We start from the raw sequence: 54,795 nt of genomic DNA on the forward strand, positions 1-54,795 counted from the left end.
CCAGCCAGGAACTTCTCCCGCCACTCGCTCAGCACCGCTGCCGTGACGCCCAACTCTCGGGAGAGGGCGTCGAGCTCCTCGCCCTTGAGCAGACGGAGCACGGCCTCCTTCTTCCGCTTCGCCGAGAACCGACCGCGCTCTGCCGTCCTGTCCTGCTTCTGCTTCTTCACATCCACCTCACGAGGGGGAGGCTATCCCCCAGAAAGGTGTCTCAGGAATCCCTGGGGCGGAGGAGAGTCAGCGAGTCCGTCGCCCGGTTCGTTCCGGTCTGGCAGGCCCAGATCTCCATTCGTTCCAAGCCCACGACGTGGCCCATCAGCACCGACGTGTCCAGCCACTCTTCGTTCCACAGCTGAAGCGACGGCATCTCCCCGGTCTCATGCTTCCCATGCGTGTAGATGCAAATGGTCTCAGCCTGCGCGACGGTTTGCACCAGCGCATTGGCTTGGGCCTCGTGCCCTACGAACCGGCGTTCACCCGCCAGGGATTGGGACAATGCGATATTACTGAAACCCGTGCTGCGCGGATCGAACACCCCATGTCCGGACCTCGGCGGACAGGCCGCCGGGCGAATCCGCAGCGGAAGGAGACCCGCGAGCCAGACCAGCGAGTTGAAATGGTCCATCAATCGATTGCCTTCGGGTCCCAGCGCCGCGAGCGGTAGCGCGGCCGCGGAATGAGACGGCAGCAACACCGCCCTGCGACGCCGCCCGGCAGGCAGGATGGGCCCCAGGTCAAGCTGGGCCAGCAATTGGCTGGCCCGGTCGAACTCAACCTTCTTGCGTCCCCGGGAAACCGCCCGAAGGAGCCGGCGCAACTCCGGTTTCACCTGGAGCGAGACACTCCTCGCGACCAGCTGTTCTTCGTCCATCCACACAGCGACCGCGAGCAGATCTCCCAGCTCCAGACTGAAACGTATCAACACCTGTTCTGGCGCCGAGCGCAGGATGGCTTCGAGGTCTTCGCGTTCCACTTCGCGCGCCAGGACACGATGGACCTGAGCGTAGTGGGGGTCGTGGCGCAGGAGCGCGGACTTCAACCGGATGCTTCTCTCTCCGTGGGCCTCGACCTCCGCCTGGAGGTAATGCAAGGGCACCTGAGCGGCCAGTGCGGCCGAAAGTGTCCGGACCCAATGTTCCTTGTCAGGAAAGCCGCTTTGTTCCTCGTGCGGGAGCTCGCGGGATTTCTTCAAGGTGTCGCGAAGGATCTCCCGTTGGGCGGTCAGCGCCATCCGCTCCAGAGAGCGTGCGCACCCGTCGTAGACGGCGGCACGGTGGGTATGGAGCTTCAGTTCGCGCGACAACTTCGCCGCCAATGGGTCCCTCGGCCGCCATGCATAGGCGCTGAGGTTTTCGGCGAACCGCATCCCGCTTGCATTCTCCAAATAGAGGAATGCTCCCACGCCGTCCGCCTTGTCCTGGGCGAGAATGCGCGCGCCCAGTGCCGCCGCGGATTTGAATTCCATGGCGGCCACGTCCGCGGCGAAATCCGCGATCGTCTGGGCCCGCGCCTCGATGGACCTGTCTATCCAATCCTTCAAGACGCCCAGGGCCTCATCCGGGGCGCCCGCGCGCCGCAACGCCTTGGCGTGGCGGATGCGCCATGGGGCACTTTCCAGTCGCGTCGGTCGCACCTTCCGAAGATGCTCCCTCGCCAGGGCGAGCCGTTCCGGTGCCGTCCCAGACATGGAGATCTCCGCCAACAGGATCCAACCGATGTCTTCTCGTCCGGGCTCGGGCTCCTTCACGGCCTCTCGGGCCTGTGTCTCCGCCGCCGGCAGATCGTTCTTTCGTCCCCGCGCGAGAAGTGCTTCGGCCGTCCCCAACCGCGCCCTCGCGATGACATGCTGCATCGGGCCGTTCTTGTCACGCATGGCCTTGTAGGCCCCGGAGATGGCGTGCTCGTACTCGAGAACAGCCTTGTTGATCGATCCCGCCTCCGAGAGGAGGTTGCCCAGATTGAGGTGCGCCTCCGCCAGCAGCCTCGACCCCACACGGCCGCAGCGAGCCGTGTGCGAAATGACGCTCCGGTAGAGTTGCTCGATCTCCTTGAGTATTGGTATTGCGTCTTCGTCCGGAAGCAGGCGTGCCAGCGTCCGCAGGCATACCGCCAGGGAGTTCTCGCTTTGCGCCCGGCGCATGAAGCTGGCCTGACGGGACGGAGACGACAGGGCCCTGCGAAGCAGTCCGATGGCGGAATTGATGGCGGTCCAGTCCGACAGCGCCGCGCCCAGGGTGAGTGAATGGGCCAGATCATGTCGTGCCGATGATGCCGCCGCGCCATCATCGTCATCCGAAAAGTAGCTCAGCGCTTCCCTTCGCAGGGACAAAGCTGATTCCAGATTGCCGCTCAACTCCTGGTCGCGCGCATCCTGAAGCACCCTCTGGGCCTTCCGCCCCGCAGCGGTGGACGCCATCTCCTCGTCGTATTCCATCTCCCGAGCGACCGCCTTCATTTCCTGGGGCGTCATGTCCGCACCTCCCGGGGATGGACCAACTGCCAGTCCACGTCTCCATAAGCCGCGAAGCAGAGAACCAGGGCATCGCCCTTCGCGAGAAGTTCTCGTTTGATCCGCACGAATACATCCCCCCAGCTCCGTGGGACGCCTTCGGTGGCCTCGGAGAGGTGACGGATGACGTTGGCCGCCGTTGGACAGGCATGCCGCCCGCGGATGCTCGCGATGGTGCTGAGCACTACAGCCGCCCCCAGTTGCCGGAACCGCCCCACGAAGCTCTGGTATTGAGCGGGAGGCATCGCGGTATCGCACCCCAGGAAGAGGACGATGGTCGCAGGCACCTTGTCACTGCGGACATGTGAAGCCTTGAGCTTCGCGCGCCGCAGGTATTCGTTGGCGATTTCGATGACCGGGAGCCCCGATTCTGAATCTTTATCGGTGTGGACGAGCAGGACCAGGAGGGAGGGGCCCAGTGATTGAACCTTCTGCTCCCAAGCCGCCCAGCCATCGGCGGTGTCGCTCTCTGGGAACGATTCCTTGAGGGCGCTCAGCACCTTCGCGGAGCTCCCGGGATCGCCCTTGTCAACCTTCCTGCTGTAGCCAAAGAGCGCCCCGGGTGTCAGCGCGATCTGGTTCTGCTGTTGCGTCGGACTGAGCTGGAGGCCGACATCCCCGAGCGCGGGGCTGGCCGTTCCTCGCCGCTGACGCTCGATGACCCGGGTCATGCCCCAGAAGCCGAGAGGACAGACCACCCTTTCGGCGCTCCTGCCCTGTGGGCAGACTCCAGGGCATTGACCTTCTTGAAGCGCCTGGCGTGCGTGGGGACAGATCGTCGCGTCATCCGTCGGTGATTCCCGGTCGTAGAACAGCTCCACCGGGAGGAAGGTTCCCTCGCGCGCCTCGATGACCTGGATCCGGGTCCCCTTCCGCAGCGGCTCCGGCACTCCCTCCTGGTCCATGACCTCCATCCAGAGATCACTTCCTTGCTTGGCCAGCACCCTCAGCAATCGGACCATGGCAGGGTCCTCAAGACCCGTTGGGCACTGTTCCTTGTCGGTGACTTGATCGATCTGCCCGCGAATCCCTTGCAGGGCCTTTTCCAACCCGTTCAATGAAACCCATCGGACCTCGCCATCGGCGACCGCCATGGCGCGCGGGGTCCCGGCCTCGTCGTGGTTCAAGACCAGCGTGGCGTCGAATGAACTCCGCGTCTCGAGTTCTTCCAATGTCCACGCGGGGGCCAGTTCCGGTTCCAGGCGAACGCCATCCAGGCGCGATGACTCCGGCTGCTCCGAACCCACGGGAGCTCGCAGGTTCATGGTCTGGAGAACGCGGTTGTCATGCAGGATCGCGATCCGAGCGGCGAAGCGCCCCTCCAAGCGTGGAGTGAAGTTGAACACCGCGCGCGAACTGGCCCCCTTCTTCGGAAGAACCAACGAAGTGACCTGGGGCTCAGGAAGGGGTTCCCCTCCGGAGATGTCCGCGAACACGACCATCAAGGTGTGTGCCGCCTTCTGACGGGGCAACTTTTCCGCGGGGAAGCGCTTGCGCAGGGCCTGCCCTGAGCGCAAGCGAGGCCCGATATGCACCTCGACCCGATAGGCTCGCCCGGCATCCAGGGGTCCAAAGACCGGATGCGCATCGCTGCCAGAGGGGCCCGCGAAGATGTTGGCGTGGAGGTGACGCGAAGCGCGAGCAGCGCCTGGACCTGTCGGCGTTCCCAGGGAGTCCAGCAGGTTCGCGCGGGGCTTGATGCCTGCGAGCGGAGGGGCGCTGGCGTCGCGGGCCTGCTGATTCAACAGATGCCGGAGTTCCAGCAACCAGCCAAGAAATTCAGAAGGGCTCGAGTTGAAACCCTCGTAGATGAACCGTATCACCACGTCGCTCGCCAAGGTGGGCCCATCAAGCCACCGAGCATCAATTCCCAACCACTTACTCAGGCCGGCAGGAATAGCGACAGGGCCTGAATATTTTCTCGAATCGTTCAGCAGCTCCGCCATAACCTCCACAATATCAATATTGCTAACAGACAAAGTTTCGAGGTGGGCTTCCTGCAAAAACCGTTGAGAGGAGAGGAAAAGCGGCGGCGCAGCAAGCTCCTGCAGTCCAGACGTCGCAACCGCCAAATCGAATGGTCGTCCTTGAATCAATTCAAGGAGCAGCCTATGCAGGAACGCGTTCCGCTGCTTTTCAGAAGCACGGACGACCACCACTGCATCCGCATCAAGGGCGAATCTCAGGCAGAGCGCGAAGACCATCGCGTCTTCCGTTTCAGTCTCTTCTGGCTGGATGGCGATTGCCAGGGATGCTCGGGGCAGGCCGCCGACCGGCGTTCCTCCGGAACCAGGAACCATGCTCACGTTCGCTGGCACGATCAGCAGATCGCCTTCCTTCTGCCTTCGCTCGAGAACACTCGCGACGTCGGGCAGGTGCGCCAGCAACTCGGAAAGTCGTCTTCCGGATGCACCGCCTGGCGAGATGACACGAAGAGGCCATCGGGGCAGGCGCCGAAGCCGCTCCGGCCCCGCGCGGACATGGACTGAAGCCGCCCGGACGTCCGGATGGGTCAGCAAGTCCACGCAGAAGGCCAGAATGCCGGGAGCCAGCACCGGTTGGACGATCTCGAGGCGCCACCTGTTGAAGAAGGTCCAAGCCTCCGCGAGTGTACGGACAGGGAGCTGCTGCTTACCGAGCGCTTCGCGCAAGCGCTGCTCGTCCTGCTCATGGAATCCACATGGGACCCGGTCCCCTTGAGCGAAACGACTCAGTCTTCGTGCATCGAAGTTGCCACGGACCAGATCGCGTATGTCGATCCCCTGTCCCGCGGAGAGGACCGCCAGGGTCGCCAGCGCCTGGCGAGTGATCTCACTCGAATACCTATCGACCAACTCCCGGTACAGCGTGCGCATCCTTCACCCCAGGCCCGTGCCACCCTTCGGACAGGACTGGAAACATAGGCGAAGAGGCTTGTGACTGCGTCACCCTGCCGCCACCGACCGGGCCCACCGTGACGCAATGAGAGTCGCGTCCGACCCCGCCACAAGGAGTAGGCCTGCGTCACGCGCGTGCACACCGCTCGCGGTGGAGAACATGGTTAGATGGGGGCGTCGGCAACCCAGGCCCTGGAGGTTCGGATGCTTGCCTTGGAGATGCTTCCCGCTCAAGACGGCGACTGTCTACTGCTCGAGTATGGCGCGCTGGAAACACCCCACCGGATCCTCATCGACGCGGGCCGTCCAGAGACATTCGAGCACTTGAAGGCGCGGATCGAGGCCCTTCCTCGGGCGAACCGTCATTTCGAGCTCTTCATCGTGACCCACATCGACGAGGATCACATCGCGGGAGCCATCGACCTGCTGGAGGCACGTGAATCGCTTGGGGTGACGTTTGGAGAGGTCTGGTTCAACGGATGGCAGCACCTGGAGAGTGTCTCCCGCGCTGATGACAAGCTGGGCGGTGTCGCGGGCGAAAGGCTCACTGAGTTGCTGGTCGAGCAGCGCCTTCCGTGGAACCGGCGATTCGCGTCTGGCGCCGTGGTGGTCCCCGATACGGGCCCGCTTCCCGTCCATGCCTTCCAGGGCCTGACGCTCACGGTCCTGACCCCATCCGCGAAGCGCCTGGAGCAGCTCATGCCAGAGTGGGAAGAAGCGGTGATCGAGGCAGGACTCGTTCCCGGCAGGGCCACCGCTCGGCAGCTCTCCGCCGAGGATGACCGGTTGGGCGATCCCTCCTTCGAAGCACTGCTGGAAGTGCCCTTCGAGGGCGACTCGTCGAAGCCGAATGCGAGCAGCATCTCCGTCCTCGCCGAATATCAGGGTTGCCGACTCCTATTGGGCGCGGACGCCTACCCTCAAGACCTCCTTGCGGCATTGCAGCGTCATGCGGCGCCAACGCAGCGGCTTGCTCTTCACGCGTTCAAGATTCCCCACCATGGCAGCCGGAAGAACATCCACGTAAAGCTCCTGCAGAAGCTCTCATGCACCCGATTCCTCGTCTCCACCAATGGCAGCCGCCACAAGCATCCGAACCGCGAAGCCATTGCCCGGGTCATCCAGCATGGTCGAGCGACAGAGGAGCGGGTGGAGTTGTTCTTCAACTACGAAACGGAGTTCAACAAGGTTTGGCGCAATCCCGGCTGGATGCGTGAACACCGATATACCGCCCACTTCCCGCCCGAAGGACAGCAGGGATTACGCATGGTCCTGATGCCCTGAGCATCCAGCACGCGCAGGGGCCGGGCGTTCGGCCCGTCCGCCGATGGCGCCGAACTGCAGGCGCATGCACAGGTTGTGGGTGAAGTCCTCGTGCACAAGGGGGAGCACCCACCATGGAACCCACGACCCGAGCCACCGCCCTCCTGCCCGGCCAGGTGGTCGTCTCGCTGAACTTCGACGACTGCCTGGCTTCGCAGCTCATCGCGGCCTCCGCCATGGAGGCCCGTGGCATGCGGGGGACGTTCTTCATCAACAGCAGCAGGCTGGGGCAGTCCGGTCGCCTCACGCTCGCCCAGGTGCGCACGCTCCGGGACAAGGGCCATGAGATTGGCGGCCACACGCTGACCCATCCGCACCTCACGGAACTGTCGGCGGACGCTCAGCGCAAGGAGATCTGCAACGACCGGGTCGCCCTGCTGAACGATGGCTTCCGCGTCACGTCCTTCGCCTATCCCTTCGGAGACAAGGACGCGACCACGCGGCAGATCGTCATCGACTGCAACTACAACTCCGCGAGGGAGAGCGGCGGACTGAGGACCTCCTCCACTGGAAGCAGCCCGGCCGCCGAGCCCGTGCCTCCCACGGACCCGTACGCCATCCGGACCAACGGCTCCGTGCAGGCGACCACCACGCTGACGGACCTGAAGAACTACGTGCTGCGCGCCGAGGACTCAGGCGGCGGCTGGGTGCCCATCGTCTTCCACCACATCTGCGGGCCCTGCGACCCACCGCAGACCTATTCCATCTCACCCGCCAACCTGACGGCGTTCATCGACTGGCTGGCCACCCGCGCCTCGCGAGGCACCACCGTGGCCACGATGGACGCAATCATTGGCGGAGTGCTCAAGCCCCCGGTGAGCTGGCCCCCCGCGCAGCTCTTGAAGAATCCGTCGCTCGAAGCGGACAGCAACGGCGACGGGACCCCGGACTGCTGGCAGCGCGGCGGCTTCGGGAACAACACCTTCACGTGGAACCGGACGTCGGACGCTCACGGAGGCAGCTGGGCGCAGCAGGTACGCATCACGCAGATCACCGACGGAGACCGGAAGCTCATCACCCGTCAGGACGACAGCAGCTGCACGCCCACGCCGACCACGGGACATCACTACCGGATCACCGCCTGGTACAAGGCCACCACGCAGGTGCGGTTCAAGGCGTACTACCGCACCAGCGCGGGAGCCTGGACCTACTGGTCCCAGGGGCCACTGTTGCCCCCGAAGAGCAGCTACACCTTCGCCGAGTGGACCACGCCCGCCACGCCCTCCGCGGCGAAGGCCCTCAGCGTGGGCCTGTCCATCGACCAGGTGGGCACTCTGACGATGGACGACTTCACGCTCGCCGACATGGAGGCGACCGCGTCCGTGTAGGGCCTCAGCCTTCGAGCTGCTCCGCCGTGAGGCATCCCGCCGCGAGGTCCAGATCCTCCAGCGGGATGCGCTGGATGTGTTCGCGGGGCTCGTCGACCTTGTCGCGGTACTTGTCCGAGCCGCTCTCGTAGGTGACCCAGATCTCGCCATCGATGATGTTCACGCCCTGGGCGTAGGGGTCGATGAGCCCGTTGCCGATGTCCACCCGCTTGTCGATGTCCGCCGAGAAGGTGTCCTCGGTGGACGTGAACGGCTGGTAGATGAGCTTCTTGTCGCCCGTGGTGAAGATGATGCCGCCATCGACGACGGTCATTCCCTGAGCGCGGTCCGGAGCGCGGATGGGGCCCTCGCGAGAGTCCTCGATGAGGGCGCCGGTCTTCTCGTCGATTTCGTACCGCCAGACGGCACCCGCCTTGCCATCGCCGTCCTTGCTGTAGCCACCGATGTACGCGTAGCCGTCCTTCACGGTCATGAAGCTGCCGGCGGAGACCAGGCCGATGCCCGTGGCCGGATCCGTGAGGCCTTCAGGCTTGGGGACATCCATGACCTGGGAGGGCATGGCCTCGCGGCACTCGTTCTGGGCGGCCTCGATCTCCTCGCGCGTGTAGACGTAGATGTGATCCGTGTCGGAGACATAGACGTTGTCGCCATCCGTGGAGACGCCGCCACCATGGCTGGGAGGACCCGCGGGAGGCGGGCCACCGAGCACCGCATGATGCGTCTCCTTCCCCGAGTCCTTGTCCTGCACCGACAGGAGCACCCGGTGGTCGTCGTTGTAATAGGTCGTGAGCACTTCACCGCGCCCGGCGTCGTAGCCCTGTCCCTGCGGAGTCCATCCGGCGTCCAGGTGGATGAACTCAGGGCCGGCCTTCTCCCCCTTGCTCGCCTTCGTCAGTGGCGAATCCACGCTCGCGGCAGCCGCGGCCGACGGAGTGTTCCCGTAGCCGCTGAGGTTCACGGGGCTGGACTTCGCCGCGTCCACACCGTCCTGGAAATACGGCGCGGCGGAGGGAGGAGGCGTGGGCGGAGCCGGAGGAACCGGAGGCTTCGTGACCGCGGCCTGGATCGTGGTGACGACCTGGCGGATGAGGGAGCTGATCAAGGGCCTGCCTCCAGTTGAAGGTGCTTGAGGGCATGAATCCTACACGACGGATTGGTTGCATCTCACCCGCCGGCCCGGGGGAATTGTCGGCACTCGACGACTCGGAGTTTCCACTTCCATATCCTGTAAAATGTTCCATGCAACGGGCCCGACCTGGCGCGCCGACGGCTGGCTGGCACCTCGTGACCTGCCACCTGCCGATGGTGGACCGCATCTTCCTTCAAAGGGGGAGCACGCCATGCCCATCTACGAGTTCTTCTGCCGCAAGTGCCAGGAGCCCTTCACCGCATTCATGACCATCCAGGAGCACGACGAGCGAGCACCGAAGTGCCCGCGTGGCCACGACGCAAAAGAGGTGGAGAAGCGCATCTCGTCCGCCCATGCCGTGACCACCAAGAAGTCGGCCACCTACTGAAGGACTCGGGGCACCCTGTTCTTCGTCGATGATGACTCCTGGCCAGCAAGACAAGAGGTTGGTTTCCCTCTTCCTCTGCGGCGACGTGATGACAGGCAGGGGCATTGATCAGGTGCTGCCCCACCCTGCTCCACCCGGCATCCATGAGTCCTACCTGCACGATGCCCGGGACTACGTCGCGCTCGCCGAGGAGCGCAACGGCCCCATCCGCAAGCCCGTCGGCTTCGGTGAAATCTGGGGGGACGCGCTCGCCGCGTTGGAGCACGCCGCGCCCGACGTGCGGATCATCAACCTGGAGACGAGCATCACCACGAGCGAGCAGTGGTGGCCCGACAAGGGCATCCACTACCGCATGCACCCGGAGAATGCCGAATGCCTCACGGCGGCCCGAATCAGTTGCTGCGCGATGGCGAACAACCACGTGCTGGACTGGGGCCACCCGGGGCTGGCGCAAACGCTGTCCACCCTCCGCCGTCTGGGAATCGCCACCTCGGGGATGGGTGAGGACCTGGAGGAGGCCCAGCAGCCCGCGCTCCTGGCTGTAGGGACCGGGCGGCGAGTCGTGGTGTTTTCGTGCGGAGATGTCAGCAGCGGCATTCCGCCATCGTGGGCGGCGAGGAAGGACAGACCGGGCGTGGACCTGCTGCCCGACCTGTCCCCCACCACGGCGAGGCACCTGGGCAAACGGGTGGCGGACCTCAAGCGCGAAGGCGACGTCGTCATCGCCTCCATCCACTGGGGCGAAAACTGGGGCTACACGGTGCCACGGGCGCAGCAGGACTTCGCCCATGCACTCATCGACGAGGCTGGCGTGGACGTCGTCCATGGCCACTCCTCGCACCACCCTCGCGGCATCGAGGTCCACCACGGCCGCCTCATCCTCCATGGCTGCGGCGACTTCCTGAACGACTACGAAGGCATCCTCGGCCACGAGGAATACCGACCGGACCTGGCCTTGATGTACCTGGCGTCAGTGGACCCGGCGAACGGCCGGATCGCCAGCCTGCGCATGCTCCCCATGCAGCTGCGCCAGCTCCGACCCCACCGGGCCTCGCGACGGGACGCCGAATGGTTGTGCGAAGTCCTGGGCCGCGAGGGACGCCGGCTGGCACCCCGGACGCGGGTGGAGCTGGAAGATAACGGGGCCCTCCTCCTGCAATGGGGGTGAGCTCCGGGAACAGCTGGATGACTCACGAGCCCCGGCGCCGGAGGCTTCATCACTTCGCGCAGAGGGCGAAGGTGACCGCGCTGTCGGAGAAATACTCCTCCTGGGAACCCCATGCGCCGTGGAAGGTGTGTCCCTCGACGCCCGACGTCTTGTACATGCGATAGCAGCCCGCCTCCTTCCGCGCATACGAAGTGCGGGTGCTCGCGAACACCTCCAGCGTGATGCGGTCACCGCCATCCACCGCGACCACCCCGGCGGCGTGGTAGGGGGAGGTCCCCTCCGTGTCCCACTTCATGTTGACGATGACATAGGCCTGGCTCGCGAGCGGCGCCGCATTGTCATTGCTGCCCCTGCCCTTGAGCAGGGTTTGGGCAAGGAGAACGTTTTCCAGCACGCTGTTCCCGAAGGCGGAGCCATTCTCCACGCTCTTGCTGCGCGTCGCTCCTTCCTTCGGGTCGAACAGCGACTGATGCATGATTTCCTCGGCGGTGTGCAGGCAGTCCTTGATGAACGTCGTGGAGACGTAGGGGACGTAGGTCTTGCTGCTGAACAAGGTGTCGTTCAATCCCTGCTTCCGGAACACGACGCTGTTCAACGGGGCGGCTGTCGCGAAAATCACCTGCCCACCCCAGTCATCCGGGATGAAGCAATTGCCGTTCTCCGACATCCATCCCTCCATCCCTTTCTTCAATTCCACCCGATTCATGTGGCGTCTCCTCGTGAAGTGGCCGCGGGGGCTGTCCGCCCGCGCCGGTAGCAAGGCCCGCTGATTATAGACAGGAATCCTCCACGCTCGGCGTTTGCTGGCTGGGATGTCGCGGACCACCCAACCTCATACAACACGTGCACATGCCGGGTCTGTCTACCTTACGGGCCCTGGCGTCGTGACGCTCGGGCATGGCGTGCCGTGCGTCCCAGACTGACTCGGCTGCGTCATGCCGGGACGCAAGCGGCGGGATCGCACCGCGCCCCCAGAGGAGAGGTCAGGCGCCGCGCGCTGGCGCGCTCCTTGCTCTTCGCGGCGGCGGTCCTTCCCCACCCCTGGAGCCCCCCATCATGAGACCCATGTATCAGTACGGTGCCGCCGACGTTCGCTACGGCCAGCGCATCCAACTGGGCACGTCCACCCCCATCAACAACTCTGGCACCTCGTCCTACTCCATCGGTTTCTGGGTTCGTCCTCGGACCCCTGCCTACGACGGATTGCTGCTGTCGATGGGGACGGACTGGTCCATCGGGCTTCACGGCATGCAGCTGACGCTCGACATGCCGGGCCTCAATGCGCCGCGGTGCGCGGAGGTCGAACTGCTGCCGGAGCAGTGGCAGTACATCCTGTACGTCTGGCAGTGGACCGGCACTGGCGCCGGCAACTACACGCTCTACGCGAACGGCACGCCCGTCATCGAGGGGAGTGCCACGGGAGTCATCATCACCGAAAGCGTCTTCACCCTGGGGGGCACCACCGACGCGCAGTTCTGCAACGTCGCGTTCTGGTCCACCGCGTTCACCGGCGAGGAGTGCCAGCCGGTGTGGGACGTGCCTCCGCCGGGCCCGTCACTCACCGCCTGCTACAGCTTCAGCGACGGGTCCACCGGGGACGTCTCCGGCCACAACCGCCCGGCCGCGACCTTCCAGGGCGGCGCGCACGTGACGATGCTCGCCCCCGCCCTCCGGGTCGTCAACGCGGCGGTCCAGCCTTCACCGCGAGACAACCTCACCGTGGTGGCCAACGGCGGGCCCTTCAGCGTGCAGGCGTGGTTCAACGCGGATGCCCCCTCCGACTTCCAGCTGAGCGACCGTACGCTGTTCGCGTGCCGGGACCGCGACACCCGGGATGGCATCGCCCTGGGCCTGCGGTGGGACAATGGCGTGTTCGACGTCTGCCTCAAGTCCCTGTCGGGCTCGAGCGGTGCGAGCTGGGAGCAGGGAGCGGCGCTGCCCGCGGGTGGGTGGCACCACCTGGCGATGACCTACGACGGGAGCGCCACGGTGCGGCTCTTCCTGGATGGCAACTCCATTTCGGCCATCGGCACCACGCTGCCTTCGGTGGCCAGCCCTGTCTGGGTGTTCGGCGCGGACCCCGATGCCAGTGTCGCGGGTGGGGCGGTCCACGACTTCCAGGGGCATCTGCAGGCGGTGGGCCTGTGGTCGCTGGAACTCCCCCAGAACGAACTCCAGCACTACATGTCGAGCGACCCCTCCGACGCGGACGGCTGCGTGGCGTACTACGCCTGGAACGCGCTCGGCCTGGCCAACCAGGTGACCGGCAATCCGCCGTCGTTGCTCAACACGGCGATGCCCTCGATCGTCGCCACGCCGCCCTCCGACTCCACGCCGCCGCCCGGGGCGCCGTCCACGACCACGCTGGTGGCGGTGCCTCGCCCCTCCGCGGGCCTCCAGCCCTCCGTCCGGTGGGCCACGGAGGAGGTGGCCCTCCCCGCGCAGAGCCCGCTCTCTGGCGAGCAGGTGGACGCCCTCATCGCGTCCTATGAGCAGGTGCTGGCCTCCGTGCCGGGCGCGATGAAGGACCGGCTGCGCTCACTCTTCCGCAACAACCTCCACCTGGGGTTGTCACGCGGCAACGGGCCCGGGGGCCTGCCGGTGGGCACCATCGCCGGGAAGGTCGAGGGCAAGCACTACGTCTTCTATCACCACACCGCGCAGGGCCCGGTGGAGTGCGACCGGATGGAGCTGGCGGTCGACACCGAGTGCATCGGCTGGGTCATCTCCGTGGCCTCGACCTGCGTGTGCCTGCTGCTGGCGGTGGTAGGGCTGGGCTACTCGGCGACACAGGTGGTCAAGGCCGCCAGGCCGCTCATCACGGAGAGCACTTCGCTGCTCCGGACGCTGGGGGCGGCGGCGCAGCAGGGTGCCATCGATGGCTCCACCGTCATCCGGATCATCAAGGCGCTCTACCTCGGAGGGACCCTCGGCAAGATCTTCGGGGCGGCGCTGACGGGCAGCTGGTTCACCATCGCCCTCAACTGCGCGTCGCTCATCCTGATGGTCGTCGGCCTGTTCACGACCGGTGGCGCGTACCTGGCCGTCGTGCTGGCGCAGCTCGTGCTCAACATCGCCGTGCTGATCGCCGTCATCGCCCAGAAGCCATCCAACTGCTGCTGAGCGCTCGTCACGCTCCGGCCCCCGCCAGGATGGCTGGCGGGGCGAGGATCGCCCTCGTGCTGCCGGAGTGAAGGAGCCCGGTGCGGGCGGTGACGGACGCCACCGCCCGCTTCGGTCCTTCAGGGACTACTGGACGGTGTACGCCACCGTGCCGCTGCAGCTCCCGCTGGAGTAGCAGCCGGCGCGGATCTGGTAGGTGCCCGCCGTCGTGGCCTTGAAGCTGGCGTAGGACAGCGTGCCGCAGGCGTCGTCGTTCGAGACCACCAGGGAGGTTCCGTTGTACAGGCGCAGGTACGTGTCACCCGTGCCGGTGGCGCCCGGCACCGTGCAGGTGCCGAACTTGAGGGTCTGCCCGGCGGCCAGGGTGACGTTGTGGTTGACGGTGTTCTGGTTGGCGCTGTTGGTGTTGGTGGCGGTGAAGGTGAACGTCACCGGCGTCGGGGGCGGCGGGTAGCCCGCGCACAGGCGCGTGCTGGTCGCCACGCCGCAGTACTCGTCGATGGCCGGCCGAACGTAGGTGATGTCCTCGCCGCGGCAGCCCGTCTCCGTGCAGGTGTTGACGACGCTGCAGCTCCCGCTGGTCTTGTAGTCGGTCTCGCCGCGCACCAGGATGCCGGCCACCGTGTAGCCGTTGTTCTCGTACACGCCCGAGCCCGAGTTGCCGCCGAACGTGTCCGTGGTGCCCACGAAGTAGTCCAGCGTGCCCGCGCGCGCGTCACGCACCGAGCCGCCCGAGTCGATCTTGAAGGGGATGCCGCTGCCCGAGCCGATGACCGTCACGTTGGTGCCCACGGGCAGCGCGGCGTTGCCCGCGCGAATGGGGGCGGGCGTGAAGCGCGGGGTGGCCGACCGGTCCAGCCGGACGATGGCGAAGTCCAGGTTGCGACCGCCCACCGTGGCCTGCTGGCGCGCGACAATCGCCTGACAGGAGAAGATGTCCGCGGTCGTCACCGTCTGCATGGCGCCGGCGGCGGTGCGGTAGAAGTTGAAGACGAAGCGCGTGCTGCTACAGGCCGACGCGCTGGTGATGCAGTGGCCCGCCGTGAGCACCAGGTCATCGTCGATGAGCGTGCCGGAGCAGAAGGCCGGGGTCAGGTCGTCCAGGAAGCGCTCGGAGGTGCAGAGGTTGTACGCGGAGCGCAGCGTGGACCCGTTGAAGGTGACGTTGTTGGGGTTGGTCGCGTTGAAGTCCGAAGGGTTCATCAGCGCGACGGTGGACTGCTGAGCGCGGGCGCGCAGCGTGGCGTTCGCGTGCGCGTACACGTCCGTGCGGTTGTCGGTCCCGTAGACGACGGGCTGCTTCTCCGTGCCCACGGGAGCGTTGTCGGTGGGCTCGGCCTCGGGGGCCGGACCACAGGCCACGAGGGAGAGGGTACACAGCAGCGTTCCAAGCAGCGTCCTACGGCCGGAAGTCCGGGGGATTCGCATGTGCTGAACACTCCTTGAGGGTGAGGACCGCCCGCCTGGGGGCGAGCAGCGGACCGCATGCTCGCGCCAATCACGCACTCTCCGCAACGCATCCCTAACGAGGAATAACTGGGGTCCCGGAAGTCCCAGCAGGAAGGAGAGTGAATAATTCCTGCGGGGATGAACATCGTTCCCGCGCCGGAGAACAGCGCGCCGCGCTCGTGTGTCATCTGGGCCCGCATCACCGGTGCAGGATGTGTTCGCCCCGGCATCAAGACTTGTCCGACATCATGCTCAGGCAATTCGAGGCTTAGGCCACAACTTCGTTGCCAGCATCGCCAGCATCTCGCCCCGTTTCCGGATGCCGTCTTCGTCCCATTCAGCCTCAGTCTGAAAGTACGTATTCATTCGGAGGGCGGAATTCGCGGTGATGTGCTTCTGCTTGTCGACATAGGGACCGTTGCTCACAGACGCGTTCAGTTCCTGCGTCAGAAGCGTCAGGTTTCCCAGCGTGTGAACGAGCACGTCACGTTTCTGCTCCGCCTCCTCATGTCCGCCCGCTTTCGCCACCGCGGCCTTGGACAGCGGCCAATTCGCCTCCCACTGCTGCGGCATCACATGTTCAATGCTCAGGTCACCATCGACAGTCACTTTCTCGGTCTTGGCGGTCCTGAGTGCCTCATCAAGCGCGCGGAGAAGCATCTCGAGCCGCGAAGCGCGGAGCTCCATGTAGAGCGGCCGGTCTTGGAGCGCGCGCTGGAACTCCGCGTCGTCCGGCCAGTCCACCGACGTGCCCTCTCCCGCCAGCAAGAGACTCTGAAAAGCAGCACGATCAACGCCGACCAACGCCTTGACCTCTCGCGTGAGCTGGAGAAAATAACGATTGTATGCCTTTGTGGTGCGACCACAGACCAGCCTGCGGATCAGAAAGGACTCGATGTCCGTCGCAATTCCCGCGAACTCGACCTCGGGAAGCTCCTGCCGCATGAGCAACGCCAGCATCAGAGGGTAGACGGTACTGGTGTCCATGTCCCGGAGCCTCACCGCAAGGGCGCCGAGCCGTGTGGAAGGGTCCGGACGAAGGAGGCGCCGGAACGCATTCGCGCAGCGGGTAACGTCCACGAGTTCTGCTTCCACTGATGGAAACGGGTTCTTCTCTCGTATCCACCGCTGATAGTCGTGGAAGAGCCGCGTAACGTTCGGCTCCTGCTCGGTCTTGAACGCCAAAAAATGCTGAAGGAAGAGGTCGATGCGAGGACGAAGTGAGCGCCCCTGCCGCTCCTGCACTTGCCAGAAGCGTTTGCTCTTCGCGTCCTGCAGGTCGTCCGCCTCCTCATCGAACGGCGCCCAGTACTGCTTGTGGAGGCCTGAAACATCCTCCTTGTTCCGCGCGGCTCGTAGGAAGACGTAGTTACGGAGCAGATCCGAAGCGAGCAGGGGCTCACCCCGAGCATTGAGGGTCTCGAAAATGACCTGTGGATCATCATTGCCCGAGAGCTCGATGGTGACGAGCTGAAGCCGGCGCCGGAGGGCCTCGAAAACGGCGTGCAGTGCTGTCGTGCGGTCCTCTTCGGCGTCATCGAGGTAGGACCTCAATGCGCGGGTGAAGAACAAGTACGCCTCCACGAGGCGCTCGCGCGGCTGCAGCACCTTGCGCTTGTACACGGCAGGATACTGCGCTTCGACGGCCGACTGGCTTCCGAGGCTGACTACCGCCGTGAACGCGGGCTGGTCCTTGATCGTCGGCCAGAGCTTGAAGCGCTCGACATCCGGATGCTCCATCATGCCCTTGTTGGCGGTGTAGGGGCTCAACTCGCTGGCAACATCCGCGGCGCCTTCCACCTGTGCCACGTCCCGGATGGCGGCCAGCAGAACTTGGAAGGTGGTCAGGCGTTGCTGCCCGTCGATGACTTCGTGCGCGGGAACCTGATTGCCGAAAGTGCGCACCTGATTGATGACCACCGCCCCTATGAAGTGTGGCGGCTCCTCATGCGCGCCGCCGGCAGCAAGAGAAGCCTGCCGCACGATGTCCTCCCAAAGCGGCGCCCATTGCCGCTCTTCGGTCCAGACGTAGGGGCGCTGAAACAGGGGGATGAGGTAACGGCGCTTACCGTCGAACAAGTCGAGCAACGAGCGGAGTCTGGCTTCCAATGTGTCCTCCGGATGGATGCGGCATCCCAGGTCTCCCCAAGATTTGCGTCGTCGTGAACCAACCCGCCCCGCCTGGGTGACGTGGCCCCCCGATCCCCTCGAGCAACAACAACCTCTGGCTCTCGGTCACACTCGCCGACGAGATTCCGCCGTTCAAGGTGACTCCCCATGAGAGGTAGGAGGCGCTGTGGGCGGAGAGGTTCGCGCCATGGGAGCGCGGCGACTCGGCATTCGCCGCCTGCGCACTCGCGAAAAAACAAAGGCCCTGGAGTCACCGGCTTGCACCGGGGACTCCAGGGCCTCTATTTGGTCGGGGCGACAGGATTTGAACCTGCGACCACTTGCACCCCAAGCAAGTGCGCTACCAGGCTGCGCTACGCCCCGAAAACGGCCGTCGTGAAACGGTGCGCCCTTATGCCCCTGCCCTCGTTTCAGGTCAAGCAGGAGGTGAGGGGCGCCGATGAAAAAAACCTACTCGTCGCCCTCTTCCATTCCCTCGTCGAAGTCCTCGCCCCGGGCCTCCGCCGCGTCCGCCGCCGCCTCTTCCTGCGCGTCGATCTCCGCGTGGTTCTCCGGAGGTGCCTCGCCGTTCAGGGCACTCTTCAACACCTGGCTCGGCCGGAAGGTCAGCACCCGGCGGGCGCTGATCTCGATCTCCTTGCCCGTCTGCGGGTTGCGGCCCACTCGCGCCTTCTTCTGGCGCACCTGGAAGTTTCCGAACCCGGAGATCTTGATCTTGTCCCCGCGCTCCAACGTCTCCTTCACGGTGTCGAAGACGAGCTCGACGATCTCCGCCGACTCCTTCTTGGAGAAGCCGACCTTCTCGTAGACCCCCTCGATGATGTCCGCTTTCGTCATGCGAGTCCTCTGGCACCCGTGATTGGCCGGTGAACGCGGGGCATGGTGTCAGCCTTCCCCGAACCGTGTCAACGTCCTGACTTCATTCAGGAATTCAGGCGCGCAGTGCCGCCCCCAGCCGCTGGTTCACCTCCGTGATGATGCGCTGGTGGGCCGCCGTGACCTCCGCGTCGGTCAGCGTCCGCTCGGGCGAGCGGTACCTCAAGGCGTACGCCAGGTTCTTCTTCCCCTCGGGGATGGGCTTGCCCGTGTAGACGTCGAACACCAGCGCGTCCTCCACCAGCGGCGCCCCCACCTCCAGGATCACCCGACGCACCTCCTCGTTGCGCAGCTCCAGCGGCACCACCACCGCCAGGTCGCGCAGCACCGCCGGGTACTTCGGCAGCGCCGCCGCCTGCGGCACCAGCCGCGCCGCCGCGTACAGCGGATCCGTGTCCAGCTCGAACACGAACACGCCCTCCGGCAGGCCCAGCGCCTTCGTCACGCGCGGGTGCACCTCACCCACGAGCCCCAGCACCGTCCCGTCGCTCAACGCCACCTGCGCGCAGCTCCGCGGGTGGTACGCAGGCGCCTCCGCCGGGGTGAAGGCCGCGCCCTCCACGTGCAGCGCGTGCAGCAGCGCCTCCACCGCCCCCTTCGCGTCGTAGAAGTCCACGCGCGAGTCCTTCGCCGTCCAGCTCCGGCCACCACCGCGCAGGCCCCACACCAAGCCCGCCACGCGCGGCACCTCGCGAGCCGCCGGGCGCATGCCCTGCCCTCCCTGCGCGTCCCGGAAGTACGCCCGGCCCGTCTCGTAGAGGCCCACCGACTCCACCTGGTGGCGCACGCTGCGTGACAGGTTCTCCAGCAGGCCCGGCAGCAGGCTCGTGCGCATCACCGACTGCTCGACGCTCAGCGGGTTCATCAGCGCGATAGGCGCTTCCTTCCCACCCAGCACCTCCAGCGACTTCGGCGCCACGAACGAGTAGTTCACCACCTCGGACAGCCCCACGCCGCCCAGCGCGTGGCGCAGCCGACGCTCGGCCTCCATGGACAGCGGCTCCGGCGCCAGCGTCTCCAGCCCTCGCGGCAGCCGCGCAGGGATGTTGTCGTAGCCGTACACACGGGCGACCTCCTCCATCAGGTCCTCCTCGCGCTCCACGTCCACGCGCGCCCGGGGCACCTCGTACGTCGTCTGCCCCTGCGACTCCTCCACGGACTTGAAGCCCAGCGCAGTCAGGATGCGCCGCACCTCCGCCTCCGGCACCGCCACGCCCAGCACCTTCTCCACCCGCGCGTAGCGCAGCGTCGCCCGGCGCGGCGCCAGGGGCTCGGGCTGCACGTCCACCCTCCCCGGCACCACCGTGCCACCCGACAGCTCCGCGATGAGCTGCGCGGCCCGGTCCAACGCCGGCAGCACCGCGTCCAGGTCCGCCCCGCGCTCGAAGCGGTGCGACGCCTCCGTGTGCAGCGCGTAGCGCTTCGCGGACCGGCGCACGCCGGAGCCATGGAAGTGCGCGGACTCGATGACGATGCGCTTCGTGCCCTGCGTCACCTCGCTGTCGCCGCCGCCCATCACGCCCGCCAGCGCCTGCGCCCGGTCGCGGTCCGCGATGACCAGGTCGTCCGCGTCCAGCGTGCGCTCCTTGTCATCCAGCGTGCGCAGCTTCTCGCCCGCCTTCGCGGTGCGGACGATGATCTCCTGGCCCGCCACCTTCTCCAGGTCGAACGCGTGCAGCGGCTGGCCGTACTCCAGGAGCACGAAGTTGGTGACGTCCACCACGTTGTTGATGGCGCGCACGCCGCACGCCTTCAGCCGGTCCTGCATCCACTGCGGCGACGGCTGGATGGTGACGCCCTCCACCACGCGCGCCGCGTAGCGCGAGCAGCGCTCCTTCGCGTCGATGCGCACCTTCACCAGCTCCGCCACGGGCTTGCCGGACTCGGCGGGCTTCGGCTGCGGCGGCTTCAACGCTGCGCCCGTCACCACGCCCACCTCGCGCGCGATGCCCAGGTGGCTGAGCGCGTCCGGCCGGTTCGGGGTGACGTTCACCTCCAGCACGGAGTCATCCAGCCCCAGGGCCTCCGCGATGGGGATGCCCAGCTTCGTGTCCGCGGGGAGGATGAGGAGGCCGGACGAATCCTCCGTGATGCCCAGCTCCTTCGAGGAGCAGAGCATGCCGAAGCTGTCCACGCCCCGGAGCGCGGCCTGCTTGATCTCCATGCCGTTGGGCAGCTTCGCGCCCACCGTGGCCAGCGGCACCTTGTCGCCGACCTTGAAGTTCTTCGCGCCGCACACCACCTGGAACAGCGCGGAGCCGCCGATGTCCACCTGCGTGACGGACAGCTTGTCCGCGTTGGGGTGCTGCACCGACTCGCGGATCTGCGCCACCACCACGCCGCGCAGGCCCTCGCCGGGGCGCTCCACGCCCTCGATCTCCAGGCCCGCCGCGGTCAGCTTGCGCGCCAGCTCGTCCACGGACGGCGGCAGCGCGACGTAATCACCCAGCCACTTCACTGAAATCTTCACAGGGTTGTCCTCTTTCCTGGTGGGCCGGAATCAGAACTGCGCGAGGAAGCGCGCGTCGTTTTCGAACATCATCCGCAGGTCATCGATGCCGTAGCGCAGCATGGCCAGTCGCTCCACGCCCATGCCGAACGCGTAACCCGTCACCTCCTTCGGGTCGTAACCCGCGGCGGTGAAGACGTTCGGGTGCACCATGCCGCTGCCCAGCACCTCCAGCCAGCCGGTCTGCTTGCACACGCGGCAGCCCTTGCCTCCACACGACGCACAGGTGACGTCCACCTCCGCGGAGGGCTCCGTGAAGGGGAAGAACGACGGGCGGAAGCGCGTGCGCGTCTCCGAGCCGAAGAACGCCTTCACGAACGCGTCCAGCGTGCCCTTCAGCTCCGCGAAGCTCACGTCCTTGTCCACGAGCAGGCCTTCCACCTGGTGGAACATGGGCGTGTGCGTGATGTCCGAATCCCGCCGGTACACCCGGCCCGGCATCACCGCGCGGATGGGCGGCTTGCGCGCCAGCATGTGCCTCACCTGCACCGGCGACGTGTGCGTGCGCAGAAGCGACGGGCTGTCCGCCTTCTTCGCGTGGCCCAGGCTGGGCTCGTCCACGTAGAACGTGTCCTGCATGTCCCGCGCGGGGTGATCCTTGGGCAGGTTCAGCGCCTCGAAGTTGAAGTAGTCGAGCTCGATCTCCGGGCCCACGGCCACCTCGAACCCGAGCCGCGCGAACGTCCGGACGATGTCCTCCATCGTGCGCGACACCGGATGCCGCCCGCCGGGCAGCACCGCGCGCCCGGGCAGCGTCACGTCCAGCTTGGGGCCCTTCAGCTGGGCCTCCAGCGCGGCGTCCTCCGCGCGCTTCGTGGCGTCCGCCAGCAGCTGCTCCAACTCCGCCTTGACGGTGTTGGCGATTTCTCCCAACGCGCGCCGCTCGTCGGGGGGCAGCTTGCCCATGCCGCCCAGCACGGCGGACAGCTCGCCCTTCTTGCCCAGGTAGCGGATGCGCAACGCCTCCACCTGCGAGGGCTCCGACACGCCGGAGATCTCCTGGCGCGCCGCGTCCGCCAACGCCTGCAACCGGTCTCGCATGGTCCTCTTCCCGCCTTCCATTCACGCCCCGGTCGCCTCTGGCGCCGGGCAAAAAAAAGGGCCGCCCCCTGGTGGAGGCAGCCCGTTTCAGCTTCGGAAGCCGGCGTCACCGCCGGCCGTGTCTCAGGCTGCCTTCGCGATGTTGGCGATGGCGGCAAAGCCCGCGGGGTCCGCGATGGCCAGATCCGACAGGACCTTGCGGTCCAGGGAGATCTTCGCCTTCGCCAAGCCGGCGATCAGCTTCGAGTAGGACAGGCCCACGGTGCGGGCGGCCGCGTTGATGCGGACGATCCACAGCGAGCGGAAGTTGCGCTTGCGCACCGCGCGGTCGCGGGTGGCGTAGTCCAGGGCGCGCTCGACGGCCTGGTTCGCACGGCGGTAGCAGTTCTTGCGACGGCCGCGGAAGCCCTTCGCAAGCTTGAGAATGCGATTACGACGACGACGAGCCTTGAAACCCTTTTTGACGCGCATGACACACTCCTGACTTCTGGAAGGGAGCCCCGGGGCGCTGGCTTCACGCCGCTCCGCCAGGACTCACGGTTGGTTCAAACCCGAGGACGACTCAGGCGCCGTAGGGGAACAGCTCCTTGATGACCTTCTTGGCGTCCATGTCGCGCAGGTGGCCCGTGCCACGGTTGCCGCGCTTCTGCTTGGCCGTCTTGGAGAAGGTGAACAGGTGCTTGCTGAACGCCTTGCCGAACTTCACCTGGCCGCTCTTCTTCACGTGGAAGCGCTTCTTCGCGGCGCTGCGGGTCTTCAACTTGGGCATGATCCCAAACCTTCCTTCTGCTTCCTGTCGGCCGGCAATCTTCGTGACTGACGGCGGACCGGGACACACGGTTCCCGGACGCTTTGGGCGGAAGCCTCTATCACTCTTTTGATGCGATGGGGGTAGCGTTTCCTACAGCCATCGCAGAAACCTCAGCCGCGACCCACACGAAAAGTCAAATCCCCTGCACTGCCGTTCAGGGCAACGTGGCTTCCTTGACGAGGAGCGCCTCGAAGTCGGCGTACTTCATCGTCTTCAGGTCCTCGCCGCCGTAGCGACGGGGGGCCACGGCGCCGGCCTCCACCTCGTTGTCGCCCACCACCAGGGTGAAGGGGATCTTCTGGAGCTGGGCTTCGCGGATCTTCGCGTTGAGCGTGATGCCGCGCTCGTCCAGCTCCACGCGGAAGCCCTTGGCGCGCAGGTCGTCGCGCACCTTGCGGGCGTAGTCCATCTGACGGTCCGCCACGGTGACGAGGATGGCCTGCACCGGGGCCAGCCACGCCGGGAAGGCGCCGGCGAAGTGCTCGATGAGGATGGCGGTGAAGCGCTCGAAGGAGCCGAAGATGGCGCGGTGGAGGACCACCGGGCGGTGCGGGGCGTTGTCCTCGCCCACGTAGGTGAGGTCGAAGCGCTCCGGGGCCAGGTAGTCCAGCTGCATGGTGCCCAGCTGCCACTTGCGGCCAATGCTGTCGGACACGGCGAAGTCGATCTTCGGGCCGTAGAAGGCGCCGTCACCGGGGGCCAGCTCGTACTCCAGGCCCAGCGACTCCAGCGCCGCCTTGAGGCCGCCTTCCGCGCGATCCCAAAGGGATTCGTCACCCAAGCGCTGCTCGGGGCGCGTGGACAGCTTCACCGCGTAGGTGAGACCCACCGCCTTGTAGACGCGGTCCAACAGCTTCACGAAGCGCCGCACCTCGTCGGTGATCTGGCTCTCCATGCAGTAGATGTGCGCGTCGTCCTGCGCGAACTGGCGCACGCGGGTGAGGCCGCCCAGGGAGCCCGCGGCCTCGTTGCGGTGGAGCACGTCCTGGGTGTGCAGGCGCAGGGGCAGGTCGCGGTAGCTGTGCTTCTTGAAGCCGTAGAACAGGTGGTGCGACGGGCAGTTCATCGGCTTGAGGGAGAAGTCGTGCTCGCCGGACTCGCTGTCGAGCACCAGGAACATGTTCTCCTTGTACTTGCCCCAGTGGCCGCTCGTCTCCCAGAGGCCCTTGTTGAACATCAGGGGCGTCTTGATCTCCAAGTAGCCGTCACCGGCCGTGAGCGAGCGCATCCAGTCCGACAGCGTCTGGTAGAGCGCGGTGCCCTTGGGCGTCCAGAAGGCCGCGCCCGGCGAGTACGGGTGGAAGTGGAAGAGATCCAACTCCTTGCCCAGCTTGCGGTGGTCGCGCTTGCGCGCCTCTTCGATGCGCGTGACGTAGGCCTCGAGCGCCTTCTTGTCGAAGAAGGCGGTGCCGTACACGCGCTGGAGCATGGGGTTGCGGTGGTCGCCGCGCCAGTACGCGCCGCTGGAGGAGAGGATCTTGATGACGCCGATCTTCCCGGTGCTGGGCGCGTGGGGCCCCAGGCAGAAGTCCACCCAGTCGCCGTGGGTGTAGAGCGTGAGCGTCTTGGCGCCCTTGGCGGCGATGTCCTTGACGATCTCCACCTTGAACTTCTCGCCCTTCTCCTCGAAGAGCTTGATGGCGTCCTCCATGGAGATCTCGGTGCGGACGAAGGGCGCGTCCTGCTTGAGCTCCGCGTTGGCGGCCGCTTCAATCTTCTCCAGCTCCTCCGGCGTGAAGGGCTTCTCGCGGAAGAAGTCGTAGTAGAAGCCCTCCTCCGTCGACGGACCGATGGTCACCTGCGTGCCGGGGAACAGCTTCTGCACGGCGCTGGCCACCACGTGCGCGGCGTCGTGACGGATGAGGTCCAGGCCTTCCGGGCTCTTGGACGTGAAGATCTGCAGCTTCGCGTCCTCGTCGAGCGTCCGGGCCAGGTCCATGTCCTGGCCGTTGACCCGGGCGAACAGGGCCGCCTTCGCGAGCCCCACGCCGATGCTGCCCTTCACGAAGTCCGCGATGGTCGTGCCCCGGGCGGTCTGCTTCTGGCTGCCGTCGGGGAGCGTCACCGTGATGGATTCGGACATGGCGGATAAACCTCTGCGCTGGAAAAAACCGAAGGCGGCAGGCTTTTGAGAAAGCCTGCCGCCCGCGAGATGGAACTCTTACTGATGATGGGTCGTAGTGGGATCGAACCACTGACCCCTACCGTGTCAAGGTAGTGCTCTACCGCTGAGCTAACGACCCGTCGTGCGGATGGGCGCGGGGAATAACAGCGGGCTCCCACACCTGTCAAGGAACATGAGCACGGGCCCTGATCTTCCCCGCGTTCACGTCTCCAACAACGCGCGGACGCGTTTCATCACCGCGTCGAACATGGCGGGGGTGAGCCTCCCTGTCTGCGTGTTCTGCTGGCTGACGTGGTAGCTGCCCACGAGCCACCGGCCGTCCGGCAGCCGGTACTCGGCGCCATGGCCGAAGGCGGGACGGGGCGTGGGAAGCGGACTGCCCGTGCGAGCGGCCGACGCCAGGGCGGCGTTCCACCCGATGGCCCCCAGGGCGAGCAGCACCCGTCCAGGCAACAGCGCCATCTCCCGGTCCAGGAACGGCGCGCAGCGGGCCAGCTCCTCCGGCAGCGGCTTGTTGTCCGGCGGCGCGCACCGGCCGGCGGCGACGATGAAGGCGTCCGTCAGCTTCAGGCCGTCGTCCCGGTGCTCGCTGTGGCCCTGGTTCGCGAAGCCCGCGCGCTGCAGGCCCGCGTAGAGGAAGTCGCCGGAGCGGTCGCCCGTGAACATCCGCCCCGTGCGGTTGGCCCCGTGCGCGGCGGGCGCCAGACCCACGATGATCAGCCGGGCCTTCGGGTCGCCAAAGCCGGGGACGGGCTTCCCCCAGTAGTCCCAGTCGCGGTAGGCGCGCCGCTTCACCCGGGCCACCTCCTCGCGCCACTCCACCAGCCGGGGGCAGGCCCGGCACGCGATGATCTCCTGGTGCAGCTTCTCCAGCTTCGTCACGGCTCCTGCACGCTCCCCTTGTAGAGCTGCGTGCGACGGTAGCGTTGGAGGACGACGCTCAGGACGACCTTGAGGATGGCGCTCGCCGGGACGGCCAGGAGGATGCCCACGAAGCCGAACAGCTCACCGAAGGCGAGCACGGCGATGATGACGGCCACGGGGGCCAGGCCCACCTTCTCCCCCACCACGCGCGGGGTGATGACGAAGCCCTCGGCCAGCTGTCCGATGATGAAGGTCGCCGCCACCACCGCCAGCTGCCACGGCCCCTGCCACGACAGCAGGACGCCCAGTACGGCCAGCACCACGCCGATGCCCGTGCCCAGGTAGGGCACCATGTTGCCGAAGCCGGCGATGAGGCCAATGGCGATGGCCAGGTCGATGCGCGCCACGGACAGCCCCACCGCGTAGAGCACCGACAGGATGGCGCCCACGGTGAGCTGGCCCTGCACGAAGGCGGACAGCACCTCGTCCACCTCGCGGAAGCGCTGGGTCGCCAGCGCCACGGAGCGGCGCGGCAACAGGTCCTGGATGCGACCCATGAGGCGCGGGTAATCCTGGAGGAAGAAGAACGCCAGCACCGGCACCACCGACAGGCCCAGCAGCGTGGCCGCGAAGCGCGCGGTGTTGCCGGCGAAGCTCGCCACCAGCCGCGCCGCCGTGGGGCCCGCGCTCTGGAGCAGCTCGGAGGCCTTCTCCCCCAGCTCCGCGGTGCGCTGGCTCACCAGGTCCGGCAGCGACACGCCCAGCAGCGACTCCACCTGAGGCACCACCTGGGTGCTGGCGCGCTGGAAGAAGCCGGGCAGCTTCGCCGCCTCGTCGCGGAACACCGGCACCAGGTACAGGCCCGCGCCCACCATCAGGAGCGTGCCCGCGAAGAAGAGGATGGACGTGCCCCAGGTGCGGTCCACGCCGCGCTTCTCCAGGAGCGTCACCAGCGGGTTGAACGCGTACGCGCCCGTCAGCGCCAGCAGCACCGGCACCGCCACCCCGCCGAACACGGACAGGAGCGCGAACACCAGCGCCAGCGAGCCCACCATCACGCCGGACCAGATGAAGTCGACCCGGCGGGCCTCCGCCTCGTCCAGCGCCGAGGGGTCGCCGGGCGGGGGCACGGGCTCCGGGTGCACGACGTGCAGCACCGGGGACACTTCGGGGGTCGCGATGGGCTGGGGGGCCCCCTTCACCGCGCGCTCACTGCCTCTCTTGCGACGTCCGATGACCGCCTCCTGTCCCCGCCCATCCTACGGCGTCTTGGGCCCTTGATTGCGGTCCTTGAGCGCACCCGGGGCGTCGCCTGCCACCTCGCGGTGCAGGGCGCCAGCCCTGGCACGGCCTCCTCAGGGCGAAACGCCGCCGCTTTCGGGCGCCAGGGGCCGGAGCTTCACCTTCAACGTCACCCGCGCTCCGCTGGGCTGGTAGTAGGTCGTGTAGGGATAGAACCCGCGCTTCTTCACGTCCACCTGGTGGAAGCCCGAGTCCCCCAACCGCAGGCTCCGGGACACCCCGGCGAAGTCGCTGCACGTCCCCTGCTCCACGCCGTCCATCAGGACCTGCGCGTCCGAGGGCTCGCACCGGAGCACCAGGTCGCCGCGCTTGGCGGCGTTGGACGCCATCAACTGCTCCGCGCGGGCCACCGTCGCGGGCTGCTCCTGCTTCGCCGCGCAGCCACCCACCAGCATCGCCGCCATCGCGAGCACGGCCGTCGTCCGGAAGGAGCTCACGGACATCACTGCGTGACGATGACGACCCGGCCCTCGGCCAGGAAGTGGGTGTTCGCGTCGGTGAGCGCGCGGATGCCGTCGGCGCTCAGGACCAGATCCGAGCCCTGGAGCTGCGCGGCCTTCACCACCAGGGGCTTGTCGCCCACGCGCGAGGCCTTGCGGGCCGCGTCCAGGCTGTTGAACCAGGCCGCGACGCCCGCGGTGCCGCGCGCCTCTTCCGTGAGCACCGTCGCGCCGTAGAGCGCCTTGCCCGTCGCGTCCACCAACCGGGGCGCGAGCACCGGCTTCGCGCCCAGCCCTCGCGCGTCCACCACGAGCCCCGTGTACTTCGCCGCGCCGTCGGCGTTGAGCACGATGGCCGGATCCCGCGCGGGCGTCAGCGCCGCGCTGAGCACCGCGAGCGGCACCTCCACGTCCATCTCCACTCCACTGTCGGAGAAGTAGCGCGTGGCCACGACCTTGTAGCCGCGGATGGCACCCTCGACGCGGCCCTTCACTTCGTCGCGCGCCAGCTCGTCGCCCACGGTGCGGCCCGCGCTCACCTGGATGCTCCGGGCCTGCTCCAGCAGGTTGCGGAACGCGTCCTGCTTCGCGGCGCGCTCGGCGCCCAGGCGCGCCTGCCCGGGGTTGGCGGCCTTGAGGTCCGGGGCTCCGGCGCCCGTGGCGCGCAGGACCTGTCCCTCCCAGTTGATGCCCGGAGTGCCCACGCCGCGCGCGGGCTCAGCGGCGGGCGTGGCGACCTTCGCGTCCTTGCCCTGGCCCAGCGCCGTCAGCGGCACGACCAGCAACAATCCCCACAGCGAACGCCTCACGGAGCACTCCTCCCGCTGTCGCCGCCGCGAAAAGTCGGCGAGCGCACAGGGAACCTCTCCGGTCATTCAAGGGGGGCGCTTCGCGCGAAGTCAAGGCGACCCGGAGACAGTCGGATCCGCCTGATGAACCTGACGCGGGGTACCGCGAACCGCCGGTGGCACCGCGCAATCGCGGTGACGCACGCGGAGGGTAACGCCTTGTGTCAGTTGCCTTCGGTGTGACGGTCGACGTAGGCGTCGATCATCTTGCGGTGCCGCTCGGTGAGCAGCGTGAAGCGCACGCCGGACTGCTCCTTGCGGCCCAGTTCCTTCCACTCGCGTACGACTTCACCCTCGGCGTAGATGATCTCCTCGGAGCCGGGGAGCTGGAACTGGAGGCCCACGCGGCGCGCGTCGTGCTGGGGCTCGATGAGGCGCGAGAGGCTGACGCCTTCCTGGCTGATGTCCGCGGCCCGGGTCATGTACGGCACGCCGCCCATGTACTTGTTGAGGTAGATGTCCAGGGGCGCCCGATTGGCCTTCCGCTTCTCGCTCATTGGCTCATGACCTCCAGCTGGTGCAACAGGCTGCTGCGGGGGTGCAGCGACCTGAAGGCACAGTACGGTCAGACGTCATGCGCGCAAGAAAACGGCGCCCTTCCCGAGCGCCAGGCAGGCCTGCGTGCACCGTGGTTTTCCGCTCGCTGGATTCTTCGCGTTGGCCTGTGCGCACGGATGCCCCGCGGCGCATCCGCGGCCCTATAGTCGCCCCCATTCTCGTGAAAGGCGGAAGCATGCGCATGCAGTGGAAGGCAGCCCTGGTCCTGATGCTCGGTGCTCCGGGCCTCGCCCTGGCCCAGGCCCCGACGAAGAGCTCCAAGCCGGCCGCCGCGCCCGAGGCCGCCGCGAAGGCCGCCCCTGCCCAGGCGCCCCTGGAGCTCAAGACGGATGATCAGAAGACCATCTATTCGCTCGGCCTCTCGCTGGGCCAGAGCGTGACGGCGCTCGCCCTCACCCCCGAGGAGCTGGAGCTGCTCCAGCGCGGCATCCAGGACGCGGTCGCCGGCACTCCGCCCGCGGTGGATCCGAAGGAGTACGCGCCGAAGCTCCAGACGCTCGCCAAGGCGCGCATGGCCCAGGTCAACGTCGCCACGTTGGATCGCGCGTCCAAGGAGCCCGGCGCCACCCGGCTGCCCTCCGGCGTCATCTACCGCGAGCTCAAGGCCGGCACCGGCAAGTCGCCCCGCGCCACCGACACCGTGAAGGTGCACTACCAGGGCACGCTGGTGGACGGCTCCGAGTTCGACAGCTCCTTCAAGCGCGGCCTGCCGGTGGAGTTCCCGCTCAACGGCGTCATCCCCTGCTGGACCCAGGGCGTGCAGAAGATGAAGGTCGGCGGCAAGGCGAAGCTCACCTGCCCCGGGAGCACCGCGTACGGAGAGCGCCCGCCCACGGGCTCGCGCATCCCGCCCAACGCCGTGCTCACCTTCGAGGTCGAGCTGATTGAAATCCCCGGCAACACCGCCGCCACGCCGTAGTGGCCTTGCGACGGGGACCCGCACGCGGCGGGTCCCCGCGAAGGCGTCACTGCGCGGACAGCTTCACGGACCGGCCGCCAAAGGGCGGGTTCGCCATGATGGCCTGGGCCATGCGGTCCGCGAAGGCGCGTCCCTCCCGCTGGAAGGACTCCGTCTCCTCCGCGTTCAGGTGCACGCGCACCTCGAACTGCATGATGCCGCCCACCACGACCTCGATGGACAGCGCCCCGTCCCGCCCGCGCAGCACGCGGTACAGGAGGGGGCTCTGGAGGAGCACCTCCTCGTCGCTCACGGAATCTCCGCCACCTGCGTGTCAGCCACCAGCGCGTTGATGACCATCACCTCCGGCGCGCCGCCGGACGTGTAGCCTCCGAACTTGAAGCAGTCGGTGTCTTCCGGCGTGGTGCACTTCCACACGCCCGGATCCGCGTCCACCGGCAGGCGCGTGCAGACCTTCTGCGCGCCCAGGTCCAGCGTCATCATCCGCAGGGGGCCTTCGAAGTTCTTCGCCGGCAGGCCCAGCGCCTGGCCCAGCACCGCCGGGTCATGCTTGCCGTCCGCCGTCTTCGCCTTCTCCACCGCGCCGTGGATGGACGCCGACGGCGCCGCGAACAGGTAGCAGGCCGTGTCGTTGCAGCGGCCGAAGTTCTTCGCGCCCGTCTGCACCACGAACTTCTGGTACGCGCTGTCCGTCATCAGCCACGACACCTTGCGGTCCGGGAAGTTCTTGGCGATGTGCTGATCAATCCCGTAGGGGCTGGCCAGCGTGTCCGCCTCCTTCGAGATGGCCTTCTGCGCGTCGTCACAGAAGTCCACCAGCGACGCGGTCGCGGGGGTCGGCTCGTTCGTGTCCGGCGTCTTCGTGCCGCCCTTCGTCGTTACACAGCCCACCATCGCCGACAGGGAGCCCAGCACCAGCGCACGAGAGATGAAATTCAAGGTCAATCCTCCAGAAGAGATAAATGGGGAATGGCCGAACTATCACAGTGCGGCTTCAGTGGCGCGCAACAAAGCGTCCGCGCTGACGGGGGCGCCGGTGGCGTGGCGCATCCATTCGTCCGGGGTGACGGAGCCTAAGGTGGCCATGCGCTCGAACTCCGCGCCCAGCGGGCCGTGCTGCTTCAGGTGCTCTTCAATCTGGAACGCGATGAGGTGCCCGAGCGGGTAGTCCGGCAGGTACAGCGGGTAGCTGATCATGTGGCTGTAGATGCCCAGCACCGGGCTGTCCTTCCGCCCCAGCACCGGCGCGTAGTAGCGGTTCCACACGTCGCGCGACAGGCCGGCCACCGCGTCGCGCAGCTGGGCGGGCGTGGCGTCCGGGTGTTCGTACATCCAGTGCCACGTGGCCATGTCCACCAGCGCCACGCCGGCGATCTCCCACGCCTGCCAGAAGTCGTTGAGCACCCGCTCGCGCTCGCTGGCCGCGTCCGGCTGGCCCAGGCCCAGCAGCTCCAGGTCACGCGCCTGGAAGACGAAGGCCAGCGCCTCCGTGAAGGCGTTGTTGGGGACGCCGGACAGGAGCGTGTGGTCCACCTGGTACAGGCTGAAGACCTGCTCCACGTTGTGCCCCAGCTCGTGCACCGCGATGTTGTAGCCCTTGTAGTCCATGCCCCCCTTCTCCACGCGCGTGCGCAGTCGGGGGAAGTCGCCCCGGCGCAGCGCCTGCTGGGCATGGCCCGCGCCTCGGGAGGCGTCCACGCGGATGTATGACGCGAGCACGTCCGCCTTCTCCCGCGTGAAGCCCAGCCCCTGGAGGATGCGCGGGATGTCGCGCGCGAAGGCGTCCGCCGTGGGGTAGCGCTTGCGCGTCAGCGCGTCCAGCTGCGCCTCCGGCACCTTCGAGCCCGGACGGAAGCCCGGGTACCACAGGTCCTGCGGCTCCAGCGGGCGGCCCAGGCGCGTCTCAATCAGCTTCGCCACGCGCGGCACCAGCGGTGACTCCAGCAGCTGGGTGAGCAGCGCGCGCACGCGCTCCTCCGGCAGGCCCCGGTCCAGTTCAAAGGCGCGAGCGATGCGCGTGGGGGCCACCGGCGAGTACGGATCCACCTTCCGCGATGCATTGAACGTGGCGAGCAGCCGCGCGTAGCGCGTGTCCGGTTCCGGCGCGGCGTCCGCCTTCACGGCGCGCTGGGGCGCGTTCTCCTCCACCGACTCCGGCGGAGCCGCCGAGACCTTGTTGGTGAACGGATCCCAGTCCACGCGCGGGTTATCGATGACGGCGGCGGGGATGGTCTGCGTGACGATGCGCTCCATCACCTGGACGATCATCCGCTGCTTCGCCAGGCCCTTTGGGTCCGTGTAGTCCGCCTTCAGCTCGTCGCGCAGGTTCCAGTGGCTGATGAGACGAAGCCCCTGGGGGAAGAGGCGCTGGCCCTTCGCGTCCACCAGGTGGTGCATCCAGACGTTGTACTCGGCGATGTAGAGGTTCGCGTCCGCGATGGCCTGCGACACCTTCTGCTCCACCGCCGCGGGCACGCGCCGGTTGAAGCGCGACGCGAGCTTCGCCTCCGCCCACTGGCGCCGCGTCCAGGACGGGCCCTCCTTCACGCGCTCGGTCAGCGTGGTGAGCGGGAAGTTGAGCAGCACGACGAAGCCCGGCTTCGCCTGGAACAGGTCCGACGTGACGTTGGAGGAAGGGTCATACGCCGCGAGCAGCGGCTCCACCGGCAACAGCGGCCCCAGGTCCAGGTCCGTGAACCACTGGAGCTCGCGGCCCAGCTCGTTCATGTGGCCGTCGAACTGTTCGAACAGTCCTTCAAAGCGCGTGAACGTCGCGTCCAGCTGGGGGCCCGTGGGCAGGAACTGCTCGCGTACGAAGGCCGCCAGGTCCCCGTCCTCCGGGCGCCACAGCGCGGCCACCTGATCCACGCCCCGCTCGATGCGGGCGCGCTGCGCCTCGCCGTGCTGCTTCACCAGCTCCTGCTTGAGCGCGGCCAGCGACGCCTTCGACACGGGCGCCGACGCGGTGGTGGTGGCCGGCGGCGTGGGGGCCGTGGAGGTGGAGGACGTGGCGCACCCGAGGGCGGCGACGAGGGGGAGGATGCGCAGGCGGAACGTGGGGGCGGACATGCGGGCTCCGGAAAATACAGAAGGCCCGACCCGGTGAGAGTCGGACCTTCTTGGGTGAATCAGGAAACGGTCAGGCTCAGGCGGCGGCGCGGACGTTCTGCGCCTGCAGGCCCTTGGGGCCCTTGGTGACTTCGAACTCCACCTTCTGGCCCTCGGCCAGGGTGCGGAAGCCGTCCATGTTGATGGCGGTGTGGTGGCAGAACACGTCCTCGCCCCCGCCGTCCTGCGTGATGAAGCCGAAGCCCTTCGCGTCGTTGAACCACTTCACGGTACCAGTCGCCATTTGCTGTTCTTCTTTCATCGCGGACAGGAAGAGTCGCCGTCCGGTCCTACAGAGTTCGACCCTACAAGACGGGCGCTAGCCTAAGCGCCCGTCCCAGGCGAAGTCCACTCCCTGGAAACATCACCAGGTAAACGTCACCACCCGCACTTCTGGCCCTTGTTCTGCTCCTGGAGCCAGCGACGCAGCGGGGCGAAGTACTCCAGCATCGGCGTGGCATCCATCTGGCGGGTGCCCGTCATGGCGGACAACGCATCCGGCCACGGCTTGCTCGCGCCCAGCTCCAGCATGGCCTGCAGGCGCGCGCCCGCGGCCTTGTTGCCGTAGATGGAGCACTCGTTGAGGGGGCCCGTGATGCCGGCCGCTTCGCACAGCGCCTTGTGGAACTGGAACTGGAGGATCCGCGCGAGGAAGTAGCGCGTGTACGGCACGTTGGCGGGCACGTGGTACTTGGCGCCGGCGTCGAAGTCCTGCTCCGTGCGGGCCACCGGCGCGGCGATGCCCTGGTACTTCGTGCGCATCGCCCACCAGCTCTTGTTGTAGTCCGCCGGCTTCACCTTCCCGCTGAACACGTCCCACCGCCACTGATCCACCAGCAGGCCGAAGGGCAGGAAGGCCACCTTCTCCAGCGCGTCCTTCAGCTGGAGGTTGATGACGTTCTTGTCGTTCTTCTCCACCGCGTTGAGCAGGCCCGCCTGCTGGAGGTAGGCCGGGGTGATGGAGAGCGTGAGCGCGTCGCCAATGGCCTCGTGGAAGCCGTCGTTGGCGCCGGCCTGAAAGAGGACGGGGAGCTTGTAGTAGTACGTGTAGTAGTAGTCGTGGCCCAGCTCGTGGTGGATGGTGACCAGGTCCTCCTCGGTGGGCTTGATGCACATCTTGATGCGCAGGTCGTTGTCGTACGTCACGTCCCAGGCGGACGCGTGGCAGACGACGTCGCGGTCCTTCGGCTTGGTGAACTGCGAGCGCTCCCAGAAGGTCTGCGGCAGCGGCTTGAGGCCCAGCGAGGTGAAGAACTTCTCCCCCAGCTTGACCATCTTCTCCGCGTCGTAGCCCTGCTTCACCAGGGCGCTGTCCACGTCCAGGCTGGCCTGACCGGGGAACGGCTCCACCAGCGGGTAGATGTTGTTCCACTCCTGCGCCCACATGTTGCCCAGCAGGTGCGCGGGGATGGGCTTGCCGGCGGGCACCGCGGCCTCGCCGTACTGCTTCGCGAGCCGGCCGCGCACGTAGCAGTGCAGCTCGTCGTACATGGGCTTGACCTGGCCCCAGAGCCGCTGCGCCTCCTTCTCGAACTCCGCCGGGGTCATGTCGTAGGACGACCGCCACAGCGTGCCCAGGTCGTTGAAGCCGATGTCCTTCGCGCCCGAGTTGGAGAGGTTCACCAGCTGCGTGTAGAGCGGGCGCATGGGGCGGCTGATGGCGTGCCAGCCGGTCCACGCGTCCAGCAGCGCGTCCGCGTTGCGGCTCTCCGCCATGACGTCGGACAGCTCCTCCAGGTCGCGGCACTTCCCCTTGCCGTCCTTGCCGCAGTACTTGCCCTTTCCGTAGAGGCCCTCCAGCTTCGCGGCGGTGGAGGCCAGCTCCGAGCGCTGCGCGGCGTTGGCCGGGGCGGGCAGCGTCTGGGACACGCGCAGCAGGTGCAGCATGCGCGCGGTGTCCGCGTCCAGCTTCAGCCCGTCGAAGCGGCGCGAGTCCTTGATGGCGTTGTTGACGTAGGCCATCACCTCTTCGTTGACGGAGGCGGCGTTCCGCTCCGTGTCGTCGGTGATGTACGTGCTCTTGATCCACTCGGCGGTGGCCTGACGGGTCCAGAGCTGCTTCAGGTCCGCGTTGAGCTTCTCGGCGAACTGCTTCGCCTCCGCGGGCGTGGCCTTCGCGGCCGGAGCGGGCGTGGCCTTCGCGACCGGAGCGGGCGTCGTCTGCGCGCTGGCGGCGGGCGCCGCGAGCGACAGGGCGGCCAGGGCCGCGCGCATCAAGGACTGGGGAGTGCGGGTCATGGGCGCGGACACTATGGGAAGTGCCCTGCCCTCGCACCCGCGAAGTCAGGCCGTCCGCGAGCGCTGACATCGCGGGTGGATGCCGCGCCCGGTCATCACGTACGCGCCGCATGACTGGACCCGGGGGGGCCGTCCGGAGGGCAACCAGCCACGACGGGCGCGCCCTGCCGTGCCGCTACAGGCAGTGACAGCTTTGATTCATGCTTCTGGGACACACAAAGGACGCGCACTGGCCGGCGCCAGAGGCTGCGATGGACCAGGCGCGCGAGTTCCTGGAAGCGTGCCGGGACAAGCATGTGCTCGTCGTTCCACACACGGACGTGGACGGGCTCACCTCCGGAGTGCTGATGCTCCGCGCGCTTCAGTCCCTGGGGGCCCGGCCGACAGCGCGCCTGCCGGGCAAGGGAGAGGACGTCCACCACCCGGGCTTCCTGGAGCGACTGGGAGCCTCCTCCACGGAGGCGCTGGTGGTGCTGGACATGGGCAGCCGCGCGGAGCCGCTCTTGCCCGGGGTGCCCACGCTGGTGGTGGATCATCACGCGTCGGAGGCATTCCCACCCGGCGCGAAGGTGCTCACCGCCTACGGCCATGCGCCCGTTGCGAACACGAGCCTGCTCACGTACGTGCTCACGTCGTCGTTCGTCGTGCCCGGTCCGCTGGAGTGGCTGGCGGTGCTGGGGACAGTGGCGGACCTGGGCGTGGACGCGCCGATGCCGTTCCTCAAGGACGCGCTGCGGCGGGCGAAGCGTTCGTCCATCACAGAGGCGGTGGCGCTGCTCAACGCTGCCCGTCGTTCCAGCCGGCTCGCGGCGCCACTGGCGATGCAGGTGCTCTTGCGCGCGGGCAACGCGACGGACATCGCGGAGGGACGCGTGCCCGGCGTGGACGCGCTGCGCGACTGTCGCCTGGAGGTGCAACGCGAGGTTGCCCGGTGCGCGAAGACGCCGCCGCGCTTCGCGGGCAACCTGGCGCTCCTGTTGTTCAGCTCCGAGGCGCAGGTGCACCCGCTGGTGGCCATGCGCTGGGTACATCTGTTGCCGGACCACATCGTCGTCGCCGCCAACACGGGCTACCTGCCCGGCCGCGTGAACTTCGTGCTGCGAAGCCGCGCGCCGGTGGACCTGCTCGCGCTGCTGCGGGACCTGGACCTTCCGCCGATGGGAAGCTCGTTCGCGCACGGCCATTCGCGGGCCACGGGCGGCAGCATGCCACCCGCGGACTTCCTGCGCCTGATGGATGCATTGGGCTTCCGGGGGCTGAGCGACCGGGACGTGGAGCGGCGTGGCGTGGCGCCGGGGTGAGGCGCTCAGGGCCGTTGCGATATGACGGCGTGAATGCCTCGCGCCCTCTCCGCCCTCCTCTTCTCGCTGTGCCTCGCCTGCGGTTCAACGAACGATGATCCACCCAACCCCGGTGGCGAAGCCTGCGAGCAGTATTCGTTCCCGCTGTCGGACACGTCGTCGGCCAGTCACGTGAGTTCGTGCAGCAGCACCGCGTGTGGCAACGGTGAGAACCCGCCCAACTCCGGCCTGCACTGCCCCACGTGGCTGTCGTGCCGCAGCTTCGACACGGAGCAGCCGCGCTGTTCGTGGATCCACAACCTGGAGCACGGCCACGCGGTGTTCCTCTACAACTGCCCGGAAGGCTGCCCCGACGAGGTCGCGAAGCTGGAGGCCGCGCAGGCACAGGCCGCGGTGGGCAGCAACGGCGTGCGCCGCGCGCTCGTCGCTCCGGACTCACAACTGCCCAAGCGCTTCGCCGCGCTGCTGTGGCGCCGCACGTACCTGATGGACTCCGTGGATCCGGACGCGCTCACGTGTCTGCTCGCGCTCCAGGATGTGGATGCAATTGAACCCGGATTGATCTGCCCTCCGTGAAATGACAGCGATCACGGAATAAATGGCAGACACGAGTGAGAGCACCGCGTCAGGGTGTCACGTGTCGCCAATTTTTTGCGTGCACTGCCTCAGGGTCTCTTAATCCGAGACACGCGCCGCCCCTGTTTGACCCGCCTGCGTTCCCCCGGGCGGTCCTGAGTTCACCACCCCCTTTGTCGGGGGTGGCGCGTCGACATGACCGACACCGTCGACGCCCCCGTCTCCCCACGGGGTCTGGCTCCACGGAACATCGCTGGGGCCTTCGAGGCCCAGGCCGTGCTCCGTCCCCAGGCCATCGCCGTCCGCTGTGACGGACAGCAGCTCACGTACGCGGAACTGGATGCGCGAGCAAACCGGCTCGCGGGATGGTTGAAGGCACGGGGCGTGGGCCGCGAACGGCCACAGGTGGGCGTATGCCTGCCGCGCTCAGTGGACCTCATCGTCACGCTGATCGGCATCCTCAAGGCGGGCGGAGCGTACGTCCCACTGGATCCGGAATACCCCTCGGAGCGGCTGGCCTTCATGGCCACGGACTCGCGCGTGCGGATCATCGTCACGCATTCCGGGCTGGAGTCGCACCTGCCGTCGGGGGACTGGCACACGCTCCGACTGGACACGGACGCGGATGCGTTGGCGGCCTTCAGCGACGGGCCCGTCGCGCGCGACGTCGTGGAGGACGACCTGGCCTATGTCGTCTTCACGTCCGGATCCACGGGCCGTCCCAAGGGCGTGTGCGTGCCCCACCGGGGCGTGCTGCGGCTGGTGCTGGATGCGGACTACGTCCACCTGGGCGCGGATGAAGTGCTGTTGCAACTGGCCCCGGTGGCCTTCGACGCGTCCACGTTCGAGCTCTGGGGTCCGCTGCTCAACGGCGGCCGTGTGGCGGTGTTCTCGCGTGGAGCCTCCGCGCTGGACGAGCTGGGAGACTTCCTGCGCGAAGAGCGCGTGACGACGGCGTTCCTCACCACCGGCCTGTTCAACACGCTGGTGGACCGGGGCCTGCCGGGCACGGAGACGCTGCGTCAGCTCTACACGGGGGGTGAGGTGATGTCGCTGCCCCATGCGCGCCGGGCGCTGGAGGCCCTGCCGCGCACGCGCATCTTCAACTGCTACGGCCCCACGGAGAACACGACGTTCACGAGCTGCCAGCTCCTGTGCGCGCCGCTCGGCTCCGAGCCCGCGCCCATTGGCCATGCCATCTCCGGCACACGGATGTACGTGCTGGACCCGGAGGGCCGTGAGCTGCCCACGGGCGCCGTGGGTGAGCTGTACACGGGAGGCAGCGGCGTCGCGTGGGGCTATTGGGAGCGTCCGGAGCTCACCGCCGAACGGTTCCTGCCGGATCCCTTCAGCACCGAACCGGGCGCGCGCATGTATCGCTCGGGGGATCTCGCGCGGCGGCTCGAGGACGGCGCCGTGGACTTCGTGGGACGCGTGGACCACCAGGTCAAGGTGCGCGGCTTCCGCATCGAGCCGGGAGAAATCGAAGCGGCGCTGCGCCTGCAGGCCTCCGTGCAGGAGGCCGTGGTGATGGTGCGCGAGGACGTGCCGGGCGACCGGCGGCTCGTGGCGTACGTGACGGCATCGGAGCCCCTGACGGCGCCGATGCTGCGGGCGCACCTGAAGGACCATCTGCCCGCGCACATGCTGCCTTCGGCCATCGTCGTCCTGGACGAGATGCCTCTCACAGCCAACGGCAAGGTGGAGCGCAAGGCACTGCCGGATCCGCGCGACTGCCCTGGAGCCGAGGAGGACTTCGTCGCGCCGGAGACCGCGCTGGAACAGACCGTTGCTCGGGTCTGGGCGGACGTGCTGCGCATGGACGCGGTCGGCGCCACGGCGGACTTCTTCGAGCTGGGTGGCCAATCCCTCCTGGCCACGCAGGCCATCGGCCGGCTGTGCGATGTGCTCCAGCGTCCCGTGCCGCTGCGTTTGCTGTTCGCGAACCCCATCCTGCGAGACTTCGCCGCCGCGCTGGAGGAAGCCGCGCCGACGGTGGAGCACACCGAGGCCCCCATCCCTCCGCGCACGGATGCCGCGCGGGAACAGCTGTCGTTCGCGCAGCAGCGGCTGTGGTTCCTGGACCAGTGGATGCCGGGCTCCGCGCTGTATTCGCTGCCGTTCGCGTTCCGGCTGGACGGGCCGCTGGACACGGCCGCGTTGGAGCAAGCGCTTCAATCCGTGGTGGACCGGCATGAAGCCCTGCGCACCACCTTCCCTGGCGAAGGCGCCGCCCTCCAGCACGTCGCCGCGCACCTGCCCGTGACGCTGGAGCGCGCGGAGACCGGCTCGGAGGAAGAGACGCTCGCGTGCATGCAGCGTGAAGCGGAGCGGCCTTTCGAGCTGGCTCGGGGTCCGTTGTTCCGGGCGCTGCTCATCCGTGAAGCGGAGCGGCGGCATGTGCTGGTGCTCAACCTGCACCACATCGTCTCCGACGGCTGGTCCTTCGGCGTGCTGTATCAGGAGCTGTCCGCGGCGTACCGCGCTCGGGACCTGGAGCCCCTGCCCCTCCAGTATCCCGACTACGCGGCGTGGCAGCGCCAATGGCTCCAGGGCGATGTGCTCCAGCGGGAGCTGGGCTTCTGGGAGCGGCAGCTCGCGGACGTGCCCCATGTGCTGGAGCTGCCCACCGACCGGCCGCGTCCCGCGGTGCAGGGGTTCGCGGGCGACATCCATCGCTTCACGGTGCCGGCCCGGCTGCACCGGGAACTGGAGGCACTGGCCCGCCGTGAGGGAGCCACGTTGTTCATGGCCCTGCTCACCGGGTTCCAGGTGCTGCTGTCGCGCTACAGCGGGCAGCGGGACTTCGTGGTGGGCACGCCCATCGCGAACCGCACGCGGAAGGAGCTGGAGGGGCTCATCGGCTTCTTCGTCAATACGCTGCCCATCCGTGCCCGCGTCGAGGGTGAGCCTTCGTTCCTCCAGGTCCTCGCGCAGGTGCGGGACCGCGCGCTGGGGGCGTATGCCCATCAACAGCTGCCCTTCGAGAAGCTGGTCGAAGCGCTCCAGGTCGAACGCGAGGCGAGCCGGACGCCCCTCATCCAGGTGCTGTTCGCGCTCCAGAACGCGCCCACGTCGCGGCTCGAGTTCCCGGACGTCACCGTCACCCCGCTGACGCTGGACACGCGCACGTCCAAGTTCGACCTGTTCCTTGCCCTGGAGGAATCCGGCGACGGGCTCGTGGGCACGCTCGAGTACGCCACGGCGCTGTTCGATGCGGCCACCATCGAGCGCCTGACGGAGCACTACCTCCAGGTGCTGCGTTGCTTCGTCGAAGCGCCGGACCGTGGGACCGGGGACGCCGTCTTCATGTCGGAGCTGGAGCAGCGGCGGGCGCTCCAGGACTGGAACGCGTCGGCGCGCCCCTACCCTTCGGAGCTGTCCATCGTGGACGCCTTCGCGCTCCAGGTCGCGCGGCGGCCCGACGCTGTCGCCGTGAGCCATGGGGCCGTGACGCTCACGTACGCGGAGCTGGATGCGCGCGCGGAGCAGTTGGCCCGGCGGCTGCGGACGCTCGGGGTGGGACGGCGTACGCCGCAGGTGGGCGTGTGCCTGCCTCGCTCCCTCGACCTCATCGTGTCGCTCGTTGCCATCCTCAAGGCGGGCGGCGCCTACGTCCCGCTGGATCCGGAGCATCCTTCCGAGCGGCTCGCTTTCATGGCCACTGATGCGCGGCTGGTCGCCATCGTCACGCACGAGGCGCTGGCGTCCGGGTTGCCCTCGGGTTCGTGGACGCCCGTGTGCATGGATGTGCCGTGGGATGCCGTGGAAGCACCGGCGGCCGAGCCCGTGATGCCGGTGGATCTGGCGCACATCATCTACACGTCCGGATCCACGGGCCGGCCCAAGGGCGTGTGCATCCCGCATCAGGGCGTGGTGCGGCTGGTGCTCAACCCGGACTACGTGCAGTTGGGGCCCGGCGACCGGATGGCGCAGTCCACGACCATCGCGTTCGACCTGTCCACGCTGGAAGTCTGGGGCGCGCTGCTCAACGGTGCCACGCTGGTCCTGTTTGCCCGAGACGAGATCATCGACCCGGACGTCCTGGCGCGCAGGCTCCAGGAGGAACGCGTCACGCACATGGTGCTGGCCACGGCGTTGTTCAACCACGTAGCCCGCTCGCGACCCGACGCCTTCAGCCACCTGTCCTGGATGATCTTCGGCGGCGAGGCGGCGGACGTCGCCAGCGTCAACGCGGTGCTCTCACACGGCGGACCCACGGCGTTGCTCAACGGGTACGGCCCCACGGAGAACACGTCCTTCAGCACGTGGCACCGCGTGCCGCATGCGAGCGTCCAATCCGTGCCCATCGGTGGGCCGCTCGCCAACAGCACGGCGTATGTGCTCGATGCCCGGCTCCAACTGGTTCCTCCCGGTGTCGTAGGCGAGTTGTTCGTGGGCGGCGACGGATTGGCGCTCGGGTACTGGGCGCGGCCCGACCTCACCGCGGAGAAGTTCATCCCCCATCCGTTCAGTGACACGCCCGGTGCGCGGCTCTACCGCACCGGAGACCTGGTCCGTCAGCGGGTGGATGGCGTCCTGGAGTACGTGGGCCGCCGTGACCATCAGGTGAAGCTGCGCGGCTTCCGCATCGAATTGGGCGAAGTCGAAGCGGCCCTGCGACAGCACCCCGCAGCGCGAGAGGCACTTGTGCTGCTGCGCGAGGACACGCCGGGCGACCGCAGGCTGGTGGCCTACGTAGCGGCCTCGGACGTCACGGACGCGGTGCTCCGTGAGTTCCTCCAGGCACGGCTCCCGGGCCACATGGTGCCTGGCGCGTTCGTGGTGATGGAGTCGTTGCCCCTCACGCCCAACGGGAAGATCGACCGGCGCGCACTGCCTGTCCCCGGAGCTTCAGCGACCGAGGACTTCATCGCGCCCCGGACCCCGCTCGAAGCACGAATCGCCAGCATCTGGTCCGCCGTGCTGGGCGGGCGCGAAGTGGGAGCGAACTCGCACTTCTTCGACCTGGGCGGGCACTCGCTGCTGGCCACCCAGGTGGTGTCCCGCGTGCGGGAGGCGCTGGGCGTGCCGCTCTCCGTGCGCGCGCTCTTTGAATCCCCGCGTCTGGAGGCGTTCGTCCGGATCGTAGAAGGCCTGCTCGCGCAAGGACACCGGGAGGACTCGCGCATCCCCGTGGCGCCTCGCGGATCCGAACCGCTTCCGCTGTCCTTCGCGCAGGAGCGGCTTTGGTTCCTGGGCCAACTGCACGACGTGCCCGGCGTCTACAACATGCCCATGGCCCTGCGCCTGGACGGCCCATTGGACGTCGAGGTACTGCGCGCCAGCCTGGAAGCGCTCGTGCAGAGACACGAGTCCCTTCGCACTACGTTCCCGGAAGGCGACCGCCCCACGCAACACATCGCCGAGGTGCCGGTCCTGACGCTGGAGGTCCAGCGGCTCGACGCGCCGGGACCGGAGGACTCGCGGGTCCAGGCTCGTCTGCGGCAGGAGGCGGACCAGACCTTCGACCTCGCGCGGGGACCTCTGTTCCGGGTGCTCCTGCTCCAGCTCGAAGGCACGTGCTCGGTGCTGGTTCTCAACCTGCATCACATCGTGTCCGATGGCTGGTCGTTGGGCGTGCTCTACCGCGAGCTGTCCGACGAGTACCGCGCGCGTCTCCAGGGCCAGTCGCCACGACGGTCACCGCTGCCCGTGCAGTACGCGGACTACGCGGCATGGCAGCGCCAGTGGCTCCAGGGTGACGTGCTCCAGGAGCAGCTCGATTTCTGGAAGCAGCAGCTCGCGGACGCGCCGCATGTCCTGGAGCTGTCCGTGGACCGTCCGCGCCCCGCGGTGCAGCGCTTCGACGGCGCCTCATTCCGTTTCACGCTGCCCTCCACTCTTCGTCAGTCGCTGGAGGCCCTGGCCCGCGAGGAAGGGGCCACGCTGTACATGACGCTGCTGGCGGGCTTCCAGGTGCTGCTGTCGCGCTACAGCGGACAGCGGGACTTCATCGTCGGCACCCCCATCGCCAACCGCACGCGGGAGGAGCTGGAAGGCCTCATCGGCTTCTTCGTCAACACGCTGCCGCTGCGGGCCCACCTGCGCGACGGCGCGTCGTTCCGTGAAGTGCTGGGTCAGGTGCGGGCTCGGGCCCTGGGGGCGTACGCGCATCAGGAACTGCCGTTTGAAAAGCTCGTCGAGGAACTGCACGTCGAACGCTCCTTGAGCCACGGGCCGCTGGTGCAGGTGATGTTCGCCCTGCAGAACGCCCCTGGCACCCTGCCCCAGCTCCCGGGCCTCCAGGTCCAGGCGTTGGAGCTGTCGCTTCAGACGTCCAAGTTCGACCTCAGCCTGATGCTGGAGGAGACCGGCGACGGGCTCTCCGGCGTCCTCGAATACGCGAGCGCGCTGTTCGAGCCCCGCACCATCGAGCGGATGGCCGGGCATTTCCACCGCCTGCTCGAAGGGGTGCTGCATCAGCCCGATGCGGCCATCCATGCCCTGCCCTGGCTGTCCGAAGGCGAGCGGCAGCAGGTCCTTGCCACCTGGAACGACACCGCACGGCCCTACCCGCGCGACGCCTCGCTCGTGCGTGCATTCCACGCGCAGGTGGCCGCGCGCCCGGATGCCCTCGCCGTGCGTCACGGTTCGGCTGCGCTCACCTACGCGGAGCTGGACGCTCGCGCCAATCCGCTCGCGTGGGCGCTCAAGGCCCAGGGCGTCGGACGGGATGCACCGCGTGTCGGCGTGTGCCTGCCGCGCTCCATCGACCTCGTCGTGTCGCTGGTCGCCATCCTCAAGGCAGGGGGTGCCTACGTGCCGCTGGACCCGGACTACCCGGCGGACCGCCTGGCCTTCATGGCCACGGATGCGCGGCTCGTCGCGGTCGTCACCGAATCAGCGCTCGCGGGTCAGGTCCCCGAAGGGCCGTGGACGGTCCTGCGGCTGGATGCGCTCCCGGCGGGGATGGAACGCCATGCGCCTCCGGATGTCTGCACGGGGGATGACCTGGCGCACATCATCTACACGTCCGGCTCCACGGGCCGGCCCAAGGGCGTGTGCATTCCGCACCGGGGCGTCGCCCGTCTGGTCCTCGATCCGGACTTCATCCAACTGCGTCCCGAGGATCGCGTGGCCCAGACGTCCACGGTCGCCTTCGATGCCTCGACGTTCGAGCTATGGAGCGCACTGCTCAACGGCGCGACGCTGGTCCTCCTGTCGAAGGAAGAGGTCATCGAGCCCACCGTGCTCGCAAGGCGGGTCCACGAAGAAGGCATCACGGTCCTGTTCCTGACCACTGCGCTGCTCCACCACGTCGCGCGCACCGACCCGTCGCTGCTGAAGGGCCTTCGGTGGCTCCTCTTCGGTGGCGAGGCCGCGGACCCGGCCTGCATCCGCGCCATCCTCTCCGACAGCGCGCCGGAGCACATCGTTCACGCCTACGGCCCCACGGAGAACTCCGCGTACAGCACGTGGTTCTCTCCGACACACGTCGAACCCGATGCGGTGACGGTGCCCATCGGCCGCCCGGTCTCCAACAGCACGGCCTACGTGTTGGACGCGCACCTGCATCCGGTGGCGCCGGGCATCGTCGGTGAGCTGTTCGTCGGCGGTGACGGCCTCGCGTGGGGCTACTGGGAGCGGCCCGACCTCACCGCCACCGCCTTCATCCCCCACCCCTTCGCCTCCACGCCGGGTGCCCGGCTCTACCGCACCGGCGACCTCGTCCGTCAGCGCTACGACGGTGCCTTCGACTTCGTGGGACGCCGCGACCACCAGGTCAAGGTGCGCGGCTTCCGCATAGAGCCCGGAGAGATCGAAGCCGTCCTGCGCCAGCACCCTGCCGTGCGCGAAGCGCTGGTGCTCGTGCGTGAGGACTCGCCCGGTGACAAGCGATTGGTCTCCTACGTCACCTTCCGCGACGCGGTGACGGCCAGCGACCTGCGTTCTCACGTCCAGGCTTCGCTTCCCAGTCACATGGTCCCCTCCGCGTTCGTGCTGCTGGACGCGCTGCCCATGACGCCCAATGGGAAGGTGGACCGCCGTGCGCTGCCAGAGCCAGACAACGAGGCGCCGGCAACGGAAGGCACACGGGCCCTGACTGCCCTGGAACAGACGTTGAGCGCCATCTGGTGCGCGGTGCTCCAGCGCGCTCACGTCCCCGTCGATGCGAACTTCTTCGACCTGGGTGGGCATTCGCTGCTGGCCACGCAGATCGTCTCCCGGACCTCACAGGCGCTGGGCATTCCTGTCCCTGTGCGGACCCTCTTCGAGTTCCCGACCATCGAAGGCATGGCACGCGCGTTGGAAGGCCGCACGCAGGACCCGTCCCTGTCCGGCCCCGCGCTCCGGACCTGGCAGCGCGAGGGACCGCCGCCCCTGTCGTTCGCGCAGGAGCGGCTCTGGTTCCTCAACCAGTTCCACTCGGACCGGGCCGCGTACAACATGCCCATGGTGCTGCGGCTGGAAGGCACGCTGAACGTGGACGCGATGGAGCATGCGCTCCAGGCATTGGTGGACCGGCACGAATCCCTGCGCACGGTGTTCCCGGGGGAAGGAGTCCCCGTGCAGCGCATCCTCCCCCGGATGCCCGTGTCCCTTCGCCGGGTCGAAGCATCCTCCAGGACCGAGGCGGAAGCCCTGCTGCGCGAGGACGCGGAGACACCCTTCGACCTCGCGGAGGGCCCGCTGTTCCGCGCCCTCCTGGTACGCGAGGGCGCTGGACACCATGTGCTGCTGCTCAACCTGCATCACATCGTGTCCGACGGCTGGTCGATGGGCGTGCTCTACCGCGAGCTGTCCGCCGGATATCAGGCGCATCACGCAGGCCGGGCCTCGGACCTGGCGGCCCTGCCCGTGCAGTACGCGGACTACGCGGCGTGGCAGCGCCATTGGCTCCAGGGTGAGGTGCTCCAGCGGCAGCTCGACTTCTGGAAGCAGCACTTGGCGGACGCGCCGCACGTCCTGGAGCTGCCCACCGACCATCCTCGTCCGACCGTGCAGCAGTTCGCGGGCTCCACCCACGAGTTCACCCTCCCCCGCACCGTGCTCGACGCACTGACGGGCCTGGGCCGCCAGGAAGGAGCCACGCTGTTCATGACGTTGATGGCGGGCTTCCAGTTGCTGCTGTCGCGCTACAGCGGGCAGCGGGACTTCATCGTCGGCACGCCCATCGCCAACCGCACCCGCGAGGAGGTGGAAGGCCTCATCGGCTTCTTCGTCAACACGCTGCCGCTGCGGGCCCACCTGCGCGACGGTGCGTCGTTCCGTGAAGTGCTGCGGCAGGTGCGGGACCGGGCGCTGGGCGCGTACGCGCATCAGGAACTGCCGTTTGAAAAGCTCGTCGAGGAACTGCACGTCGAACGCGCCCTGAGCCACGGGCCGCTGGTGCAGGTGATGTTCACCTTGCAGAACGCGCCCGGGACACCGCCCCAGCTTCCGGGTCTCCAGGTCCAGGCGCTGGAGTTCCAGACCCCGACCTCCAAGTTCGACCTCACCCTGGCCCTGACCGAAACTCAGGAAGGAATCAGCGGCACGCTCGAGTACGCGACCTCGCTGTTCGAGCCCCGCGCCCTCGAACGGATGGCGGACCACTTCCGTCGCATCCTCGAAGGCGCGCTGCACCAGCCCGATGCCGCCATCCATGACCTGCCCTGGCTGTCCGAAGCAGAGCGCCAGCAGGTCCTCACGGAATGGAACGAGACGAGCCGGCCCTATCCGAGGGACAGCTCCCTGGTGCAGGCCTTCGAAGCCCAGGTGGCCACGCGCCCGGAGGCCATCGCCGTGCGGCATGGCGCCCAATCGCTCACCTACGCGGAGCTGGACGCCCGCGCCAATCAGCTCGCGTGGACGCTCAAGGCGCAGGGCATCGGGCCGGATGCGCCCCGCGTGGGCGTGTGCCTGCCGCGCTCCATCGACCTCATCGTGGCGCTCGTCGCCGTGCTCAAGGCGGGTGGCGCCTACGTGCCGTTGGATCCGGACTACCCGGTGGATCGACTGGCCCTCATGATCTCCGATGCGAAGGTGCATCGGATCATCACGGGCACGACATCCTCGATCCGGTTCACTTCAGACAGCGTGGGACCCATCCGCATCGATGCGTTGGAGGCCCCCGCGCAGTCCGGCTCGCCCTACGATGCGACGCGCTTCCATCCCCTGGAGCCTGCGTACGTCATCTACACATCCGGTTCCACGGGCCGGCCCAAGGGCGTCTGCGTTCCGCATCAGGCCGTGATGCGGCTGGTGATGGATCCGGACTACATCCCCTTCGGTCCAGGCGACCGCGTGGCCCAGGCCGCGACGGTGTCCTTCGACGCCTCGACCTTCGAGGTGTGGGGTGCGCTGCTCAACGGCGCGACGCTCGTCCTGTTCTCGAAGGAAGACATCATCGATCCCGCGACGCTGGCCCGGGGCCTGCGGGACGAGCGCATCACCGCCCTGTTCCTCACCACGGCCCTCTTCAACCACGTCGCCCGGATGGAGCCCACGGCCTTCAACGGCCTGTCCACGCTCCTCTTCGGCGGCGAGGCCTCGGACCCGGCTTGCGTGAACCGGCTGCGCGAACACGGTGGGCCTCGCAGGCTGGTGCACGTCTACGGCCCCACGGAGAACACCACGTTCAGCACGTGGCATCTCGTCATGGAGTCCGTCACAGGCACGGTGCCCATTGGCAAGCCCCTCTCCAACAGCACGGCCTACGTGCTGGACGCGCACCTGCACCCGGTGGCACCGGGCATCGTCGGTGAGTTGTTCGTCGGCGGTGACGGCCTGGCCTGGGGCTACTGGGAGCGGCCCGACCTCACGGCCACCGCCTTCGTGCCCCACCCCTTCGCCGCTACTCCAGGAGCCCGGCTCTACCGCACTGGCGACCTCGTCCGTCAGCGCCACGACGGTGCGCTCGACTTCGTGGGACGCCGTGACCACCAGGTCAAGGTGCGCGGCTTCCGCATCGAGCCCGGGGAGATCGAAGCCGTGCTGCGCCAGCACCCGGCCGTGCGCGAAGTGTTGGTGCTCGTGCGCGAGGATTCGCCTGGTGACAAGCGGCTGGTCGCCTACGTCACGTACCGCGACACGGTGACGGCCAGCGACCTGCGTTCTCACGTCCAGGCTTCGCTCCCCAGCCACATGGTCCCTTCCGCGTTCGTGCTGATGGACGCACTGCCGCTCAACGCGAACGGCAAGGTGGACCGCCGCGCCCTGCCCCGTCCTTCCGACACCACGGACACGGAGGAGGCCGGCGTGATGCCTCGCACGCCGCTGGAACAACAGATCGCGGACATCTGGGCGGAGGTCCTGGGTCGCACGGTCATCAGCGTCACCGCGAGCTTCTTCGACCTGGGCGGCCACTCGCTGCTCGCGGCGCAGCTCGTGTCCAAGCTGTCGGAGCACTTCCCCTTCAAGGTCCCGCTCCAGGTCCTCTTCCAGAGTCCAACGGTCGCGGCGATGGCCCAGTGGATCCAGGCGAAGCTCACGCCGGATGCACCAGTGGCCGAAGCAGGCCCCGCGCTCCCGGAAGGCATCGTGCAGCTCCAGCAGGGACGCTCGGACCTTCCGCCGCTGTGGTGCATGCATCCGGTGGGCGGCACGGTGTTCTGCTACCAGGACCTCGTGCGGGCGCTCGGCCCCGACCGCACGGTGTACGGCTTCCAGGCCCCCGGCGTGAATGGCGAGTGCCCGCCCCTCACGAGCATCGAGGCGCTCGCGTCACATCACCTGAACTTGATGCTCCAGTGGCAGCCCCAGGGGCCCTACTACCTCGTGGGCCTCTCCATGGGCGGCACCATCGTCTATGAGATGGCCCAGCGCATGCTCAAGCTGGGCGTTCCTCCGGAGCTGCTCGTCTTCCTCGACACGCCCGGCCCGGGTCAGATGCCGACGCAGTTCGAGGACGACGCCGCGCTGCTCGCGGCCATGTTCGGAGATGACACACCGACGCTCGCCCAGCGCCTGCGCGCGATGCCTCCGCACGAGCAGATGAAGGAGGTGCTGCGCCAGGCGCGCGAAGGCGCGACCGTGCCGGACTCGTATTCGCTGCGCGACCTGGAGATCTTCCTGGACGTGTGGAAGGCCCACATGCGCGCCCTCTTCAGCTACGCGCCCGTGCCGTACGAGGGCGCGGCCACATACCTGAAGGCCCAGGTCCACGTGCCACCCCATCCGCTGCACCCGGAACAGCCGTGGCAGATGCTCGTGCGGCACGGACTGGAGGTGCTGCCCGTGCCCGGCAATCACCAGACGATGATCGAACCGCCGAACGTCGAGGCCATGGCGCGGCACGTAACCGCATGCCTGCGGCGCATCGAGGACACCGTGCCCCGAAGCTCGGTCGCATAACAGCCAAACTGGATGTGCCCCTCAATCCACGTTGGGGGGCACATGACGGCCCAGCCTTCCGCTATCTCGTGGTGATGTCGTCCACACGAACCGACGAAGGACGGCGGCTCCGGAGTCCCAGATCCACCAGGATCTGCCCCGCTTCCGTCACGGTCTTCTCCAGCTCCGCCGCGGCTTCCTCGAAGCCGGGCGGGGGCTCATCCACGCCCCGTCCAGATGGGGCGCGGCGAGCTGTTACCCATGGGCTTCCCTGGTGGTCTCCGCATTCCCTGTAGTTGAGTCAGTCCATGCGAAAACTCCTCCTCCTCTGCTTGCCGCTGTTTGCCTGTGTGACGACGAAGTCCGTCCCGGTCCCGGCTTCTGCCGACTCCAGCGCGTTGCATCAGGTGAAGCGGGTGAAGGTGGCCGAGGGGGTCGAGCTCGAGCTGCTCGACTTCGGAGGCCAGGGACCCGCGCTCGTCTTCCTGTCGGGCCTGGGCAACACGGGCCACGTGTTCGACACCTTCGCGCCGGAGTTCACCGCGGCCCATCACGTCTACGCCGTCACCCGCCGGGGGTTTGGCTCGTCGAGCTGGCCCGAGCAGGGCTACGACACCGCCACCCTGGGCGAGGACGTCGTCCGGGTGCTGGAGGGGCTGGGAATCGCGAAGGCGTCATTCGTGGGCCACTCCGCCGCCGGGCCAGAGCTCACCTGGGTGGCAACCCATCACCCGGAGCGCGTGGAGAAGGTGGTCTACCTGGACGTGAGGACCAACGGTGACCTGCTGGCGGAGCTCCTTTCGGTCCTGCCCATGCCTCCTCCGAGCGAGCCCGCTCCCGAGGACGTGGCCTCACGCGCCGCGCTCGCCGCCGCGCTCGCGCGTGACGTCGGAGGAGCGTTCCCCGCGCACGAGATCGACGAGGCGAACGAGTTCGATCCGAAGACCGGGCACTACCTGCGCGCCCGCAGGTGGCCGCACGCGGAGGAGCGGGTGATGAAGGGTTTCTCGCAGGTGGACTTCGCGGCCGTGACGGCGGCCGTGCTCTTCCTCTACGTGGATCAGCCTCGGTCCGGGCGGGCGGAGGACCTCCCAGGCTTCTCCCAAATGGACCTTCCCGTGCAGGAGAAGTTGAGGACCCTGAGCGCCAGGGCGCTCCAGCGGGACGCCGAAATGCTGAGCGTGATGAGCATGCCGAACTGGAAGGGCATCAAGCTCGAGCACGCGCGGCACTACGTCTGGCTCACCAACCATGACGAGGTGCTGCGCGAGATGAAGACCTTCCTCGAGACATTTTGAAAGGGCGGCGAAGGCGCGCTGGATGAGCGCATCTCCTGTTTCCACACTTCGAGCAAGCGAACACGTCCAGCGCTTTCCGTCCTGCGTAGCAGCCTGGCGAGAGTCCAATCGTGGTGTGCGCTCCTTCTTCGGCTCCTCCCTCGTCGCGGCAAAGGACGGGCTCTCTTCCTCCGGCTCCGGCCTCGCCCCTCCTCGCCCCGTCCAGACGGGGCGCGGCGAGCTGTTACCTTCCGCCTTCTGCATTCCCTCGACGCGGAAGATGCCCGGGTGATCCAACATGGGCACGCTAGCGCCGCAGGCGCACGTGCAGGGGGGGACTCTCCCACCTCCGGAGTCCATATCCGATGTCGAAGGGCGCCCGCCCGGTGGCGTGGAGGGTGAGCGGCCGTCCAGGGGGGATGCGGGCCGGCACCGGAAGGACTGGGGGCGCCTGGGCGTACTAGCGCCTCCATGACCAACACCATTCGACGCGCTTTCGCGGCGCTGCTGACGCTGACGTGTCTCGGGGCGCTGTCCGCCCAGGCCGCCACGGGTGTGCAGGGCCCCGTGCCCCCGGCCTTCCAGAATCGCTTGATGGTGGGCCTCTTCGAGGAGGCCGGCCAGAACTGGATGCGCGACAGCAACGTGCCGTGGGACGCGCGCTACCGCTACTTCACCAAGGGCTGGGCGGACAACTGGGGCTACGGCGCCCGTGACGGCAGCTGGGCGGCCAGCTTCTTCACCGAGTCAAAGGCCCAGGGCTACGTCCCCGTCGTCACCTACTACCAGCTCTTCGGTGAGCCGGGCGGTGGCGAGAGCGAGACGCTCGCGAAGCTGAAGAACGCCTCCACCATGCGCAGCTACTTCGAGGACGTGAAGCTGCTCCTCCAGCGCGCGAAGGCCTTCGGCAGCCCGGTCATCCTCCACGTGGAGCCGGACGCGGTCGGCTTCCTCCAGTTCCAGACGGCCTCCAACCCCAACGCCCCCGCGGCCATCGCCTCCTCGGGGATGCCGGAGCTCGCGGGCCTGCCCAACACCGTCGCCGGGTGGAGCCTGGCGTTCCTCCAGCTGCGCAAGGCCGTGGGCGCGAACAACGTCGTGCTGGGCCTGCACATCTCCGCGTGGGCCAGCGGCAAGGACATCGCGTTCAACTCGCTCACGGATCCGCTCCAGCCGGAGGTGGACAAGGTCGTCAACTTCCTCAAGCCGCTGGGCCTGGGCACCAACGTCACCGGCGCCACCTACGACGTGGTCGTGGGCGATCCGCTGGATCGCGACGCGGACTTCTACCGGCTCACGCAGGGCGCGGATCACACCTGGGACATGAGCGATGCGGCGTCGCTCACGTCGCGCTCGTACAACCGCTACGCGGAGTGGCTGCGCCTCTGGAATCAGACCTCCGGCAAGCGCTGGATGCTGTGGCAGATCCCGCTGGGCAACTCCAACCACCTCAACATCAACAACAGCGGCGGGGCGCGCCAGGGCTACAAGGACAACCGCACCGAGTACTTCTTCGGCACGAGCGGTGACGCGCACCGGCGCAAGTTCGCCAACGTAGGCGTCGTCGCCCTGATGTACGGCGCGGGCGCGGGCGGCCAGAGTTCCTACCAGAACGACCAGGGCACCGACGGCCAGCCGTACCTGAAGCAGCGCGCGGGCACGTTCCTCAACGCGGGCGGACTGAGCCTGCCCGCGGCCGGCACCACGCTTCCGCCCCCGGGCGGCGGCGGATCCACCGATGGAGGCACCGTGGACGCCGGCACCCCGCCGGTCGACGCGGGCACTCCCGACGGCGGCACGCGTCCGGATGCCGGCACCGACGGCGGCGTGGACGGCGGCACGCGTCCGGATGCCGGCACGGATGGCGGCACCGGCACCTCCGACGCGGGCACCCCGGCCGACCCGTCGAAGTACGGCTTCGAGTCCAACGCGCAGGGCTGGAGCGCCAGCGGCGCCGCGCTGTCCGCCGTGAGCACCACCACCGCCAAGGCCTCCGCGGGCACCCGTTCGCTGGCCGTGCCCTTCAACGGCACGTCCGGCAAGGGCACCGTGGCCGTGGCCAACGCGGCCGTGCCGTCCGGCAAGACGGTGACGTTCCAGCTGTGGCTGCCCACCGGCAGCAAGATCACCGGCGTCCAGCCGTACACCCTGGAAGGCGCCTCCGCGAACTGGCGATGGACGGGCAACTGGATTGCCGTCGGCAGCCTCAAGGCCGGCGCGTGGAACGCCATCACCGTGAAGCTGCCCTCCGGCTCCACCACCCCGCTGTACCAACTGGGCGTGGAGTTCCAGACGACGGGCACGTGGAAGGGCACGGTCTACCTCGACGCCGTCAGCTGGTAGTCCAACGAGTTTCCGGTCCCGCGGGCGCGTGCAACCGCTCGCGGGACCGACGTAGGGTAGCGCCCCCCGTGAGTACCCTGCCCCCCGCCGCCCCCGTCTCCCGCGAGCGCGTGCGCGCCATCGACTGGCTGCGCGGCCTCTCCGTCCTCGTGATGATCCAGACCCATGCGCTCGTGCTGCTCACCCCCGAGCTGCGCAAGAGCGTGTGGACCGGACGGCTGCTCAAGGTGGACGGGCTGGTGGCCCCCGCGTTCATCTTCTCCGCCGGGTTCGCGCTGGCGCTGCTCATGGTGCGCAGCTCCGCCTCGGGTGTGCTGAACGAGCGCGTGCGCCGCAACCTGCGCCGCATCACGGAGGTGTTCGCCGTCGCCGCGCTCGTTAACTGGGTGTGGTTCCCCATCCGCTCCGAGCCCGTGTGGCTGCTTCGCCTGGACATCCTCCACTGCGTGGGACTGTGCCTGCTGCTCACCCTGCCCATGGCCGCGCTGCTCGCCCCGCGCCCGCGCGTGCTCGCGGGCACCGCTTTCGTCCTGGCGATGGTGGCGTTCGCGCTGGCGCCCTTCAGCGACGCCGCGGGAGAGCCCTGGGCATCGTTCCTGCGCAAGTCCAACTGGGCCCCCTTCCCGCTGGTGCCGTGGGTGGGCTTCGCGTGGCTGGGCGCCTTCGCGGGCTGCATCGCGGGGGCGTGGGGCCGCAAGGGCCTGGCGCGGGCCCTGGGCTTCCTCATCGCGCTGGGCCTTCTGGGCACGCTGATGCCGCGCGTGCTCAACGACCTCTATCCGCCGCACCGCTTCTTCGTCACCAACCCGTCCAACTCCGCCACCCGCTTCATGTGGGTCTGCGCGGTGCTGCTCGTGTTGCTGTGGGTGGAGGGACGGATGGCGCCGGACGCGAAGCCCTCGCGCGCCCGCCGCTTCCTGGAGGTGTTCGGCACCGCGTCGCTGTCCGCGTACTTCTTCCACGAGATGCTGCTGTACTACCGCGTCTTCGGCGTCTTCTCGTTCCAGAAGCTGTGGGGCGACTCCAGTGGGTGGCTGAAGTTCTCCGGCCTGCTCGCGCTGCTCATCGCGTGCACGTACGTGTTGTGCGTCGCGTGGGATCCGGTGGAGCGCGCGGTGAAGAAGGCCTTCGCGCGCGCCGGACAGTGGCTGCTCAGTGCGCCGCGCTGGCTGCGGCCTGTTCGAAGGCGCGGATGATCTCCGGCGGGGCCTGCACCAGCTCAATCAGCACGCCCTCGCCGCTCAGCGGGAACTGATCGCTGGCCTTCGGGTGGATGAAGCACACGTCGAAGCCCGCGGCGCCCTTGCGGATGCCGCCGGGCGTGAAGCGCATGCCCTGCCCTTCCAGCCACTTGACGGCCACCGCCAGGTCGTCCACCCACAGACCCACGTGGTTGAGCGCCGGGTCGTGCACCTTGGGACGGCCGTCGGGATTGACGGGCTGCATCAAGTCCACCTCCACCTTGAAGGGGCCCGCGCCCGCCACGACGATGTCCTCGTCCACGTTCTCCTTCTCGCTGCGGTAGGTGCCGTGGGCCGTCAGGCCCAGCGTGTCCACCCACAGCTTGCGCAGGGCGCCCTTGTCCAGCCCCCCGATGGCGATCTGCTGGATGCCCAGAATCCGGAACGGTCGTGTCGTCTCCATGGCCGGGGACCGTCGCAAAAGGGGTCCCCCCACGCAAGCGCGGCCCACGCCTGGGTCCGGGAAAAATTCACCGGATAAACCCATTCCGGAGGTCGGCCGTTTCCAGGGGCACGCTGACTTCCTCCCGTCGTCCCGGAGCCGCCCATGTCCCCTTTCTTCTCGAAGCGCCGCGTGTCCTTCGTCAGTGGTGCCCTCCTCTGCGCCAGCCTCGTGAGCGCGTGCTCCTCCATGGAGCCGGCGCAGGGCGTGTCGGCGCGCAACGAGCTCAAGCCGCAGGCCACGGCGACCACCCGGAGCGCCCCCAAGGACGAGTCCACGGCCCTTGTCGCGCCCC

37 protein-coding genes, 2 tRNA genes and 1 pseudogene are annotated in these 54,795 nt (G+C 67.9%); 13 read left to right on the top strand and 27 right to left on the bottom strand.

The annotated features are described in order from the left end of the window. From D7V77_RS06425 to D7V77_RS43200, 3 genes are all read right to left on the bottom strand, one after another. Nucleotides 1-176, bottom strand: a 176-nt coding sequence (locus D7V77_RS06425; protein ID WP_233596729.1) for a transposase, incomplete at its 3' end; no start/stop codon positions are given. Between the two features lie 35 nt (nucleotides 177-211). Next, entirely contained in the window at nucleotides 212-2,470 is a 2,259-nt protein-coding gene (locus D7V77_RS06430; protein WP_120575389.1) for a hypothetical protein, read from the bottom strand. After that, on the bottom strand, nucleotides 2,467-5,364 hold the full coding sequence (locus tag D7V77_RS43200; RefSeq protein ID WP_147452000.1) for a hypothetical protein: 2,898 nt from the start codon (nucleotides 5,362-5,364) through the stop codon (nucleotides 2,467-2,469). Before D7V77_RS43200 ends, D7V77_RS06430 begins: the two co-directional genes overlap by 4 nt. Nucleotides 5,365-5,589: 225 nt before the next feature. Here D7V77_RS43200 and D7V77_RS06445 point away from each other — a divergent pair, with 225 nt between their 5' ends. Together D7V77_RS06445 and D7V77_RS06450 are read left to right on the top strand one after the other, a co-directional pair. After that, on the top strand, nucleotides 5,590-6,669 hold the full coding sequence (locus tag D7V77_RS06445; RefSeq protein ID WP_147452001.1) for a ComEC/Rec2 family competence protein: 1,080 nt from the start codon (nucleotides 5,590-5,592) through the stop codon (nucleotides 6,667-6,669). 113 nt (nucleotides 6,670-6,782) lie between these two features. Continuing rightward, complete coding sequence (locus D7V77_RS06450) at nucleotides 6,783-8,036, top strand: polysaccharide deacetylase family protein (protein ID WP_120575393.1); 1,254 nt, start codon at nucleotides 6,783-6,785, stop codon at nucleotides 8,034-8,036. A 4-nt stretch (nucleotides 8,037-8,040) separates the two neighbouring features. On the opposite strand, the gene D7V77_RS06455 is transcribed toward D7V77_RS06450, so the two are convergent. Next, nucleotides 8,041-9,138, bottom strand: coding sequence for a hypothetical protein (locus D7V77_RS06455; RefSeq protein WP_120575394.1), 1,098 nt, complete (start codon nucleotides 9,136-9,138; stop codon nucleotides 8,041-8,043). A gap of 238 nt (nucleotides 9,139-9,376) precedes the next feature. Between D7V77_RS06455 and D7V77_RS06460 the strand changes: the two genes are divergently transcribed. Both D7V77_RS06460 and D7V77_RS06465 read left to right on the top strand, forming a co-directional pair. After that, nucleotides 9,377-9,553, top strand: coding sequence for an FmdB family zinc ribbon protein (locus tag D7V77_RS06460; protein WP_120575395.1), 177 nt, complete (start codon nucleotides 9,377-9,379; stop codon nucleotides 9,551-9,553). Nucleotides 9,554-9,611: 58 nt separating this feature from the next. Next, entirely contained in the window at nucleotides 9,612-10,721 is a 1,110-nt protein-coding gene (locus D7V77_RS06465) for a CapA family protein (RefSeq protein WP_233596725.1), read from the top strand. Between the two features lie 49 nt (nucleotides 10,722-10,770). Here D7V77_RS06465 and D7V77_RS06470 read toward each other — a convergent pair whose 3' ends face one another. Beyond that, complete coding sequence (locus D7V77_RS06470) at nucleotides 10,771-11,547, bottom strand: hypothetical protein (protein WP_147452002.1); 777 nt, start codon at nucleotides 11,545-11,547, stop codon at nucleotides 10,771-10,773. 230 nt (nucleotides 11,548-11,777) lie between these two features. Here D7V77_RS06470 and D7V77_RS06475 point away from each other — a divergent pair, with 230 nt between their 5' ends. Beyond that, nucleotides 11,778-13,844, top strand: coding sequence for a LamG domain-containing protein (locus tag D7V77_RS06475; RefSeq protein ID WP_233596726.1), 2,067 nt, complete (start codon nucleotides 11,778-11,780; stop codon nucleotides 13,842-13,844). A 126-nt stretch (nucleotides 13,845-13,970) separates the two neighbouring features. Here D7V77_RS06475 and D7V77_RS06480 read toward each other — a convergent pair whose 3' ends face one another. The 15 genes from D7V77_RS06480 to D7V77_RS06550 all read right to left on the bottom strand — a co-directional run bounded on the left by D7V77_RS06480 (nucleotide 13,971) and on the right by D7V77_RS06550 (nucleotide 28,736). Further along, a complete protein-coding gene (locus tag D7V77_RS06480) occupies nucleotides 13,971-15,272 on the bottom strand; it encodes a serine protease (protein WP_120575398.1) in 1,302 nt (433 codons plus the stop codon). A 273-nt stretch (nucleotides 15,273-15,545) separates the two neighbouring features. Next, nucleotides 15,546-17,381 (bottom strand): DUF262 domain-containing protein, encoded by a 1,836-nt coding sequence (locus D7V77_RS06485; protein WP_147452003.1) that lies wholly within the window; start codon nucleotides 17,379-17,381, stop codon nucleotides 15,546-15,548. Nucleotides 17,382-17,709: 328 nt separating this feature from the next. Further along, a tRNA-Pro gene (locus D7V77_RS06490) sits at nucleotides 17,710-17,786 on the bottom strand. An 87-nt stretch (nucleotides 17,787-17,873) separates the two neighbouring features. After that, a complete protein-coding gene (locus tag D7V77_RS06495) occupies nucleotides 17,874-18,260 on the bottom strand; it encodes an integration host factor subunit alpha (RefSeq protein WP_014397244.1) in 387 nt (128 codons plus the stop codon). A 94-nt stretch (nucleotides 18,261-18,354) separates the two neighbouring features. Next, nucleotides 18,355-20,769 (bottom strand): phenylalanine--tRNA ligase subunit beta, encoded by a 2,415-nt coding sequence (gene pheT / locus D7V77_RS06500; RefSeq protein WP_120575400.1) that lies wholly within the window; start codon nucleotides 20,767-20,769, stop codon nucleotides 18,355-18,357. A 30-nt stretch (nucleotides 20,770-20,799) separates the two neighbouring features. Continuing rightward, nucleotides 20,800-21,849: a phenylalanine--tRNA ligase subunit alpha gene (pheS, locus tag D7V77_RS06505; RefSeq protein ID WP_120575401.1), complete on the bottom strand. Its 1,050-nt coding sequence runs from the start codon at nucleotides 21,847-21,849 to the stop codon at nucleotides 20,800-20,802. A gap of 123 nt (nucleotides 21,850-21,972) precedes the next feature. Beyond that, on the bottom strand, nucleotides 21,973-22,320 hold the full coding sequence (rplT, locus tag D7V77_RS06510) for a 50S ribosomal protein L20 (protein WP_014397247.1): 348 nt from the start codon (nucleotides 22,318-22,320) through the stop codon (nucleotides 21,973-21,975). A 91-nt stretch (nucleotides 22,321-22,411) separates the two neighbouring features. Further along, on the bottom strand, nucleotides 22,412-22,618 hold the full coding sequence (gene rpmI, locus D7V77_RS06515; RefSeq protein ID WP_120566087.1) for a 50S ribosomal protein L35: 207 nt from the start codon (nucleotides 22,616-22,618) through the stop codon (nucleotides 22,412-22,414). 196 nt (nucleotides 22,619-22,814) lie between these two features. Beyond that, nucleotides 22,815-24,743 carry a threonine--tRNA ligase gene (gene thrS / locus D7V77_RS06520; protein ID WP_120575402.1) on the bottom strand — a complete coding sequence of 643 codons (1,929 nt, stop codon included), beginning with the start codon at nucleotides 24,741-24,743 and terminating at the stop codon, nucleotides 22,815-22,817. 88 nt (nucleotides 24,744-24,831) lie between these two features. Continuing rightward, nucleotides 24,832-24,903 (bottom strand) — tRNA-Val (locus D7V77_RS06525). 83 nt (nucleotides 24,904-24,986) lie between these two features. Continuing rightward, nucleotides 24,987-25,667, bottom strand: a complete 681-nt coding sequence (locus D7V77_RS06530; protein WP_120575403.1) for a uracil-DNA glycosylase — start codon at nucleotides 25,665-25,667, stop codon at nucleotides 24,987-24,989. Continuing rightward, nucleotides 25,664-26,794 carry an AI-2E family transporter gene (locus D7V77_RS06535; RefSeq protein WP_233596730.1) on the bottom strand — a complete coding sequence of 377 codons (1,131 nt, stop codon included), beginning with the start codon at nucleotides 26,792-26,794 and terminating at the stop codon, nucleotides 25,664-25,666. Before D7V77_RS06535 ends, D7V77_RS06530 begins: the two co-directional genes overlap by 4 nt. 210 nt (nucleotides 26,795-27,004) lie before the next feature. Beyond that, on the bottom strand, nucleotides 27,005-27,394 hold the full coding sequence (locus D7V77_RS06540) for a hypothetical protein (RefSeq protein ID WP_120575405.1): 390 nt from the start codon (nucleotides 27,392-27,394) through the stop codon (nucleotides 27,005-27,007). Beyond that, a complete protein-coding gene (locus tag D7V77_RS06545) occupies nucleotides 27,394-28,200 on the bottom strand; it encodes an LPP20 family lipoprotein (RefSeq protein WP_120575406.1) in 807 nt (268 codons plus the stop codon). The genes D7V77_RS06540 and D7V77_RS06545 overlap by 1 nt, the downstream gene beginning before the upstream one ends. A 203-nt stretch (nucleotides 28,201-28,403) precedes the next feature. After that, the gene (locus tag D7V77_RS06550) at nucleotides 28,404-28,736 is read right to left on the bottom strand and encodes a PilZ domain-containing protein (RefSeq protein WP_120566093.1); all 333 of its coding nucleotides are present in this window, start codon (nucleotides 28,734-28,736) and stop codon (nucleotides 28,404-28,406) included. Between the two features lie 236 nt (nucleotides 28,737-28,972). Here D7V77_RS06550 and D7V77_RS06555 point away from each other — a divergent pair, with 236 nt between their 5' ends. Next, nucleotides 28,973-29,716 (top strand): FKBP-type peptidyl-prolyl cis-trans isomerase, encoded by a 744-nt coding sequence (locus D7V77_RS06555; protein ID WP_120575407.1) that lies wholly within the window; start codon nucleotides 28,973-28,975, stop codon nucleotides 29,714-29,716. Between the two features lie 46 nt (nucleotides 29,717-29,762). On the opposite strand, the gene D7V77_RS06560 is transcribed toward D7V77_RS06555, so the two are convergent. The 5 genes from D7V77_RS06560 to D7V77_RS06580 all read right to left on the bottom strand — a co-directional run bounded on the left by D7V77_RS06560 (nucleotide 29,763) and on the right by D7V77_RS06580 (nucleotide 35,062). After that, complete coding sequence (locus D7V77_RS06560) at nucleotides 29,763-30,008, bottom strand: hypothetical protein (RefSeq protein ID WP_120575408.1); 246 nt, start codon at nucleotides 30,006-30,008, stop codon at nucleotides 29,763-29,765. Beyond that, nucleotides 30,005-30,655 carry a hypothetical protein gene (locus D7V77_RS06565; protein WP_120575409.1) on the bottom strand — a complete coding sequence of 217 codons (651 nt, stop codon included), beginning with the start codon at nucleotides 30,653-30,655 and terminating at the stop codon, nucleotides 30,005-30,007. The genes D7V77_RS06560 and D7V77_RS06565 overlap by 4 nt, the downstream gene beginning before the upstream one ends. A 42-nt stretch (nucleotides 30,656-30,697) precedes the next feature. Continuing rightward, nucleotides 30,698-32,785 (bottom strand): hypothetical protein, encoded by a 2,088-nt coding sequence (locus tag D7V77_RS06570; protein WP_120575410.1) that lies wholly within the window; start codon nucleotides 32,783-32,785, stop codon nucleotides 30,698-30,700. Between the two features lie 76 nt (nucleotides 32,786-32,861). After that, entirely contained in the window at nucleotides 32,862-33,068 is a 207-nt protein-coding gene (locus D7V77_RS06575; protein WP_120575411.1) for a cold-shock protein, read from the bottom strand. Between the two features lie 134 nt (nucleotides 33,069-33,202). Beyond that, a complete protein-coding gene (locus D7V77_RS06580) occupies nucleotides 33,203-35,062 on the bottom strand; it encodes a M2 family metallopeptidase (protein WP_120575412.1) in 1,860 nt (619 codons plus the stop codon). A gap of 251 nt (nucleotides 35,063-35,313) precedes the next feature. Between D7V77_RS06580 and D7V77_RS06585 the strand changes: the two genes are divergently transcribed. From D7V77_RS06585 to D7V77_RS06595, 3 genes are all read left to right on the top strand, one after another. Next, a complete protein-coding gene (locus D7V77_RS06585) occupies nucleotides 35,314-36,363 on the top strand; it encodes a DHH family phosphoesterase (protein WP_233596727.1) in 1,050 nt (349 codons plus the stop codon). 33 nt (nucleotides 36,364-36,396) lie between these two features. After that, complete coding sequence (locus tag D7V77_RS06590; RefSeq protein WP_233596728.1) at nucleotides 36,397-36,939, top strand: DUF3105 domain-containing protein; 543 nt, start codon at nucleotides 36,397-36,399, stop codon at nucleotides 36,937-36,939. Nucleotides 36,940-37,134: 195 nt separating this feature from the next. Further along, nucleotides 37,135-49,218 carry a non-ribosomal peptide synthetase gene (locus D7V77_RS06595; protein ID WP_120575414.1) on the top strand — a complete coding sequence of 4,028 codons (12,084 nt, stop codon included), beginning with the start codon at nucleotides 37,135-37,137 and terminating at the stop codon, nucleotides 49,216-49,218. Nucleotides 49,219-49,279: 61 nt separating this feature from the next. Here D7V77_RS06595 and D7V77_RS43625 read toward each other — a convergent pair whose 3' ends face one another. After that, on the bottom strand, nucleotides 49,280-49,423 hold the full coding sequence (locus tag D7V77_RS43625) for a hypothetical protein (protein WP_158624349.1): 144 nt from the start codon (nucleotides 49,421-49,423) through the stop codon (nucleotides 49,280-49,282). Between the two features lie 82 nt (nucleotides 49,424-49,505). Between D7V77_RS43625 and D7V77_RS06600 the strand changes: the two genes are divergently transcribed. The 3 genes from D7V77_RS06600 (at nucleotide 49,506) to D7V77_RS06610 (ending at nucleotide 54,013) form a co-directional block, all read left to right on the top strand. Then, nucleotides 49,506-50,495: an alpha/beta fold hydrolase gene (locus D7V77_RS06600; protein WP_217275866.1), complete on the top strand. Its 990-nt coding sequence runs from the start codon at nucleotides 49,506-49,508 to the stop codon at nucleotides 50,493-50,495. Nucleotides 50,496-50,945: 450 nt separating this feature from the next. Continuing rightward, entirely contained in the window at nucleotides 50,946-52,817 is a 1,872-nt protein-coding gene (locus tag D7V77_RS06605) for a hypothetical protein (RefSeq protein ID WP_120575415.1), read from the top strand. Between the two features lie 68 nt (nucleotides 52,818-52,885). Then, nucleotides 52,886-54,013, top strand: coding sequence for a heparan-alpha-glucosaminide N-acetyltransferase domain-containing protein (locus D7V77_RS06610; RefSeq protein ID WP_120575416.1), 1,128 nt, complete (start codon nucleotides 52,886-52,888; stop codon nucleotides 54,011-54,013). Here the strand turns inward: D7V77_RS06610 and D7V77_RS06615 are convergent. Beyond that, nucleotides 53,970-54,461, bottom strand: coding sequence for a VOC family protein (locus tag D7V77_RS06615; protein ID WP_014397268.1), 492 nt, complete (start codon nucleotides 54,459-54,461; stop codon nucleotides 53,970-53,972). The two genes, D7V77_RS06610 and D7V77_RS06615, sit on opposite strands and share 44 nt — an antisense overlap. Before the next feature lie 144 nt (nucleotides 54,462-54,605). Here D7V77_RS06615 and D7V77_RS06620 point away from each other — a divergent pair. Further along, a pseudogene (locus D7V77_RS06620) lies at nucleotides 54,606-54,795 on the top strand (VWA domain-containing protein); the annotation flags it as partial.

This window comes from Corallococcus sp. CA041A (assembly GCF_003612075.1).
Classification (GTDB): domain Bacteria; phylum Myxococcota; class Myxococcia; order Myxococcales; family Myxococcaceae; genus Corallococcus; species Corallococcus exiguus.

Excerpts from the sequence above, each read along its gene's own strand:
- D7V77_RS06480 (WP_120575398.1), bottom strand. The coding sequence starts at position 15,272 with ATGCGAATCCCCCGGACTTCCGGCCGTAGGACGCTGCTTGGAACGCTG.
- thrS (WP_120575402.1), bottom strand. The coding sequence starts at position 24,743 with ATGTCCGAATCCATCACGGTGACGCTCCCCGACGGCAGCCAGAAGCAG.
- pheS (WP_120575401.1), bottom strand. The coding sequence starts at position 21,849 with ATGCGAGACCGGTTGCAGGCGTTGGCGGACGCGGCGCGCCAGGAGATC.
- D7V77_RS06475 (WP_233596726.1), top strand. The coding sequence starts at position 11,778 with ATGAGACCCATGTATCAGTACGGTGCCGCCGACGTTCGCTACGGCCAG.
- D7V77_RS06585 (WP_233596727.1), top strand. The coding sequence starts at position 35,314 with ATGGACCAGGCGCGCGAGTTCCTGGAAGCGTGCCGGGACAAGCATGTG.
- D7V77_RS06555 (WP_120575407.1), top strand. The coding sequence starts at position 28,973 with ATGCGCATGCAGTGGAAGGCAGCCCTGGTCCTGATGCTCGGTGCTCCG.
- D7V77_RS06600 (WP_217275866.1), top strand. The coding sequence starts at position 49,506 with ATGCGAAAACTCCTCCTCCTCTGCTTGCCGCTGTTTGCCTGTGTGACG.
- rpmI (WP_120566087.1), bottom strand. The coding sequence starts at position 22,618 with ATGCCCAAGTTGAAGACCCGCAGCGCCGCGAAGAAGCGCTTCCACGTG.
- D7V77_RS06445 (WP_147452001.1), top strand. The coding sequence starts at position 5,590 with ATGCTTGCCTTGGAGATGCTTCCCGCTCAAGACGGCGACTGTCTACTG.
- D7V77_RS06590 (WP_233596728.1), top strand. The coding sequence starts at position 36,397 with ATGCCTCGCGCCCTCTCCGCCCTCCTCTTCTCGCTGTGCCTCGCCTGC.
- D7V77_RS06595 (WP_120575414.1), top strand. The coding sequence starts at position 37,135 with ATGACCGACACCGTCGACGCCCCCGTCTCCCCACGGGGTCTGGCTCCA.
- D7V77_RS06570 (WP_120575410.1), bottom strand. The coding sequence starts at position 32,785 with ATGTCCGCCCCCACGTTCCGCCTGCGCATCCTCCCCCTCGTCGCCGCC.
- D7V77_RS06430 (WP_120575389.1), bottom strand. The coding sequence starts at position 2,470 with ATGACGCCCCAGGAAATGAAGGCGGTCGCTCGGGAGATGGAATACGAC.
- D7V77_RS06615 (WP_014397268.1), bottom strand. The coding sequence starts at position 54,461 with ATGGAGACGACACGACCGTTCCGGATTCTGGGCATCCAGCAGATCGCC.
- rplT (WP_014397247.1), bottom strand. The coding sequence starts at position 22,320 with ATGCGCGTCAAAAAGGGTTTCAAGGCTCGTCGTCGTCGTAATCGCATT.
- D7V77_RS06540 (WP_120575405.1), bottom strand. The coding sequence starts at position 27,394 with ATGTCCGTGAGCTCCTTCCGGACGACGGCCGTGCTCGCGATGGCGGCG.
- D7V77_RS06495 (WP_014397244.1), bottom strand. The coding sequence starts at position 18,260 with ATGACGAAAGCGGACATCATCGAGGGGGTCTACGAGAAGGTCGGCTTC.
- D7V77_RS06605 (WP_120575415.1), top strand. The coding sequence starts at position 50,946 with ATGACCAACACCATTCGACGCGCTTTCGCGGCGCTGCTGACGCTGACG.
- D7V77_RS06460 (WP_120575395.1), top strand. The coding sequence starts at position 9,377 with ATGCCCATCTACGAGTTCTTCTGCCGCAAGTGCCAGGAGCCCTTCACC.
- D7V77_RS43200 (WP_147452000.1), bottom strand. The coding sequence starts at position 5,364 with ATGCGCACGCTGTACCGGGAGTTGGTCGATAGGTATTCGAGTGAGATC.
- D7V77_RS06550 (WP_120566093.1), bottom strand. The coding sequence starts at position 28,736 with ATGAGCGAGAAGCGGAAGGCCAATCGGGCGCCCCTGGACATCTACCTC.
- D7V77_RS06575 (WP_120575411.1), bottom strand. The coding sequence starts at position 33,068 with ATGGCGACTGGTACCGTGAAGTGGTTCAACGACGCGAAGGGCTTCGGC.
- D7V77_RS06450 (WP_120575393.1), top strand. The coding sequence starts at position 6,783 with ATGGAACCCACGACCCGAGCCACCGCCCTCCTGCCCGGCCAGGTGGTC.
- D7V77_RS06580 (WP_120575412.1), bottom strand. The coding sequence starts at position 35,062 with ATGACCCGCACTCCCCAGTCCTTGATGCGCGCGGCCCTGGCCGCCCTG.